The organism is Rhodanobacter sp. FW106-PBR-R2A-1-15 (genome assembly GCF_058789735.1).
Genome location: NZ_JBYTEM010000001.1, coordinates 1 through 57,671, shown reverse-complemented (window position 1 = coordinate 57,671; position 57,671 = coordinate 1). Strand labels below are relative to the sequence as shown.

46 protein-coding genes (1 of these 46 running past the window's edge) are annotated in these 57,671 nt (G+C 69.4%); 27 read left to right on the top strand and 19 right to left on the bottom strand.

Features of this window, described 5'->3' with window-relative positions:
• Positions 1-436, top strand: partial view of a threonine ammonia-lyase, biosynthetic gene (ilvA, locus tag AC3WTD_RS00230; protein ID WP_027493283.1) — the end only. It extends 1,115 nt beyond the left edge of the window; 436 of the gene's 1,551 nt are visible here — the last part of the coding sequence; its start codon lies off the left edge, out of view; its stop codon occupies positions 434-436.
• 263 nt (positions 437-699) lie between these two features.
• Here ilvA and AC3WTD_RS00225 read toward each other — a convergent pair whose 3' ends face one another.
• Entirely contained in the window at positions 700-1,836 is a 1,137-nt protein-coding gene (locus AC3WTD_RS00225) for a GGDEF domain-containing protein (protein WP_492612657.1), read from the bottom strand.
• A 244-nt stretch (positions 1,837-2,080) separates the two neighbouring features.
• Here AC3WTD_RS00225 and ubiA point away from each other — a divergent pair, with 244 nt between their 5' ends.
• The 3 genes from ubiA to AC3WTD_RS00210 all read left to right on the top strand — a co-directional run bounded on the left by ubiA (position 2,081) and on the right by AC3WTD_RS00210 (position 7,522).
• On the top strand, positions 2,081-3,010 hold the full coding sequence (gene ubiA / locus AC3WTD_RS00220; RefSeq protein WP_235642645.1) for a 4-hydroxybenzoate octaprenyltransferase: 930 nt from the start codon (positions 2,081-2,083) through the stop codon (positions 3,008-3,010).
• A 290-nt stretch (positions 3,011-3,300) separates the two neighbouring features.
• Positions 3,301-5,814: a TonB-dependent receptor gene (locus AC3WTD_RS00215; RefSeq protein WP_492612656.1), complete on the top strand. Its 2,514-nt coding sequence runs from the start codon at positions 3,301-3,303 to the stop codon at positions 5,812-5,814.
• A 148-nt stretch (positions 5,815-5,962) separates the two neighbouring features.
• Positions 5,963-7,522 (top strand): CehA/McbA family metallohydrolase, encoded by a 1,560-nt coding sequence (locus AC3WTD_RS00210; RefSeq protein ID WP_492612655.1) that lies wholly within the window; start codon positions 5,963-5,965, stop codon positions 7,520-7,522.
• Here AC3WTD_RS00210 and AC3WTD_RS00205 read toward each other — a convergent pair.
• Complete coding sequence (locus AC3WTD_RS00205) at positions 7,503-8,237, bottom strand: ComF family protein (protein WP_369490919.1); 735 nt, start codon at positions 8,235-8,237, stop codon at positions 7,503-7,505. The two genes, AC3WTD_RS00210 and AC3WTD_RS00205, sit on opposite strands and share 20 nt — an antisense overlap.
• Positions 8,238-8,384: 147 nt before the next feature.
• On the opposite strand from AC3WTD_RS00205, the gene AC3WTD_RS00200 reads away from it, so the two are divergent.
• The 6 genes from AC3WTD_RS00200 to bioC all read left to right on the top strand — a co-directional run bounded on the left by AC3WTD_RS00200 (position 8,385) and on the right by bioC (position 15,537).
• On the top strand, positions 8,385-10,364 hold the full coding sequence (locus AC3WTD_RS00200; RefSeq protein WP_235642487.1) for a multicopper oxidase domain-containing protein: 1,980 nt from the start codon (positions 8,385-8,387) through the stop codon (positions 10,362-10,364).
• A gap of 154 nt (positions 10,365-10,518) precedes the next feature.
• Positions 10,519-11,562 (top strand): biotin synthase BioB, encoded by a 1,044-nt coding sequence (gene bioB, locus AC3WTD_RS00195; RefSeq protein ID WP_492612654.1) that lies wholly within the window; start codon positions 10,519-10,521, stop codon positions 11,560-11,562.
• A gap of 148 nt (positions 11,563-11,710) precedes the next feature.
• Positions 11,711-12,916 (top strand): 8-amino-7-oxononanoate synthase, encoded by a 1,206-nt coding sequence (gene bioF / locus AC3WTD_RS00190; protein ID WP_492612653.1) that lies wholly within the window; start codon positions 11,711-11,713, stop codon positions 12,914-12,916.
• Positions 12,917-12,944: 28 nt separating this feature from the next.
• Positions 12,945-13,880 carry a sulfurtransferase gene (locus AC3WTD_RS00185; protein WP_492612652.1) on the top strand — a complete coding sequence of 312 codons (936 nt, stop codon included), beginning with the start codon at positions 12,945-12,947 and terminating at the stop codon, positions 13,878-13,880.
• Complete coding sequence (gene bioH / locus AC3WTD_RS00180; RefSeq protein WP_492612651.1) at positions 13,877-14,662, top strand: pimeloyl-ACP methyl ester esterase BioH; 786 nt, start codon at positions 13,877-13,879, stop codon at positions 14,660-14,662. Before AC3WTD_RS00185 ends, bioH begins: the two co-directional genes overlap by 4 nt.
• Positions 14,659-15,537 carry a malonyl-ACP O-methyltransferase BioC gene (bioC, locus tag AC3WTD_RS00175; RefSeq protein ID WP_492612650.1) on the top strand — a complete coding sequence of 293 codons (879 nt, stop codon included), beginning with the start codon at positions 14,659-14,661 and terminating at the stop codon, positions 15,535-15,537. Before bioH ends, bioC begins: the two co-directional genes overlap by 4 nt.
• 50 nt (positions 15,538-15,587) lie before the next feature.
• Here the strand turns inward: bioC and AC3WTD_RS00170 are convergent, their stop codons facing one another.
• The 3 genes from AC3WTD_RS00170 to AC3WTD_RS00160 form a co-directional block, all read right to left on the bottom strand.
• Positions 15,588-16,421 carry a transporter gene (locus AC3WTD_RS00170; protein ID WP_492612649.1) on the bottom strand — a complete coding sequence of 278 codons (834 nt, stop codon included), beginning with the start codon at positions 16,419-16,421 and terminating at the stop codon, positions 15,588-15,590.
• Between the two features lie 91 nt (positions 16,422-16,512).
• Complete coding sequence (locus AC3WTD_RS00165) at positions 16,513-17,268, bottom strand: hypothetical protein (RefSeq protein WP_492612648.1); 756 nt, start codon at positions 17,266-17,268, stop codon at positions 16,513-16,515.
• Positions 17,269-17,571: 303 nt separating this feature from the next.
• Positions 17,572-18,150 (bottom strand): DNA-3-methyladenine glycosylase I, encoded by a 579-nt coding sequence (locus AC3WTD_RS00160; RefSeq protein WP_492612647.1) that lies wholly within the window; start codon positions 18,148-18,150, stop codon positions 17,572-17,574.
• A gap of 79 nt (positions 18,151-18,229) precedes the next feature.
• Between AC3WTD_RS00160 and AC3WTD_RS00155 the strand changes: the two genes are divergently transcribed.
• Positions 18,230-19,111, top strand: a complete 882-nt coding sequence (locus tag AC3WTD_RS00155) for a DMT family transporter (protein ID WP_027493269.1) — start codon at positions 18,230-18,232, stop codon at positions 19,109-19,111.
• A gap of 66 nt (positions 19,112-19,177) precedes the next feature.
• Positions 19,178-20,299, top strand: a complete 1,122-nt coding sequence (locus tag AC3WTD_RS00150) for a sterol desaturase family protein (RefSeq protein WP_492612646.1) — start codon at positions 19,178-19,180, stop codon at positions 20,297-20,299.
• Between the two features lie 13 nt (positions 20,300-20,312).
• Here the strand turns inward: AC3WTD_RS00150 and AC3WTD_RS00145 are convergent, their stop codons facing one another.
• On the bottom strand, positions 20,313-21,260 hold the full coding sequence (locus AC3WTD_RS00145) for a pyridoxal-phosphate dependent enzyme (RefSeq protein WP_027493267.1): 948 nt from the start codon (positions 21,258-21,260) through the stop codon (positions 20,313-20,315).
• On the bottom strand, positions 21,260-22,261 hold the full coding sequence (locus tag AC3WTD_RS00140; protein WP_027493266.1) for an aldose 1-epimerase: 1,002 nt from the start codon (positions 22,259-22,261) through the stop codon (positions 21,260-21,262). Before AC3WTD_RS00140 ends, AC3WTD_RS00145 begins: the two co-directional genes overlap by 1 nt.
• Positions 22,262-22,326: 65 nt before the next feature.
• Between AC3WTD_RS00140 and pepN the strand changes: the two genes are divergently transcribed.
• Positions 22,327-24,981 (top strand): aminopeptidase N, encoded by a 2,655-nt coding sequence (gene pepN, locus AC3WTD_RS00135; protein ID WP_492612645.1) that lies wholly within the window; start codon positions 22,327-22,329, stop codon positions 24,979-24,981.
• An 85-nt stretch (positions 24,982-25,066) separates the two neighbouring features.
• Here the strand turns inward: pepN and AC3WTD_RS00130 are convergent, their stop codons facing one another.
• Positions 25,067-25,246: a hypothetical protein gene (locus AC3WTD_RS00130; RefSeq protein WP_235605863.1), complete on the bottom strand. Its 180-nt coding sequence runs from the start codon at positions 25,244-25,246 to the stop codon at positions 25,067-25,069.
• A gap of 590 nt (positions 25,247-25,836) precedes the next feature.
• On the opposite strand from AC3WTD_RS00130, the gene mnmG reads away from it, so the two are divergent.
• From mnmG to AC3WTD_RS00110, 4 genes are all read left to right on the top strand, one after another.
• Positions 25,837-27,714, top strand: coding sequence for a tRNA uridine-5-carboxymethylaminomethyl(34) synthesis enzyme MnmG (mnmG, locus tag AC3WTD_RS00125; protein ID WP_492612644.1), 1,878 nt, complete (start codon positions 25,837-25,839; stop codon positions 27,712-27,714).
• A gap of 62 nt (positions 27,715-27,776) precedes the next feature.
• The gene (locus AC3WTD_RS00120; protein ID WP_492612643.1) at positions 27,777-28,550 is read left to right on the top strand and encodes an RDD family protein; all 774 of its coding nucleotides are present in this window, start codon (positions 27,777-27,779) and stop codon (positions 28,548-28,550) included.
• A gap of 149 nt (positions 28,551-28,699) precedes the next feature.
• Positions 28,700-31,030, top strand: a complete 2,331-nt coding sequence (locus AC3WTD_RS00115) for a Tex family protein (protein ID WP_492612642.1) — start codon at positions 28,700-28,702, stop codon at positions 31,028-31,030.
• A 115-nt stretch (positions 31,031-31,145) separates the two neighbouring features.
• Positions 31,146-32,987 carry an autotransporter outer membrane beta-barrel domain-containing protein gene (locus AC3WTD_RS00110; RefSeq protein ID WP_492612641.1) on the top strand — a complete coding sequence of 614 codons (1,842 nt, stop codon included), beginning with the start codon at positions 31,146-31,148 and terminating at the stop codon, positions 32,985-32,987.
• Between the two features lie 105 nt (positions 32,988-33,092).
• On the opposite strand, the gene AC3WTD_RS00105 is transcribed toward AC3WTD_RS00110, so the two are convergent.
• The 7 genes from AC3WTD_RS00105 to AC3WTD_RS00075 form a co-directional block, all read right to left on the bottom strand.
• Positions 33,093-33,974: a YbaY family lipoprotein gene (locus AC3WTD_RS00105; protein ID WP_492612640.1), complete on the bottom strand. Its 882-nt coding sequence runs from the start codon at positions 33,972-33,974 to the stop codon at positions 33,093-33,095.
• Between the two features lie 167 nt (positions 33,975-34,141).
• Entirely contained in the window at positions 34,142-35,440 is a 1,299-nt protein-coding gene (gene purD, locus AC3WTD_RS00100; protein WP_492612639.1) for a phosphoribosylamine--glycine ligase, read from the bottom strand.
• Positions 35,441-35,546: 106 nt separating this feature from the next.
• Positions 35,547-36,926, bottom strand: a complete 1,380-nt coding sequence (locus AC3WTD_RS00095) for an AMP-binding protein (RefSeq protein WP_492612638.1) — start codon at positions 36,924-36,926, stop codon at positions 35,547-35,549.
• Between the two features lie 131 nt (positions 36,927-37,057).
• Positions 37,058-37,630, bottom strand: a complete 573-nt coding sequence (tsaC, locus tag AC3WTD_RS00090) for an L-threonylcarbamoyladenylate synthase type 1 TsaC (RefSeq protein ID WP_492612637.1) — start codon at positions 37,628-37,630, stop codon at positions 37,058-37,060.
• A complete protein-coding gene (locus AC3WTD_RS00085; protein WP_492612636.1) occupies positions 37,631-40,114 on the bottom strand; it encodes a DNA topoisomerase I in 2,484 nt (827 codons plus the stop codon). It abuts the gene before it with no gap.
• 123 nt (positions 40,115-40,237) lie between these two features.
• A complete protein-coding gene (gene dprA, locus AC3WTD_RS00080; protein WP_081666640.1) occupies positions 40,238-41,410 on the bottom strand; it encodes a DNA-processing protein DprA in 1,173 nt (390 codons plus the stop codon).
• 92 nt (positions 41,411-41,502) lie between these two features.
• Complete coding sequence (locus tag AC3WTD_RS00075; RefSeq protein ID WP_027493255.1) at positions 41,503-42,624, bottom strand: LysM peptidoglycan-binding domain-containing protein; 1,122 nt, start codon at positions 42,622-42,624, stop codon at positions 41,503-41,505.
• Positions 42,625-42,813: 189 nt separating this feature from the next.
• Here AC3WTD_RS00075 and def point away from each other — a divergent pair, with 189 nt between their 5' ends.
• The 6 genes from def (at position 42,814) to AC3WTD_RS00045 (ending at position 49,955) form a co-directional block, all read left to right on the top strand.
• Positions 42,814-43,323 (top strand): peptide deformylase, encoded by a 510-nt coding sequence (gene def, locus AC3WTD_RS00070; RefSeq protein ID WP_492612635.1) that lies wholly within the window; start codon positions 42,814-42,816, stop codon positions 43,321-43,323.
• Positions 43,320-44,294, top strand: coding sequence for a methionyl-tRNA formyltransferase (gene fmt / locus AC3WTD_RS00065; protein ID WP_492612634.1), 975 nt, complete (start codon positions 43,320-43,322; stop codon positions 44,292-44,294). The genes def and fmt overlap by 4 nt, the downstream gene beginning before the upstream one ends.
• Entirely contained in the window at positions 44,291-45,592 is a 1,302-nt protein-coding gene (gene rsmB, locus AC3WTD_RS00060; protein ID WP_492612633.1) for a 16S rRNA (cytosine(967)-C(5))-methyltransferase RsmB, read from the top strand. The genes fmt and rsmB overlap by 4 nt, the downstream gene beginning before the upstream one ends.
• A gap of 74 nt (positions 45,593-45,666) precedes the next feature.
• Positions 45,667-47,382 (top strand): ArnT family glycosyltransferase, encoded by a 1,716-nt coding sequence (locus tag AC3WTD_RS00055; protein WP_492612632.1) that lies wholly within the window; start codon positions 45,667-45,669, stop codon positions 47,380-47,382.
• Between the two features lie 312 nt (positions 47,383-47,694).
• Complete coding sequence (locus tag AC3WTD_RS00050) at positions 47,695-48,948, top strand: O-antigen ligase family protein (protein WP_492612631.1); 1,254 nt, start codon at positions 47,695-47,697, stop codon at positions 48,946-48,948.
• A gap of 5 nt (positions 48,949-48,953) precedes the next feature.
• Positions 48,954-49,955: a glycosyltransferase gene (locus tag AC3WTD_RS00045; protein ID WP_027493249.1), complete on the top strand. Its 1,002-nt coding sequence runs from the start codon at positions 48,954-48,956 to the stop codon at positions 49,953-49,955.
• Here the strand turns inward: AC3WTD_RS00045 and AC3WTD_RS00040 are convergent.
• From AC3WTD_RS00040 to AC3WTD_RS00030, 3 genes are read right to left on the bottom strand one after another with little or no spacing between them, the layout of a single operon-like run.
• A complete protein-coding gene (locus AC3WTD_RS00040) occupies positions 49,943-50,782 on the bottom strand; it encodes a glycosyltransferase family 2 protein (protein ID WP_027493248.1) in 840 nt (279 codons plus the stop codon). The two genes, AC3WTD_RS00045 and AC3WTD_RS00040, sit on opposite strands and share 13 nt — an antisense overlap.
• A gap of 10 nt (positions 50,783-50,792) precedes the next feature.
• Positions 50,793-51,731, bottom strand: a complete 939-nt coding sequence (locus AC3WTD_RS00035; RefSeq protein WP_492612630.1) for a glycosyltransferase family 2 protein — start codon at positions 51,729-51,731, stop codon at positions 50,793-50,795.
• Entirely contained in the window at positions 51,728-52,678 is a 951-nt protein-coding gene (locus AC3WTD_RS00030; RefSeq protein WP_492612629.1) for a UDP-glucuronic acid decarboxylase family protein, read from the bottom strand. Before AC3WTD_RS00030 ends, AC3WTD_RS00035 begins: the two co-directional genes overlap by 4 nt.
• Before the next feature lie 172 nt (positions 52,679-52,850).
• Between AC3WTD_RS00030 and AC3WTD_RS00025 the strand changes: the two genes are divergently transcribed.
• The 4 genes from AC3WTD_RS00025 (at position 52,851) to AC3WTD_RS00010 (ending at position 57,015) form a co-directional block, all read left to right on the top strand.
• A complete protein-coding gene (locus AC3WTD_RS00025) occupies positions 52,851-53,666 on the top strand; it encodes a glycosyltransferase family 2 protein (protein ID WP_027493245.1) in 816 nt (271 codons plus the stop codon).
• A gap of 175 nt (positions 53,667-53,841) precedes the next feature.
• A complete protein-coding gene (locus AC3WTD_RS00020) occupies positions 53,842-54,873 on the top strand; it encodes a CDP-glycerol glycerophosphotransferase family protein (protein WP_027493244.1) in 1,032 nt (343 codons plus the stop codon).
• 85 nt (positions 54,874-54,958) lie between these two features.
• On the top strand, positions 54,959-56,698 hold the full coding sequence (locus AC3WTD_RS00015; RefSeq protein ID WP_492612628.1) for an ArnT family glycosyltransferase: 1,740 nt from the start codon (positions 54,959-54,961) through the stop codon (positions 56,696-56,698).
• Positions 56,695-57,015, top strand: coding sequence for a hypothetical protein (locus tag AC3WTD_RS00010; RefSeq protein ID WP_492612627.1), 321 nt, complete (start codon positions 56,695-56,697; stop codon positions 57,013-57,015). Before AC3WTD_RS00015 ends, AC3WTD_RS00010 begins: the two co-directional genes overlap by 4 nt.
• Before the next feature lie 122 nt (positions 57,016-57,137).
• Here the strand turns inward: AC3WTD_RS00010 and AC3WTD_RS00005 are convergent, their stop codons facing one another.
• Positions 57,138-57,572: a response regulator gene (locus AC3WTD_RS00005; protein WP_492612626.1), complete on the bottom strand. Its 435-nt coding sequence runs from the start codon at positions 57,570-57,572 to the stop codon at positions 57,138-57,140.
• Between the last annotated feature and the right edge of the window lie 99 nt (positions 57,573-57,671).

Sequence of the window (57,671 nt, the reverse complement as noted above, 5' to 3'; positions counted from 1 at the left end):
CATCGGCGACGCGCGGCAGGCGCACATCTTCGTGGGCGTGCAGATCGCCCGTCGCGGCGAGCGCGAAGCACTGGCCGCGGCGTTCCGCGCGCAGGCGTTCGAGGTGCTCGACCTCACCGATGACGAGCTGGCCAAGCTGCACCTGCGCCACATGATCGGCGGCCGCTCGCCGCTGGCGCGCGACGAGCGGCTGTACCGCTTCGAATTCCCCGAGCGGCCCGGCGCGCTCACCGACTTTCTCGGCCGGCTGCATCCGGACTGGAACGTCAGCCTGTTCCACTACCGCAACCACGGCGCCGACCACGGCCGCATCCTGGTCGGCCTGCAGGTGCCGGCGGCCGAGCTGCCGCTGCTGCGGCAGTTCCTGGCCGCGCTCGGCTACCCGCACGTGGACGAGAGCACGCACCCGGCCTACCGGCTGCTGCTGCGCGATTGACTCAAGGCTTGCTTGTGAAGAAAACCACTTCCTGTGGTTTTCTTCAGCCGCGAGTCCGGTACACGCCCGGACTCGCTCACATGAAACAGTCACTGGCGTGACTGTTTCATGTCCGGCCGTCGGGCAACCGCTCCCTGCGTTGCCTCAACTCGGGCATCGGGCAACCGCTCCTGCGTTGCCTCAACTCGGGCATCCATGCCCTCGCCATGCCCTCGCCATGCGCTCGCCATGGCCGGCTTGAGGGGTTGAATAGTCACAACCTCTCAGAACAGGTCGATGCTGCCCGGCGCCATTCCCTGCCCCAGCAGGCCGCGCGCGCTCAGGCTCTCGTAGCCGCAGACGCCGTTGCGGCCGTGCTGCTTGGCGTAGTACAGCGCCTTGTCGGCACGGTCCAGCGCGCTGGACGGGTAGTCGTGGCGACCGACACCGGCGTAACCGATGCTGACGGTGACGCTGCCCACCTGCGGAAACCCGTGCTCGGCGATGCGCTGGCGGAAGCGCTCCAGCACGGCGTGCACGACGGCTTCGCCGGCCGCGCCGAACAGGATCAGGAACTCCTCGCCGCCAAAGCGGAACAGCACGTCGCCGCGGCGGAAGCAGGCGCGCATCTGCTGGGCCAGCAGCAGGATCACCTCGTCGCCGTAGATGTGTCCGTAGGTATCGTTGATGCGCTTGAAGTGGTCGATGTCGAGGATCGCCAGCCACACCTGCGGCGGCTCCCCGCCAAGCTCGCCAGGCGAGCCGCCGGCCGGTGGCAGCGCCATGCGCAGCGTGCGCTCGTGCAGCAGCCGCTGCAGCTGGCGTTCCAGGCTGCGCCGGTTGTACAGGCCGGTCAGCTTGTCGTGCTCGCTTTCGTGCAGCAGCGCGGTGTAGTTGGCGTAGATGCGGGCGAAGCCGTCGGTGAGCGGTCGGCTGGCGGCCGGCGGCAGGTCGCTGTCCAGCTGCAGCGCGCCGATCGCGCGGCCGTCGCACAGGATCGGCACCACCAGCCGATGCCGGCCCTGCACCGTTTCCGTCTGCGCCTCCAGCCGGTGCATGCAGCGCTGCAACAGCTGCAGCGCCGGATCGACCTCGTCCGGGTCGCCCTCCTGCAGCTGGTAGGCGCCCTGCGCGTCCGGCACGCAGCGCACGATCGCTTCCACGGACGCGCCGTCGATCGCCAGCTTGGCCAGCACCACGCGCGCCGCCGAGGTCAGTTCGGCCAGCGAGAGCACCAGGCTGTGGTCGAGCGCGCCGATGTCGCGGTGGTGGGTGAACGAGGCCACCGAATCGAGCAGGCGCGAGTGCACGAACGAGTCGGTCATCGCCGATTCCGCGGCCGGCGGGGACGCATCGCCGTCGAGCGACAGCGCATCCGACGACAGCGGGAGGTCGTCCTCGCTGGTTTCGTATTCGGCCATCGTGGCTCCGACGCCGACGGCCCCGGGCTGCGGCGCATGCTTGGCGTTACCCCGAACGGTTTCGCTCACCCGCCATATCGGCCGTGGCGCGGCGAACTTTAGAGCCACCGCCCGGCTCGCCCCGGCACGGCGCGCTAGACTTCGACGCATGGCTCCCCCTTCCCGCAAACGCCAGCAGCGCCCTGCCGCGCCCTCCCCCGCCGACCGGCCGCGGCCAGCCGCGGCGAAACCCGTCGCCCGTGTGGTGCAGCCGGCCGACAGCTCGACCCGCGCCACGCGGGTGCTGGACTGGCTGCTGCGCAAGCTGCCGGCGCAGCATCGCGCCAAGGCGCGCGACTACCTGGTGCTGACCCGCATGGATCGCCCGATCGGCGCGCTGCTGCTGCTGTGGCCGACCTGGTGGGCGCTGTGGCTGGCGGCCGGCGATTTCCCGCCGTGGCAGCTGCTGCTGATCTTCACTCTCGGCGTGTTCGCGATGCGCGCGGCCGGCTGCGCGATCAACGACTACGCCGACCGCAAGCTCGACCCGCAGGTGAAACGCACCGCGGGGCGGCCGCTCGCCAGCGGCCGGGTGACGCCGCGCGAGGCGCTCATCGTGTTTGGCACGCTGCTGGCGTTCTCCTTCGTGCTGGTGCTGTTCACCAACGCGCTGACCATCAAGCTGGCGTTCGCCGGCGCCGCGCTGGCGGCGATCTACCCGTTCACCAAGCGCTGGACCTACCTGCCGCAGGTGGTGCTGGGCGCGGCGTTCGGCTGGTCGATCCCGATGGCGTTTGCCGCGGTGACCGGCACGGTGCCGCCGCTGGGCTGGCTGCTGTTCATCGGCAACATCCTGTGGACGGTGAGCTACGACACCGAGTATGCGATGGTCGACCGCGACGACGATCTCAAGGTCGGCGCCAAATCCACCGCGATCCTGTTCGGCGACGCCGATGTGCCGATCCTCGGCATGCTGATGGGCACCTTCCTGCTGGCGATGCTGTTCGTCGGCCAGCGCGCGGGGCTGGGCTGGCCGTACTGGCTGGCGCTGCTCGCCGCCGCCGGACTGTTCGGCTGGCAGCTGTGGCTGATCCGCGGGCGCGCCCGCGACGCCTGCCTCGCCGCGTTCCGCCACAACAACTGGCTCGGTCTGACGCTGTGGATCGGCATCGTGCTGGCGCTGGCGGTGCGCTGAAGAATCGCGCTTCGGTGATCTCCACATGACGGCAAGCTTGCCGCAACGCGTGATTCAGACATCCAAATTTCAACATTGTCACGCAACAGTCTGACTGACTGTCACAGGCTGCCTCTAGGCTGCGCGCCATCAGAGCCTGTGACGGAACCAGGGAAACCCACAGGCAGGGATGCCTCTGCACGAAACCCGCGCCGCCTCGCCGACCCACTCCCGGTGGAACGCAGGCGGCGCCAGGTTGCGCACACTTCCCGCACGGCTCCGCGATCTCCCCGTCCCCCGGAGCATTCAACTTGCGTACTTCCCTCATCAGCCGATCCGTCGGCATGGCCCTGCTTGGCAGTCTGTCGCTCGGCCTCGCCCTTTCCGCCCACGCCCAGCAGCGCACGCCTGCCGAAGCGGACGCCACCGCCGCTTCCACCGACAAGGCGAAGAACCTCGACAGTGTGGTGGTCACCGCGCGCTCCGGCGTGCAGACGCGGACCAAGGCCGAGACCAGCTACTCGATCACCACCATCGACGAGGACCGCCTGCGCATGCAGGCGCCGACCTCGGTCACCGAGGCGATGAAATCGGTGCCCGGCTTCTGGGTCGAGGCCTCCGGCGGCGAGGCCAGCGGCAATATCCGCGCACGCGGCATTCCCGTCGACGGCTTCGGCTCAGTCACCCTGCTGGAGGACGGCATGCCGGTGCAGCACGATCCGGCACTCGGCTATCTCAACGCCGACCAGGCGTTCCGCCTGGACGAGACGATCGAGCGGATCGAGGTGGTGCGTGGCGGCCCCTCGTCGGTGTTCTACTCGAATGCGCCGGCCGGCGCGATCAACTTCATCCCGCGCCGGGTCGGCGACACGCCGGACGGCCTGGTCAAATACACCGTGGGCGACTACGGGCTCAACCGCGCCGACTTCTGGTACGGCACGCCGGTCGGCAGCGGCTGGAAGCTCGGCGGGGGCGGTTTCTACCGCATCGACGACGGTATCCGCGACCCGGGCTTCAACGCCAACGACGGCGGCCAGATCCGCCTGAACCTGGCGAAGGATTTCGAGCACGGCCGCTTCAGCGCCGACGTCAAGCACATGGACGACAAGGTCGCGCTGTACCTCGGCATCCCGATGCGCACCTACCCGAACGGCAAGATCAAGGCCGTGCCCGGCTTCGACGGCAACTTCGGCACCATGGCCGGGCCGCAGACCGAGCACGTGCTGATGAATCAGGGCAACGGCAGCCTGTACGACTTCGACAACAGCGTGGGTACGCACGTGAAGCGCGACCAGCTGACGCTGAAGTTCGACTACGACCTCGGCGCGGACTGGAAACTGGCCGAGTCGATGCGCTACAGCGACACCAAAACCCAGCGCAACGGTGTGTTCCCGAACTCGCTGATGAGCGCGGACAAGTTCCTGGCCCAGGCCAGGCAGTTCCAGCCGGCCGGTGCGGCCGGCCTGCAGCTGCACTACGTCGACAACCCCGCGCAGGTGTTCGACAACCAGAACCAGAACGGCAACGGCCTGGTGGTGATCGGCGGCCTGCGCGGCGTGACCATGCCGGTGCAGGAGTTCGTCAACGATACCCGGCTGCTGCGCCAGTTCGACCTCGGCGGGCAGAGCCACGACGTCACGCTGGGCTACTACTACGCGCACTTCAACCAGGACTTCAGCCGCTATTCCTCCACCGCCCTGCTCGACGTGCGCGACAACGCGCGCCTGCTCGACCTGGTCGCAGTGGATGCCGCAGGCCAGCCACTGGGCACGCTCACCGACCACGGCATCTACCGCTACGGCTACGAGTGGGAGAACGCCAGCGGCAGCTCGGCGACCCATGCGTTCTACCTGTCCGACGAATGGCAGGCGACCGATGCGCTGCGCATCGACGGTGGCGTGCGCTGGGAACGCGTGAACACCAAGGGCTGGGTCGAGCGGAAGCAGACCGTGAACCTGGGCACGCTGGCCACCTCGCAGATCCAGACCGGCACCGGCCAGACCGCGTCGTACGACCACAGCTTCAGCAAGCCGGGCTGGACGCTGGGCGTGAACTGGCAGTTCTCCGAGCGCTCCGGCGTGTTCGCGCGCTGGACCTCGGCGTTCCGCCTGCCGAACCTGAGCAGCTACATCACCAACGCGACCGCCACGCCGATCATCCAGACCATGAAGCTGGGCGAGGTGGGCTACAAGTATTCCGACCGCCAGTTCGACCTATACGCCACCGCGTTCTACACCAAGTACGACAACGTCGGCTTCAACAACTACGTGTTCAACCCGAACAACAACACCTCGGTCGCGCAGCAGGGCTACGCCAGCACCAAGACCAAGGGCCTGGAACTGGAAGGCACCTGGTTCCCGACCCGCTGGTTCGACGTGCAGCTCACCGCCACCTGGCAGGACCCGCAGTACGAAGGACTGCGCTATACCGACAAGGGCAGCACCGGCCCGATCCTGCGCGACTACACCGGCAACCAGCTGATCCGCGTGCCGAAGCTGAGCTACCGCGTGGTGCCCGGGGTGAACCTGCTCGACGGGCAGCTGCGCCTGCAGCTGTCCTACGAGCATGAAGGCGAGCGCTTCGTCGACACCGCCAACTCGGTGCGGCTGCCGTCGTACGACGTGCTCGGCGCCAGCGCACGCTACGACGTGTCGCCCGCGTTCTCGGTGTACCTGTACGCCGACAACCTCACCAACTCGCTGGGCCTGACCGAGGGCAACCCGCGCGCCGGCGAACTGCAGAGTGCGGACGCGGGGGCGAACACGTTCATCGCGCGGCCGCTGCTGGGCCGTTCGTACCGTGCCGCGGTGATGTACCGGTTCTGAGTCGTGCGGCCGGGCGGCTTGCCGCCCGGCCGACCCTCCGCACCGGAGACTCCATTTCGCATCCCACCAACCGACCCAAACCCGACGCGCACAGCGGCCGGGCGCCGCGAGCGCCCGCCGGCCATGAACCCGTCATTGGAAATCCGCCATGAATCCGCACCTGCGTCCACGCCTGCTTCATCTCCTCGCCGGCCTGCTGCTGGCTGGCCTGACGCTGCTGCTCGGCATGGTCCAGGCCGCGGGTCAGGGGCCTGGGCACGAACAGCCCGACCTGGTCCTGCGCGGCGAACTGGATGGCCGGGATCACCAGACCTACCGCATGCTGCCGTTCGAGGTACCCGCGGGCACCAGCCGCGTCACCGTGCAGTTCGACTACAGCGGTCATGACGACGAGCGCACCACGGTCGACCTCGGCCTGCTCGGCCCCGACGGCTTCCATGGCCAGGACGGTTTTCGCGGCTGGAGCGGGGGCTCGAAGCGCGTATTCACCGTGTCCGCCACCGACGCCACGCCCTCCTACCTGCCCGGCGCGATCCGCCCGGGCCGCTGGACCCTGCTGCTGGGTATCCCGAACATCCGCAAGGACAGCCATTCCCGCTACACGGCCAACATCTGGTTCGGCCGTCCGGGCGATCCCGCATGGGAGCCGGCCGTGCTGAACCCGCCGCTGCACCGCGAGGCGCGCTGGTACCGCGGCGACCTGCACATGCACGACGCGCACAGCGACGCCAGCTGCCCCGCGCAATCCGGCCGGCGCGTACCCTGTCCGCTGTTCCTCACCGTCGAGGCAGCGGCGAAACAGGGCCTGGACTTCATCGCGATCACCGACCACAACACGGTGTCACAGGCGAACGCGATGCGCGAGCTGCAACCGTACTTCGACCGCCTGCTGCTGATCCCCGGCCGCGAGATCACCACCTTCAGCGGTCACGCCAACCTGTTCGGCACTACCGCACCGGTGGACTTCCGCATCGACGGCCGCGAAGTGAAGGACTGGAACGCCTTGCTGCGGCAGGTCGCGCCGCTGCAGGGCCTGCTCTCGATCAACCACCCGATCCGTCCCAGCGGCGAGAACTGCATGGGCTGCGGCTGGACCGCCGCGCCGGCGGTCGACATGACGCAGCTGCAGGCGATCGAGATCGTCAACGACAGCGATGCGGGCACCGTGCTGTCCGGCGTGCCGTTCTGGGAACGGCAGCTGGCGCAAGGCTACCGGCTCACCGGCATCGGCGGCAGCGACAACCACGATGCCTCGCTGACCATGGCGAAACCCGGTTCCAGCCGGATCGGCCGGCCCGCCACGGTAGTGCACGCCACGGAGCTGTCGATGCCGGCGATCCTGGCCGGCATCCGCGCCGGCCACGTGTTCGTCGACGTGGAGGGCAGCAGCGATCGGCTGCTGGAACTCGAAGCAAGCAGCGGCGACCAGCACGCCACCATGGGCGATGCCCTGCACACCGCCACCGGTACGCGCGTGCATTTCGAGGTGCATGCCGTCGGGGTCGGTGGAAAACGACTGGTAGTACTGCTCGACGGCAAGCCGTTCACACCCGCCGTCGCTGCGGCGATCGGCAGCGGCGACCAGCGCATCGGCTTCGACTGGACCAGCGACGGGCGCATGCACTGGCTGCGCGTGGAAGTTCGCGACGACGCCGGCAAGCCCCTGCTGCTCGGCAACCCGATCTATCTCAACCCGTCGCCGCGCTGACCCGCGGCGACGGCGCGCGCGCCAGTGCCCACACGTCGACCCGTTGCACGCCGGCGCGGCGCAGCACGCGGGCGCATTCGGCCAGGGTGGCGCCGGTGGTCATCACGTCGTCGAGGAGCGCCACGTGCGCGGGCAGCGCCACGCCTTCGCGCAGGGCGAACGCGCCGTGCACGTTGCGGCGGCGGGCGAGCGCGTCGAGCTCGGTCTGCGCGGTGGTGGAACGCCGGCGCAGCAGCGCGTCGTGGCGCAGCGGCACGCCGGATGCACGCGCCAGCGAGCGGGCCAGTTCCAGCGCCTGGTTGTAGCCGCGCCGGCGCAGGCGGCTGTGGTGCAGCGGCACCGGCAGCAGCAGCTGCGGCAGGCGGATCGGGCACGGTTCACGCTGCCACAGCTGGGCCAGCACGCGGCCGGCAGCGAGATCGGCGGAAAACTTGTAGCGCGATTCCAGCCGGTCCAGCGGCCAGCCGTAGCGGAATGGCGCCCACGCCGCGTCCCACGGCGGCGCGCGGCGCTGGCACTCGCCGCACAAGGCCGCCGGCGCGGCCAGCGGCAGTGCGCAGCGCGCGCAGCAACTGCGGTTGCGCGGCAGTTCGGCCGCGCACTCGGCGCACAGGTCGGCGCCGGCGGCGCCGGGCGCGCCGCACAACAGGCAGCGCCATGGCAGCAGCCACCGCCGCAGTGCTCGCCAGGGTTGCAGCAGGCTTGGCTGATCCATTCGTCCTCCCCATGTTCCGCCGGCATGGTAGCGGCAAGCCGCGCACGGGGTATCACCCTGCGCCCATATTGGCGACGTACAATGCAATGTTGCCGCTCTGCGACGTCTGCTTGCAGCTGCAAACTCATCCATCATGGAGGTTTTCTCATGTCTGTACCCGACGGCGGTAAGCCCGCCCCGTCCACCTGGCCGGCCGTCGCCGGCACCGCGCTGCGCGTGGCGTTCGGCCTGATCTGGGCGGTGAGCGCCGCGCTCACCTGGACGTCCGACTTCGCCAACCACTACGTGGGCTACCTGCACAACGCCGCCACCGGCCAGCCGGCCTGGTCGGCGTGGTGGTTCGACCTGTGGATCGGCCTGGTGACGCCGCACGTGGGCTTCTTCGTGTGGGCCACGCGCATCGCCGAAACGCTGCTGGCGCTGGCGCTGCTGCTGGGCTTCGCGCGCAAGATCACCTACGTGGTGGGCATCCTGTTCAGCCTGTTGATCTGGAGCACGGCGGAGGGCTTTGGCGGGCCGTATTCGGTGGGCGCCAACAACATCGGCGCGGCGATCAGCTATGTGCTGATCTTCGCGGCGTTGATCGTGATCAACCTGCGCGCCGGCCCCAGCCCGTACAGCCTGGATTACCTGATCGAGCGCCGCTGGCCCGGCTGGCGCCGCGTGGCCGACTGGAACGACACGCTGCCGCTGGCCGAAGTGCCGCGCCTGCCCTGGCGCGTGCAGGGACCGGCGCTGGCCGGCGTGCTGATCCTGGTGGCGCTGTTGCTGGCCGGCCTGCACAGCGCGTTGAACGTGCGCTCGTCCAGCCCGCAGGCCGCCGCTGCCGCGGTGACGCCGCTGTCGCTGGCCTCCAGCCAGCCCATCGAGAAGGCCCGCGACGCCAGCCTGCCGCCACTGCAGCCGGGCGACAGCGTGGACGTGCACATCACCTCCAGCAACGACAGCGTGGAGATCGCCAGCGGCGTGCAGTACCAGGCCTGGACCTTCGGCAAGACCGTGCCCGGCCCGGTGATCCATGTGCGCCAGGGGCAGACGGTGAACTTCACCCTCACCAACCGCGGCACCATGCAGCATTCGATCGACTTCCATTCGGCGATCACTCCGCCCAGCCTGCACTACGTGGACATCATGCCGGGCGAGTCGATCACGTTCTCGTTCGTGGCCAAGGTGCCCGGCGCGTTCCTCTACCACTGCGGCACGCCGCCGGTGCTGCTGCACATCGGCAACGGCATGTACGGCGCGATCATCGTCGACCCGGCCACGCCGCTGCCGCCCGCGCAGGAGAGCTACGTGCTGGTACAGGGTGAGTGGTACACCCAGCAGGTGTCGGGCAAGCTGATGGCCGGCAACTACGAGAAGATGCAGGCGATGCAGCCGGACGAGGTGGTGTTCAACGGCGCGGCGTTCCAGTACCGCGACCACCCGCTCACCGCCAAGCCCGGCGACCGGGTGCGCCTGTACGTGGTCAACGCCGGCCCCAGCCTGTGGAGCGCGTTCCACGTGATCGGCGCGATCTTCGACAAGGTCTATCCCGGCGGCAACCCGGCGCAGGCCATCGACGGCGTCTCGACCTACTCGGTCGGTCCCGGCGAGGGCGCGGTGTTCGACCTGAAGCTGGACGAGGCCGGCCACTACCCGTTCGTCGACCACGCCATGGCGCACATGCAGCTGGGCGCGCAGGGAGTGCTGCTGGTGGGCGGCCCGAACGAGACCGCGGCCAAGCCGCCGGTGAGCAAGGCGCCAGTCGCCGCCGCACCCGCTACGCCGCCGGCGGCCGCCAGCGGTCCGTACAAGTTCGACCCGACCCGCGGCACTTCGCTGTATGCCACCAACTGCGCGGCCTGCCACCAGGCCACCGGCCTGGGCCTGCCCGGTGCGTTCCCGCCGCTCAAGGACAACGTAGTGGTGCTGGACGCCAACCCGGCCAAGCACATCGAGGTGATCCTGAAGGGCCTGCAGGGCCAGGTGATCAACGGCACCAGCTACCCCACCGCGATGCCGCCGTTCGCCGCTGCCCTGAACGACGCGGACATTGCCGACATCGCCAACCACGAGCGCAGCTCGTGGGGCAACCAGGGCAAGCTGATCACCGCCGAGCAGGTGAAGGACGCGCGCGGCAAGTGAGCCGGCGCGATCGAGTCGAGGAAAGGCGGCCTGCGGGCCGCCTTTCCGTTTGCGGCCGCCGCGCGGCGTCAACTAGTCAACCAGCCAGCATGTAGAAAAGTTGACGACGGAGGTCAGCCCGCCCAAACTCGCCGGCTCTGCCACGGAGCCCGCCATGCCCGAAGCCGCCATCCGCCACGACTGGACGCGCGAGGAAGTCGCCGCGCTGTTCGCGCTGCCGTTCAACGAGCTGCTGCATCGCGCGCACAGCGTGCATCGCCAGTACCACGACCCGAGTGCGGTGCAGGTGTCCACCCTGCTGTCGATCAAGACCGGCGGCTGCCCGGAGGACTGCGCCTACTGCCCGCAGGCGGCGCGCTACGACACCGGCGTGGCCGCGCAGAAATTGATGGAAATCGACGAGGTGCTGGAGCGCGCGCGCGCCGCCAAGGCCGCCGGCGCCAGCCGTTTCTGCATGGGTGCGGCCTGGCGCGGCCCGAAGGACCGCGACATCCCCAAGGTCGCCGCGATCGTGCGCGCGGTGAAGGAGCTGGGCCTGGAAACCTGCGCCACCCTGGGTCTGCTCGGCGACGGCCACGCGCAGCAGCTCAAGGATGCCGGCCTCGACTACTACAACCACAACCTCGACACCGCGCCGGAGTTCTACGGCGAGATCATCCATACCCGCGAATACCAGGATCGCCTGGTCACGCTGGTACAGGTGCGCGACGCCGGCCTGAAGACCTGCTGCGGCGGCATCGTCGGCATGGGCGAGACGCGCGAGCAGCGCGCCGGCCTGCTGCAGGCGCTGGCCAACCTGCCCGAACACCCGCAGTCGGTGCCGATCAACCAGCTGGTGCCGGTGCCCGGCACGCCACTGGGCAACGCGGAAAAGCTCGATCCGTTCGAGTTCGTGCGCGCGATCGCGGTGGCGCGGATCCTGATGCCGCTGTCCATCGTGCGCCTCTCGGCCGGCCGCCAGCAGATGGACGACGCCGTGCAGGCGCTGTGCTTCTTCGCTGGCGCCGGCTCGGTCTTCTACGGCGAGAAGCTGCTGACCACCGGCAACCCGGACGTGGCAGCCGATCGCGCACTGTTCCACCGACTCGACCTGCATCCGATGGAAGTGGTCGAGAGCGCCGGCACCGTGCATGCAAACATCGTCGACAGCGAAACCAACAGCTGCGGCCACGGTTGTGGCTGCAGTGCCGCAGCGTAAGAGCACCCCACCCCGACCCTCCCCTGCTCACCCCGTTGGGGTGAGCAGGGGAGGGAGCAGAGCGCGCAGCTTTGGTTCGGTCCCTCCCCCTGCGCAGCAGGGGGAGGTCAGGAGGGGGTGCTCTTCACCCCGCGCCGAACACTGACCCATGCCCCGCCCCGACCTCCTGCAACGCCTCGCCGGCCACACCGCCGAGCGCGAACATGCGCAGCTGCGCCGCCGCCTGCGCACCATCGACCACGCCGACGGCCCGTGGCTGGAGAGCGGCAGCCAGCGCCTGCTGTCGTTCTGCAGCAACGACTACCTCGGCCTGGCGCAGCACCCGCAGCTGGTTGCCGCGCTCACCCGCACCGCGCGCGAGGAAGGCGTCGGCAGCACCTCGGCGCACCTGATCTGCGGCCACCGCCGTGAACACGCGGAACTGGAGGAGGCGCTGGCCGTCTGGACCGGGCGCGAGCGAGCGCTGCTGTTCTCCACCGGCTACATGGCCAACCTCGGCGTGCTGCAGGCGCTGCTGGCGCGCGATGATGCCTGCGTGCAGGACAAGCTCAACCACGCCTGCCTGCTCGATGGCGCCAAGCTCAGCGGCGCCGAACTGAAGCGCTATCCGCACGCCGACGTGGACGCCGCCGCGCGCCAGCTGGCGGCGAACCCCGACGCGGCGGCGCTGCTCGCCACCGACGGCGTGTTCAGCATGGACGGCGACGTCGCGCCGCTGCGCGAGCTGGCGCAGCTGTGCGCGCGCGAGCGCGCCACCTTGATGGTCGACGATGCGCACGGCCTCGGCGTGCTCGGCGCGCACGGCGCCGGCAGCCTCGACGCGGCGAATCTGGGCCAGCACGAAGTGCCGCTGCTGATGGCCACGCTGGGCAAGGCGCTCGGCTGCAGTGGCGCGTTCGTAGCCGGGCCGGCCGCGCTGATCGACGGCCTGCTGCAGTTCGCGCGCCCGTACATCTACACCACCGCGATGCCGCCGGCGCTGGCCGCCGCCGCGCTGGCGGCGGTGCAACTGGTGCAGTCCGAAGGATGGCGACGCGAAAAGCTCACCGCACTGATCGCCCGCTTCCGCCGCGGCGCCACCGAACTCGGCCTGCCGCTGGCGCCCTCACCCAGCGCAATCCAGCCGCTGCTGCTGGGCAGCGCCGAGACCGCACTGGCGGCGGCGCAGGCGCTGGAACGGCAAGGCCTGCTGGTGACCGCGATCCGCCCGCCGACCGTGCCCGCCGGCCAGGCGCGGTTGCGCATCACGCTGTCGGCGGCGCACGAGGAAGCCCACATCGACCGGCTGCTGGCTGCGCTGGAAACGCTGCGTCTGCAAGCTGCGCCCCGGTCGCCCAGCGGCGACCACGTATAATCGCCGCCTGCTCCGCCGATGCCCCCGCATGTCGATCGTCAACATCTCCGCCTACAAGTTCATCAGCCTGGACGACCTGCCCGCGCTGCGCGAACGGCTGCTCGCGCGCTGCGAGGCGCTGGCGCTGAAGGGCACGATCCTGCTGGCGCCGGAAGGCATCAACCTGTTCCTCGCCGGCAGCCGCGCGCAGATCGACGGCTTCATGGCTACGCTGCACGACGACCCGCGCTTCGCCGACCTCGCGCCGAAGGAATCGCTCTCGGCCACGGTGCCGTTCGGCCGCCTACGCGTGCGCCTGAAGCGCGAGATCATCACCATGCGCCTGCCCGCGATCCGCCCCGAAGGTGGCCGCGCACCGGCGGTGGACGCGGCCACCCTGCAGCGCTGGCTGGACCAGGGCTGCGACGACGACGGTCGCGAGGTGCTGCTGCTGGACACCCGCAACGACTACGAGACCGACGCCGGCAGGTTCGCCCAGGCGGTCGACTACCGCCTGGCCAGCTTCACCGGTTTCCCCACGGCGATCGCCGCCGACCGCGCGCGCTACGCAGGCAAGACGGTGGTCTCGTACTGCACCGGCGGCATCCGTTGCGAGAAGGCCGCGCTGCACATGCGGAACCTCGGCATGCAGCACGTCTACCAGCTCGACGGCGGCATCCTGAACTACCTCGAACAGACCGACGGCGCGCACTGGCAGGGCGACTGCTTCGTGTTCGACGGGCGCGGCGCCGTGGGGCCCGATCTGCTCCCGACAAGCAAACTCCCCCTCCCCGGAGGGGAGAAGGCTGGGGTGAGGGAACACGCTGCCGAGAAACCAGCATCAGAGCGTGCTCTGAACCACACGTTGGCAAGCCCCGACCCCTCACCTCGATCCTCTCACCCGCAAGGGGACTCCCTGAGGGTCGCCCGGAGGGGAGAGGAGGCGAACGCAAGAAGCGCTTTGCCCTACTGGAGCGAGGCATGAGCCTGTACGTCGACCGGCGCGGCCACGGCCCCGTCCCGCTGGTGCTGCTGCACGGCTGGGCGATGCACGGCGGCGTGCTGACGCCGCTGGTCGAGGCGCTGGAAGCGCAATGCACCATGTACGTGGTCGACCTGCCCGGCCACGGCCGCTCGCGTGACTGCGGCCTGCCACTGGAACCACGCGCCTGCGCCGCGGCGATCGCCGCCATCACCCCACCGGCGATCTGGCTGGGCTGGTCGCTGGGCGGCACTATCGCGCTCACCGCCGCGCTGGAACTGCCGCGGCAGGTGCGTGGCCTGGCGATGCTGTGCGCCACGCCAAAATTCGTGCGCGACGCCGGCTGGCCGTACGGCAGCGACGACAAGCTGGTGCACCAACTGGCCAGCGACCTGGAAACCGACTACCACGCCACCATCGAGCGCTTCCTGGCGCTGGAGGCGATGGGCAGCACCGACCCGCGCGGCGAACTGCGCCACCTGCGCGAGCTGGTGTTCACCCGCGGCGAACCGGACCTGCGCGTGCTGCAGGAAGGCATCCGCATCCTGGAAAGCAGCGACCGTCGCGCCGCCCTGCCTGACCTGGCCGTACGCAGCGCCTGGATCAGCGGCCGCCGCGACCGACTGGTGCCGCCGCAGGCGATGGCCTGGTCGGCCAGCCAGTGCGGCGGCCAGTACACCGAGATCCAGCAGGCCGGCCACGCGCCGTTCTTTGGCCACGCCGACGCGGTGGCGCAGGCGCTGCAGCCGCTGCTGGCACCCACTCACCTTGAGCAGGTTCGATGAGCGACTTCCAACTCGACCAACAGCGCGTGCGCCGCAACTTCGGCCACGCCGCCGCCAGCTACGAACAGCACGACGCGCTGCAGCGCGAGGTGGGCGATGCCCTGCTCGAACGGCTGGGCTTCTACCTGGAAACGCCGCTGCGCGTGGTCGACGTCGGCGCCGGCACCGGCCGCGGCAGCGCGCTGCTGAAGCAGAAATACCCCAAGGCCGAGGTGATCGCCCTCGACCTGGCGCTGCCGATGCTGCGTGCCGCGAAGCAGCGCAGCAGCTGGCTGAAACCGTTCCGCCGCGTCTGCGCCGAGGCGACGCACCTGCCGCTGGCCGACCACAGCGTGGACGTGCTGTATTCCAACCTGTGCTTCCAGTGGGTCGACGACCTGCCGGCGCTGTTCGGCGAGTGCATGCGCGTGCTCAAGCCCGGCGGCTTCATGGCGTTCTCCAGCTTCGGCCCGGACACCCTGATGGAATTGCGCGCGGCCTGGGCTGAAACCGACCAGCAGCCGCACGTGGGCCGCTTCCTCGACATGCACGATGTCGGCGACGCGATGCTCAACGCCGGCCTGCGCGATCCGGTGCTGGACGTGTTCCGCTACACCCTCACCTACAGTGAACCGCGCAAGCTGCTGGAGGAATTGCGCGGTCTGGGCGCCACCAACGCAGATCGCGCACGCGCACGCGGGCTGACCGGCAAGGCGCACTATCGGCGCATGCTGGCCGCGTACGAAAGCATGCGCAAAGACGGGCGGATTCCGGCCACTTGGGAAGTGGTCAGCGCGCACGCCTGGGGCCCGCCGGTGGGCCAGCCGCGCCGCGTGCCCGGCGGTGAAATCGCCACTTTCTCGATCGACTCGCTGCGCGGCTCACGGCGCAAATAGCGCGCGCCAACATGGAGCGCCGTGCAATGTCGTGCACGGCGCCGGTCCGGTCAGAAGCTGTACTTCAGCGACGCGCCCACGCCGTAATCCGGGCTGCCGTCGGAGAAACCGCCCATCGCGTAGGCCTGCAGGCGCAGGTTGCTGCTGAACTTGTGGTTCCAGTAGCCGGTCAGCTCGCTCTGCGACGCGCCGCCGGTGGCGATCCGCTCACGGTAGTAGTAGTACGCGCCGATGCCGTCGTTGGAGCTGAGCTTGTACTCGGCGCCGACGTTCGCGTTGAAGGCGTTGCGCAGCTGGATGTACTGCGAGCTGCTGTACTTCATCCAGCCCACGCCGCCGAACGCGGTCCAGTCGCCCACCACCTTGTAGGTGTCGAGCGAGAGGCCGTAGTCGTTCTTGCCGGTGCCCAGGCCCTTGTCCTCGTCGGCGGTGCCGAACTTCACCTTGCCGGTGAGATCCAGCCCGAACGTGCGGTCCGCGCTGGTGAACAGCTCGTAGCCCACCGACGCGGTGACGTCGCCCAGGCCCGAGGCCGAACCGCTGCTGGTCGTGGTGCCCGGTACGGGAGGCAGGCCGCCCTTGCCGTGACCGCGCCCTCTCGGGTTGCCGTTCTTCACCTTGCCCACGCCGGGAATCACGTTGCTCGCACCGCTGATGTTGATGTACGGCACGGTGAGCTTGAAGGTCCAGCGATCCGTCTGGTACGCCGCCGTCACCGGCACTGACCAGATGTCGGTGTTGGTGTTGGTGCCGTACTTGCCGCTGCTGTAGTCGGCGCCGGCGGTGAGGCTGAGCTGGTCGCTGTCCGACGTGGCGGCGTGGGCCGCGGGCGCGCCGATCAGCAGCAGTCCGCCGACGATCATCCAGGGGTGTGCATTACGCATGGGTCAAGGTTTCCTTGGGTCATTGAAGATATGGCAGCAGGCCCGGCATCACGCCGGGCCTGCGGGGTGACTGGCGACGTGGAAGGTTGGCTCAGCCGCCCGGACGGCCGGCATGGCTCGGGTGCTCGGGACGCTCGGGCTTGGACGGACGCTCCGGACGCTCGGGGCGGTCGACCTTGGCCACCTGCTCGGACTTGTGCGGACGGTCGACGCCGTGCACCTTGGCCACTTCGACCTTCTCCACATGCGCGTGTTCGTGCCCGTGGGCGGCCGCCTTCGGTGAGCGCATCACGTCGCCCAGCTTGAAGCCGTCAGCCTTGGCAATCTCGCCCCAGCCCTGGCCCGCGGCGCGCTGCGCCAGCACGCCCTTCAGGTCGATGCTGGTGCCGTCGGCCATCACCAGGGTGCCACCGTTCAGTGCGGCAGCCACCTCGGCGGCAGTGGGATCGGTGATGCCGGCCTTCGCCAGGCTGGCCTCGGCCAGCGACAGGGCGATCTTCACGTTGCCGTAGCCCATCGGGCCGGTGGCCGGCTGGAAGGTCGTCGATACCGTGGTGGTGCCGGTGGTGGTACCCGTCGTCGTTGTCGTGGGCGCCGGCCCGGTGAGCGTGATCGCGGTGCCATCGCGCAGCCCCTGCACCAGCGCCTGCGAGTTCGTGGTCGAACCGGCGAACGTGCCGAACTGGTTGCTCAACGTCACCGATTCACGGGTGGTCGTGGTGGTGGTCGTGGTCGTAGTCGTCGTGGTGCCGGTGGTGCCGGTGGTTTGCGCCAGCAGCGGCGAGGCGGCCAGCGCGGTGAGCACCGCGGCACTGACCAGCTTGAGCATGAGATGACGTGATTTCATTGCGTGCCTCCGGGGATGGCGTTCATGGATTTCGGGATGCGGCTCGCGGCGTGCCGGCCCGTGCAGATGCCTCGACGTCGTTCGCCGCGCGCGGGTTGGCGCACACGGCCCGACTCGGGACCCGCGCAGCTTCCATCGGAGAACGAAGTTTTCACAAGTGCGCACGGCGTGCCGTTCAGCACACATTTCGTCCACGGTACCGTTGGCGTTCAGGCTCATGCCGTTGCTGTGAAAGAGCGCACATTTCGGCATGTCGCCGTCGCCGCGTCTCGCAAGTTCTTGCGTATGCGCGGCGCGCCGCGCTCACCCCTGCCGGTGGCGAAAACAACCCACAAGGTGATCGTCGACCATGCCGGTGGCCTGCAACAGCGAGTAGCAGATGGTGCTGCCGACGAAGCGGAAGCCGCGCTTCTTCAGCGCCTTGCTCATGCGATCGGACAGGGCGGCGCTGGCCGGTACCTCGGCCTGGCTGCGCCAGCGGTTGCGCAGCGGCTTGCCGTCGACGAACGACCACAGATAGCCGTCCAGACTGCCGAACTCCGCGATCACTTCGAGCGCCGCGACCGCATTGTCGCGGGTGGCCGAAACCTTCAGTCGGTTGCGGATGATGCCCGGGTCGAGCAGGCACTTTTCCAGCTCGCGATCGCTCATCGCGGCGACCCGGGCGATCTCGAAACCATGGAAGGCCCTGCGGTAGTTGTCGCGCTTGGCCAGCACGGTGCGCCAGGACAGGCCGGCCTGGGCGCCTTCGAGGCAGAGGAACTCGAACAGTGCGCGGTCGTCGTGCAGCGGCACGCCCCACTCGGTGTCATGGTAGTCGCGCATCAGCGCGTCGCCGTTGGCGGCCCAGTGGCAGCGTGGCAGTTCGGGGGTCCCGGTCATGGCTGGCGGATGGTCGAAGGGTGCGCCACAAGCTAACCCACGCCGCTAGACTTGTCGCCCCTTCCCGTCCCGATCGCCCATGCCGCCCTCGCCATCCCGCGGCGCGTTGTCCGCGCTGCTCGTCACCATCCTGATCTGGGCCTACAGCTGGGTCGTGATGAAACAGGTGCTGGCGTACGCCGGGCCGTTCCACTTCGCCGCGCTGCGCTACCTGCTCGGCGCCGCCGTGCTGTTTGCCGCGCTGCTGCTGTCGCGGCAATCGCTGCGGCCGCCGCCGCTGGGACCCACGCTGCTGATCGGCCTGTGCCAGACCACCGCGTTCCAGGGGCTGGAGCAATGGGCGCTGCTCGACGGTGGTGCCGGTCACGTCGCCCTGCTCGCGTACACCATGCCGTTCTGGGCGGTGCTGCTGGCCTGGCTGCTGCTGGGCGACCGCCCCACGGCGCGGCACTGGCTGGGACTGGCGCTGGCCGCGCTCGGGCTGCTGTGCATCATCGAACCATGGCGCGCCATGGGCAGTGCGCTGAGCACCGCGCTGGCGATCGCCGGCGGCGTCGCGTGGGCGGCCGGCACCGTGCTCAGCAAGCGCATGTTTCTGCGGCATGCGTCGTCAGTGCTCAACCTCACCGCGTGGCAGATGCTGCTGGGCGGCATCGCGCTCGGCGGCATCGCGCTGGTGGTGCCGGAGCGCGCGATCGAGTGGAACTGGGCCTTCGTCGGCGGGTTGACCTACAGCGTGCTGCTGGCCTCCAGCCTGGCCTGGTGGCTGTGGTCGATCGTGCTGCAGCGGCTGCCGACCACGGTGGCCAGCGTGGCCAGCCTCGGCGTGCCGGTCGTCAGCGTGCTGCTGGCGTGGCTGATCCTGCACGAGCAGCCCTCGGCCATGGAGCTGGTTGGCATCGTGTTCGTGCTGCTCGGGCTGTTCGCGGTCAGCGGCGTGGGAGCAAAGCGCCGTTCCTGAGCATTCAGCGTCCGCGCCATCGCGCGGCGATATGATTGGGCCGCTGCCGAATCCGAAGAAGCGCCGATGTTCGATCTGCCCCAACTATGGAATTTTCTGGTCAGCTGGCTGGCTGACCACGCGATCATCCCGCTGCTGAGTGCGCTGCACCTGGACGGCCTGGCCGGCGACCCGCGCGACATCGCCGCCGCGCTGCTGATCGCGGCGCTGCAGCTCGCCATCATCGGCTTCATCTTCCGCCCGCTGGAGACCTTCTTCCCCGCAGAAAAGTGGACGGACCGCAAGCTCACCCGGGTCGACCGCAACTACACGCTGCTGATGCTGCTGGGCATCTTCCCGCTGTTCACCTACCTGGTGCTGATGCCGTTCAGCCACCTGTTCGGCAGCGCCGATGCGGCCGCCGCCACCGGCAGCGCCTCGCCGCTGGCGCTGAAGAACCTGGTGCCGTGGTTCAACGACCACCCTTACGTGCTGTTCGCGGTGTACTACGTGGTGTACGACTTCACGTACTACTGGATGCACCGCACCCAGCACGCGATCCCGTGGTGGTGGGCGCTGCACAGCATGCACCACAGCACGCGCCAGATGAGCTGCTGGACCAACGATCGCGGCAGCCTGGTGGATGGTTTCATCCAGTCGATGATCCTGGCCACGGTGGGCCTGGTGATCGGCGTGGACCCGGACGAGTTCGCCTGGCTGATGCTGCTCGGTGAACTGGTGCAGAACTTCTCGCACACCAACGTCCGGCTGGGCTTCGGCCGCGTGCTCGACCGCGTGTTCGTCGCCCCGAAGTTCCACCGCCTGCACCACATGCTGGTCGATCCCGAGCGGCCGACGCTGCACAACTGCAACTACGGCCAGGTGCTCTCGGTGTGGGACGTGCTGTTCGGCACCGCGCTGTACGGCGAACCGCCGCGGCCGACCGGCGTGGGCGATCCGATCGTCGACGCCGACAACAACTACGGCCTGATCGGGCTGCACTGGGCTGCGCTGAAGCGCTTCTGGGTCGCCGTGCGCCAGCCCGCCGGCTGGCGGCCGGGCGAAGTGGCGTTCGGCGCGGACTACACGCCGATTCCGGTCGGCCAATTGGATCTGCACGCGCTGGCGCAGCACCAGCCCGCTGCGGTCGGCAGCGACGCCGGCGACGCGCCGGCCGGCAGCACCCTGGTGGAGTCGGCGCCGGGTTGATCCACCCGTCGGTTCACCAGGGTAGCGCGTCGAGATCCACGTTGCCGCCGGTCAGCACCACGCCGACGCGCTTGCCGGCGAAGCGCCGCGGCTGCTTGAGGATCGCCGCGAGCACGGTGGCGCTGGACACTTCCACCACCTGCTTCAGCTCCGACCACAGCAGCCGCATCGCAGCGACGGTCTCCGCGTCGCTGACCGTGATCACCTCGACGCGATGCATGCGCAGCGCGTCGAGGTTGTGCTCGCCAACCAGCGCGCGCAGGCCATCGCAGATCGTATCCGGCACCACCGTGGTGACCCGCGTGCCCTGCGCCAGCGAGCGCGCCGCGTCGTCGGCACCGAGCGGCTCGGCGGCGAACAGGGCCAGCGCCGGGTCGAGGCCGTGCGCGGCGATCGCCACGCCGCTGGCCAGGCCGCCGCCGCCGACCGGCGTGACCAGTGCGTCCAGTCCCGGCGCCTGCCGCAGCAGCTCCAGCGCAAGCGTGCCCTGGCCGGCCATCACCCGGATGTCGGCATACGGATGCACCAACTCGGCGCCGGTGGCGCGCTGCACCCCGGCGCACATCGCCTCGCGCGCAGCCTGGGTCGGCGCGCAGCGATGCAGGGTGGCGCCGGCGCGCTCGATCGCTTCGAGCTTGGCGCGCACCGCGCCTTCCGGCACCACCACGTGCGCGGCGATGCCGCGGGTGGCGGCAGCCAGCGCCAGCGCGTTGCCGTGGTTGCCGGAGGAATGGGTGACCACGCCGCGCGCGGCCTGCGCATCGTCAAGCGACCACACCGCATTGCAGGCACCACGGAACTTGAACGCGCCGCCACGCTGCAGGTTCTCGCACTTGAAGTGCAGCTCCGCGCCGGCCAGCGCATCCAGCGCCGCGCCGCGCAGCACCGGGGTGACGCTGGCGTACGGCGCGATGCGCGCGGCGGCATCGAGAATCTGCTCGAAATCGGGCAAGGCATCCATCACGGTTCGATCTCCACGCCACAACGGAAGCGGCGCTCGGCGCCGGGTTCGAGCCGGATCGCCGCGGCGCACTCGGGCCGGTTGAACGCGTCGGCCATGCACTCCATCGGCTCCAGCGCGACCGCGCGGCGGGCGTCGCGGCTGACCGTGTCGGCGGTGAACGCGTGCATCACGCCATGCTCCTGCCACACCGCGATGGCGAAACCGCTGACCGGGTTGCGCAGGCGGGTGCGGATGCGACCGTCGGCGTCGACGTCGAGGTCGGTGTAGCCCTGATCGATGATGCTGTCACCGATCCGCCGCGACTCGCGGAAATCCAGCGCCGGCGCATCGTCCAGCGCCACATACGCTTCCGCGCCGGCCAGCGCGATCAGGTTGGCACCAGTGCGGATCAGCGTCTGCGCAGGAATCTGCAGCTGCCAGTCGTCGACCTCACCGTCGGCCACGTGGAAATACGGATGCCAGCCGAAGAAGCACGGCGCGGCGCGGTCGCCGACATTGCGCATGCACGCCTCCAGGGTGAGGCCACCGGCATCCAGGGTGAACGTCACCGCGAGGTCGATCGCATGCGGGTAGCCGGGCTGCGGGCGGATCGCGCGGGTGGTCAGGGTGGCCTGCGCGCGGTCGTCGTCCGCGGCCAGTGCGGCGAGCTCGAAATCCACGTCGCGCACGAAGCCGTGCCGGCTGGCCCGCGCGGCGCCGGTCACGCCGGGTTGCAGATCCTGCGCGTGGCCGTCGAAGGTGTAGCGCGCGTCGGCGATGCGCCCGGCGAACGGCGCCATGATGGCGAAGCGCGAACCCGCGCGGGCGGTCACTTCGTCCGCATCGCGGTAGCCGTCGGCGAGGTCGCGCACCGACCCGGCGGCGCCGACCTCGAAATCGAGCAGTGCCGCGCCATGGCGCGCGATGCGCACGCACCGCCCGCTACCGGGCTCGGCCAGCACCACGATCTCCTGCTCGCCCAGGCGGTCCTGTCCGGCGGCATAACGCTTCGCGTCCACGGGGTTCTCCTGCGTCTGCAACACCCCATGTTACCCTCAGCGGTCCCCATTCCCGCGCCCATCCCATGCATGCACTGCCGCAAGCCGCCACCCCGAGCCTGATCCGCCTGCGCGACTACCGCGCCCCCGCCTGGCGGGTCGAGGCCATCGAGCTGGACTTCGACCTCGGCATTGACGCCAGCGAAGTACTCGCGCGCCTGCATCTGCGCCGCGACGTCGCGCAGGACGCGCCGCTGCGGCTGGACGGCGAGAACCTGCAGCTGCTGGCGATCGCGCTGGACGGTCGCACGCTGTCCGCCGGCGAATACCGCTACGACGACAGTGTGCTGGTAGTGGACGGCGTCCGCGACGGCAGCGTGCTGGAGACCCGTGTGCGGCTGCGCCCGGCGGCGAACACCGCGCTGGAAGGCCTGTACCTGTCCGGCCCGCGCAAAACCGGCTTCCTGCTGACCCAGTGCGAGGCCGAGGGCTTTCGCCACATCACGTTCTTTCCCGACCGGCCCGACGTGCTGTCCCGCTACACGGTCACCCTGCGCGCCGACCGCGCCCGCTTCCCGGTGCTGCTGGCCGGTGGCAACCCGGACGGCGCCGGCGAGCTGGAAGGCGGCCGCCACTGGGCGCGCTTCGTCGACCCGCACCCGAAGCCGAGCTACCTGTTCGCGCTGGTCGCCGGCCGACTGGAAGTGATCGAGCGCGACTACGTCACCGCCGACGGCCGCGCCGTGCAGTTGAAGATCTGGGCCGAGGCCGACGCGATCGGGCGCTGCCACTACGCGATGGACGCACTGGAGCGCGCAATGCGCTGGGACGAGCAGACTTACGGCCGCAACTACGACCTGGACGTGTTCCACGTGGTCGCCACCCACGACTTCAACATGGGCGCGATGGAGAACAAGGGGCTCAACATCTTCAACGCGAAGTGCCTGCTGGCCGAGCCGGACTCGACCACCGACGAGGAGTACCGTCACGTCGAGGCGGTGGTGGCGCACGAATACTTCCACAACTGGAGCGGCAACCGCGTCACCTGCCGCGACTGGTTCCAGCTCTCGCTGAAGGAGGGCCTCACCGTATTCCGCGAACAGAGCTTCTCGGCCGACATGAATTCGGCGCCACTGAAGCGCATCGAGGATGTCGCCCTGCTGCGCCGTGCGCAGTTCCCCGAGGACGCCGGTCCGCTGGCGCATCCGGTGCGCCCGGCACAGTACAGCGAGATCAACAATTTCTATACCGCCACGGTGTACGAGAAGGGCGCCGAGCTGGTGCGCATGCTGGCCAGTGCGCTGGGCCGGGACGGCTTCCGCCGCGGCATGGACCGCTACTTCGAGCGCAACGACGGCCACGCTGCCACGCTGGAGGATTTCCTCGCCGCGCTGGGCGAGGCCAACGGCAGCGACCTCACGCCCTACCTCGCCTGGTACGCCCAGGCCGGCACGCCGCGGCTGAAGGCGCACGGGCACTACGACGCAGCGGCCCATACCTATACGCTGACCCTGGCCCAGCAAATCCCGGCTGGCCACGGCGCGGAGCCCCGCGCGCCGCTGCCGATCCCGGTCAAGCTGGCGCTGTTCACCCCGCACGGCGACATGCTGCCGCTGCATCTGGACGGCCAGACGTCCAAACCAGTTACCGAGCTGGTGGTGGTGCTCGACCGCGCCGAGCGGAACTTCGTCTTCACCGACGTCGGCGCCGCGCCGGTGCCATCGCTGCTGCGCGGCTTCTCCGCGCCGGTGATCCTGGAGTACGACTACACGCCGGACGAGCTGGCGCTGCTGCTGGCCCACGACGTCGACGGCTTCAACCGCTGGGAAGCCAGCCAGCAGCTGGCCGCACGCGCCTACGAGGAGCTGCGCGACGGCACCGCCGGTGCCGCGCTGCACGCCTGGTGCGATGCACTGGCGCGGTTGTTCGACGGCGCCGCCGTCGACGACGCGTTGCTGGCCGACCTGCTCACCCCGCCCGGCGAGATCGAGCTGGCCGAGCGCGAAACCGCGATCGACCCGCAGCGTATCCATCAATCACGCCAGGCACTGCAACGGCAGCTGGCCGAGCGGCTGGGCGCGGAAAACCTGCAGCGGCGGTACCTCGCGCTGCTCGCGCAAACCGGCATCGAGCTCGATGCATCGAGCCAGGCGCGCCGCCGGTTGCAGCGCCGCGTGCTGGAACTGCTGGCGCTGCTGGACCCGACCGGTGCCGGCGCGCTGGCCGCCACGCAATACCGCGACGCCCCCGGCATGACCGATCGTCTCGCTGCGTTGTCGGTGCTGGTGCGCAGCGGCGCTGCGCAGGCCGCCGCGGCGCTGCGCGACTATCGCGAACGCTACGCCGGCAACGCACTGGCGCTGGACAAGTGGTTCGCGGTACAGGCGCAGTTGCCGGGCGAGCCAGCGCTGAATCGCGTGCGACAGCTGGAGCGCGACGACGCATTCACGCTGAAGAATCCGAACCGGGTGCAGTCGCTGCTGGGTGCATTCGTGCGCAGCAACCCGAGCGGTTTCCACCGTGCCGACGGCGCCGGCTACCGACTGCTGGGCGAACGACTGGTGGCGCTGGATGCCTTGAACCCGCAGGTGGCCGCGCGACTGGCCACGGCGTTCAACGGCTGGCAGCGGTTGGAGCCGCGGCGGCGCGAGGCGGCGCAGGCGGCCATCGTGGAATTGGCCCGGCAACCCGGGCTTTCGCGCAACCTGGCCGAGATCATCGACAGCGTGCTGAACCACTGAACCGCGGCGGACGCATTGCACCCTCCCGCCGGGTCGCCCTGGCATGCGCGGCGATGCCGCCATGCACGCGGGCGGGGTATCTCATTCAGACGTCCAGATGATCGAGCGCCTCAAGCAGGCTCTGCATGCGCGACTCCAGCGTCGGCTGCAGCTCCACGCGCTCGCTGTCGTCGCGCTCGCTCAGTCCGTCGATGGCCATCTCGACCTGGCCGATTTCGACCAGCAAGTCATGGTGCGGATAAACCGGTTGGAAGTCGAAGCTCATGTCCATTACTTCCCTGGTGGGTGGGTAAGCAGACGATGCAACCGCCATGCCATATGTGAGCTGGATCACGGAGAATTTGGGCAGGCAATCACACGACTGACGCAACACGTCATCTGCTGCCGCGATCGGGCACAAAACTCCTTTTCAGTCACCCCGTGTTCACGCGTTTGCGGTGAATATCGCCCCACGTTCCACGGCAGCCGCCATGGGGCGGCGCCAGCAGATTTACGGTTTCTGGCGCTCGGCAACACGGTCATCCTGGATTCCCCCTGTTCCTGAGACCGCCGGGCGCCAGATCTAACAGCACGAAGCCCCGCGGCCATCACCGCGGGGCTTCGTCTTTACGGCCCTTGCCGGCCGCGCAAAAGACGACGGCACCCCGAGGGGTGCCGTCTTGCTTCCTTTCCTGGTACGCGATCGAACCCCTGTCCGTTCGACCTCGGCGCGCGTGGTCGCGCAGCGTCTGCCCGTGAAAGTGCTGGTTCCCCGTAAGCAGGAAGCGTGCCAGCTGCCCTGCGCGGCCCGCAAGGCATTGATGGCGCTACCATGGCGCCCCGTTTCGTCAGTTTCTGCATGCCCAGGTCAGTTTGATGCGCCATCCGACCCACTACGACGTCATCGTGATCGGCGGCGGCCACGCCGGTACCGAGGCCGCGCTGGCCGCCGCGCGCACCGGTGCGCGCACGCTGCTGCTCAGCCACAACATCGAGACGATCGGCCAGATGAGCTGCAACCCGGCGATCGGCGGCATCGGCAAGGGCCATCTGGTGAAGGAGATCGACGCGCTGGGCGGCGCGATGGCGCACGCGGCCGACCGCGCCGGCATCCAGTGGCGCACGCTGAACGCGTCGAAAGGCCCGGCCGTGCGCGCCACCCGCTGCCAGGCCGACCGCGCGCTGTACAAGGCGGCGATCCGGCGCATGGTGGAAACCCAGCCGAACCTGGAATTGTTCCAGCAGGCGGTGGACGACCTCATCATCGAGCACGGCCGCGTCTGCGGCGTGGTCACCCAGATGGGGCTCGCCTTCGATGCGCGCGCCGTGGTGCTCACCGCCGGCACCTTCCTCGCCGGCAAGATCCACATTGGCCAGGCGCAGTACGCCGGCGGTCGCGCCGGCGATCCGCCGGCCAGCACGCTGGCCGCGAAACTGCGCGAGCTGCCGGTCGCTGCCGACCGGCTGAAGACCGGCACGCCGCCGCGCATCGACCGGCGCAGCATCGACTTCAGCGGCCTGGAAGAGCAGCCCGGCGACGATCCGATGCCGGTGTTCTCCTACCTCGGTACGCGCGACGAGCACCCGCGCCAGGTCAGTTGCTGGATCACCCATACCGGCGAGCGCACCCACGAGATCATCCGCGGCGCGCTGGACCGCTCGCCGCTGTACACCGGCCAGATCGAGGGTGTCGGCCCGCGCTACTGCCCGTCGATCGAGGACAAGGTGGTGCGCTTCGCGGAGAAGTCCTCGCACCAGATCTTCATCGAGCCGGAAGGGCTGGACACCTTCGAGATCTACCCGAACGGCATCTCCACCTCGCTGCCGTACGACGTGCAGCTGGCACTGGTGCAGTCGATCAAGGGCTTCGAGCACGCGCACATCACCCGCCCCGGCTATGCGATCGAGTACGACTACTTCGACCCGCGCGGACTGCACCCGTGGCTGGAGACCAAGGCGATCCCGGGCCTGTACTTCGCCGGCCAGATCAACGGCACCACCGGCTACGAGGAAGCCGCCGCGCAGGGCCTGGTCGCCGGCCTCAACGCCGCGCTGGCGGTGCACGGCAAGGCACCCTGGTACCCGCGCCGCGACGAGGCGTACCTCGGCGTGCTGATCGACGACCTCACCAGCAATGGCACCATCGAGCCGTACCGCATGTTCACCTCGCGCGCCGAATACCGGCTGCACCTGCGCGAGGACAACGCCGACCTGCGCCTCACCGAACAGGGCTTCGAGCTGGGCGTGGTGACGCCGGCGCGCTTCGACGCGCTGCGCGCCAAGCGCGACGCGGTCGAACGCGAACTGCAGCGCCTGGGCGCGTTGTGGGTGACCCCGGCGAATGCGCGCGGCGCCGCGGTCGAGCGCCAGCTCGGCATCGCGGTCAGCCGCGAGACCAGCGCCATCGACCTGCTGCGCCGGCCTGAGCTGGACTACGCGAAGCTCGCCGGCGTACCGGAACTAGGGCCGACGGTGGCGCGCGACGACGTCGCCGCCCAGGTCGAGGTGCAGGTGAAATACGCCGGCTACCTCGAGCGCCAGCGCGGGGAGATCGAACGCCAGCGCCGCCACGAGCAGCTGGCGATTCCCGTCGGCTTCGACTACGACAAGGTGCGCGGGCTGTCGGCCGAGGTGCTGCTGAAACTGAAGCGTGCGCTGCCGGCCACGGTCGGCCAGGCCGCGCGCGTCAGCGGCGTCACCCCGGCGGCGATCTCGCTGCTGCTGGTGCATCTGAAGCGCCGCGACGCCGCCTGACCTCCGCGCGGTAATCCGCTCATGGCATCATGCGCACTTTCACCGGCATGGGGAGTGCACGCATGGAAATCTGGATCGGCCGCGACGGCGAACGGCACGGCCCGTACAAGGAAGACGATGTGCGCCAGTGGCTGCGCAGCGGCCAGGTAAGCCACGACGATCTTGCCTGGCACGAAGGCCTGGCCGACTGGCAGCCGCTGTCGGTGCTGTTCCCCGACGTGGCGGCCGCGCCGCCGCCGACAAGCGCCAATCCCTACGCTGCGCCTTCCGCCCCGCTGCTGCCGCAGACCACCGCCGCCGCGCTGGAAGACTACGCCGGCTTCTGGAAGCGTGTGGCCGCCTACATCCTCGATGCGATCGTGCTGTACATCCCGCAGATGCTGATCGAGAAGGCGTTCGACGGCGACGACGCCAAGGCGGCGCTGAAGCAGGCCAGCCTCGACGCGGTCGGCAACCCGGACGCCATGATGGCCGCCAACATGCATTACTACGCCACGATGTGGCCGGCGATGCTGCTGATCGTGGTGCTCGGCGTGCTGTACTTCACCGTGTGCGAAAGCTCGGCCTGGCAGGGCACGCTGGGCAAGCTGGCGCTGGGCATCCGGGTCACCGACCTGGAAGGCCGGCGGATCAGCTTCCCGCGCGCGCTGGGCCGCTACTTCGCCAAGTTCCTCAGCGCCATCATCCTCGGTATCGGCTTCCTGATGGTTGCCTGGACGCAGCGCAAGCAGGGTCTGCACGACATGATCTGCGGCACCCTGGTGCTGAACGGCCGCGCCAGCGAGTTCAAGCCCAACCCGTCGGCGTCCGACAGCCGCAACTCGTTCAGCGCCTGAGCTGGCGTTGATTCCAACCACGGCGCCGCGGTCGATCCGCGGCGCCGTTCTCGTTTCTGCGGCGGCTGCGGCGGCATCGCTTGGTATCATCAGCCGCTTCATCTTTTCATCCGGCGCACCACGCCGTCGCCAGGAACCGATCACCGCCCATGCTCAGCATCGAACAACGCATTGCCAACGACATCGTCGCCAAGACCGAACAGGTACGCGCGGCGGTCGACCTGCTCGACGGCGGCGCCACCGTGCCGTTCATCGCCCGCTACCGCAAGGAGGTCACCGGCGGCCTCGACGACACCCAGCTGCGCCTGCTGGAGGAACGCCTGCGCTACCTGCGCGAGCTGGAAGAGCGACGCGCGGCGATCCTCGCCAGCGTCGAGGAGCAGGGCAAGCTCAGCGATGCGTTGAAGGCCGACCTGCTCGCCGCCGATACCAAGGCGCGGCTGGAGGATCTGTACCTGCCGTTCAAGCCCAAGCGCCGCACCAAGGCGCAGATCGCCCGCGAAGCCGGGCTGGAACCGCTGGCGACGGGCCTGCGCGAAGATCCCACGCGCACGCCGGAGGCATTCGCCGAAGCGTTCGTCGATGCGGACAAGGGCGTGGCCGACGTGCGCGCCGCGCTGGACGGCGCGCGCGCGATCCTGATGGAGTCGATCGCCGAAGACGCGCACCTGGTCGGCGAGCTGCGCGACTGGCTGTGGGCGCAGGGGCAGATCCGCGCAAAAGTGGTCGAAGGCAAGGAAAACGAAGGCGCGAAGTTCCGCGACTACTTCGACCACGTCGAACCGATCGCGAAGATTCCCTCGCACCGCCTGCTGGCGCTGATGCGCGCGCGCAACGAGGGCGTGATCGAACTCGAGCTCGCGCCCGCCGCAGACAGTGAGCAGGGCCATGCCGAGGGCGAAGGCCGTGTCGCCGCGCATGCCGACATCCACAACCGCGGCCGCGCCGCGGATGCGTGGTTGCGCGAGACGGTGCGCCTGACCTGGCGGGTGAAGCTGCACCTGCACCTCACGCTGGACCTGTTCGGCCGTGTGCGCGAAGGCGCCGAGGACGAGGCGATCCGCGTGTTCGGCGACAACCTGAAGGACCTGATGCTGGCCGCACCGGCCGGCGCCAAGACGGTGATGGGGCTGGACCCCGGCATCCGCACCGGTTGCAAGGTCGCGGTGGTCGACGCCACTGGCAAGCTGCTGGCTACCGACACGATCTACCCGCTGGAGCCGCGGCGGCAGTGGAACGAATCGCTGGTGTCGCTGGCCAAGCTGTGCCGGCAGCACGGCGTGGACCTGATCGCGATCGGCAACGGCACCGGCTCGCGCGAGACCGACAAGCTGGCCGGCGAACTGATCAGGAAGCTGCCCGAGGCGAAGCTCTCGAAAGTCGTGGTGAGCGAGGCCGGCGCCTCGGTGTATTCCGCCTCGGAACTGGCGGCGAAGGAGTTCCCTGAGCTGGACGTGAGCCTGCGCGGCGCCGTCTCGATCGCACGGCGCCTGCAGGACCCGCTGGCCGAGCTGGTGAAGATCGAGCCCAAGGCGATCGGCGTGGGCCAGTACCAGCACGACGTGAACCAGATCAAGCTGGCGCGCGCGCTGGACGCGAAAGTGGAGGACTGCGTCAATGCGGTCGGCGTGGACGTCAACACCGCTTCCGCCGCGCTGCTCTCGCGCGTGGCGGGGCTGTCCGCCTCGGTGGCCGAGAACGTGGTGAAGCACCGCGACGCGAACGGCCCGTTCGCCAACCGCAAGGCGCTGCTGAAGGTGCCGCGGCTCGGCGACAAGGCGTTCGAGCAGTGCGCCGGATTCCTGCGCGTGCCCAGCGGCAACAACCCGCTGGATGCCAGCGCGGTGCACCCGGAAGCCTACCCGGTGGTCGAGCGGATCATCGCGCAGTGCGGCCGCGAGGTGCGCAACATCATCGGCGACAGCGCCTTCCTGCGCGGCCTGAAAGCCGAACAGTTCACCGACGAAAAATTTGGTGTACCCACCGTGCGCGACATCCTGAAGGAGCTGGAAAAGCCGGGCCGGGATCCGCGCCCGGCGTTCGTCGCACCGAGCTTCGCCGAAGGCGTGGAGGACCTGAAGGACCTGCGCCCCGGCATGATCCTGGAAGGCCGCGTCACCAACGTCGCCGCGTTCGGCGCGTTCGTCGACATCGGCGTGCACCAGGACGGGCTGGTGCATGTCTCGGCGCTGTCGCATACCTTCGTGAAGGATCCGCGCGACGCAGTGAAGGCCGGCGACATCGTCAAGGTCAAGGTGATGGAGGTGGACCTGCCGCGCCAGCGCATCGGCCTCAGCATGCGGCTGGACGACGAGCCGGGCCAGGCGCGTGGCGGCCGTGCGGGCGCCGCCGGCAACGATACCCGCGGCGGCCAGCGCGACAACCGCGGCCCGCGCCCGGGTGGCGGCGCGCCCAAACCGGCTCCCGCCCCGGCCAGCAATGCCTTTGCCGACGCGTTCGCGCGCGCCGGCAAGCGCTGAATTCCCCGCGACTTGCTTGCATACGGCGGCGATGCGCTGCAGCATGCGGTTCCGTATGGAATGCCGTAACGTAACTTCAGACTAACAAGGCCATCCCGGCCGAAGGAGTGTCAGCATGCTTCGTCCCCGCCATCTGGCCGGCGCCATCGCCACCGCGTTGCTGTTCAGCACGGCTGCCGCGGCCACCGATTTCAGCAACGTCATCGTCTTCGGCGACAGCCTCAGCGACAACGGCAACATCTCGCTGGCCACCGCGCCCGGCATCCAGCCGCCGCTGCGCTTCACCACCAACCCGGGCACCACCACGGCGGAGAACGTGGCGTCCGGCCTCGGCTTCACGCTGAAGCCATCGGCGGCCGGCGGTACCGATTTCGCCTGGGGCGGCGCCGGCTTCGTCAACAACGTGGCCGCGGTGCCGACCATTCCGCAACAGCTGCAGATGTATCTCGGCACGACCGGCGGCAAGGCCGACGGCAACGCCCTGTACCAGGTCTGGGGCGGCGCCAACGACATCTTCTATCTGAGCGGAGCGCTGACCAACCCGAACGCGATCGCCGCCGGCACCGCCAGCGCGGCGCAGGCCGAGCTGGGCGTGCTGGGCGCGCTGCAGGCCGCCGGCGCACGGTACGTGGTGGTCTACAACCTGCCCGACCTCGGCAAGACGCCCGCGTCCGCCGCCGGCGGCGCCGCCGCGCAGGCCGGCGCCAGCCAGCTCGCCGTGCTCTACAACGGCGTGCTCAACAGCGGGCTGATGCAGTTGAGCAACAACGGCCTGAACATCATTCCAGTGAACACCTTCGCCCTGCTCAACGAGGCGGTCGCCAACCCTTCGGCCTACGGCTTCAGCAACGTCACCACGCCGGCGTGCAGCGGCAGTTCGATCCAGTGCGGCCCGCAGGGCTCGGGCCTGCCCTACAGCTACGCGGCGGGCACGAACCAGACCTACCTGTTCGCCGATGGCGTGCATCCGACTACCGCCGCCGACGCGATGCTCGGCCAGTACGTGCTGTCGGTGCTCCGTGCGCCGGGGCAGATCTCGCTGCTCGGCGAGGCGCCGCTGGCCGCCAGCACCGCGCAGAACCGCGTCATGCGCGAGCAGATGCTGACCACCGGCAAGGACGGCGACGTGCGTACCTTCGTCAACATCGACTACGCGAAGCAGCGCTTCGACGCCAGCGGCCATTCCCCACGCACCAACAGCGACAATTTCAACTTCACCCTGGGCGCCAACTTCTTCGCCGGCGAGCATGTCACCGCCGGCATGGCGCTGGGCATCGGCCAGCACAACGCCGATTTTTCCGGTGGCGGCGGCTACAAGCTGCAGGACATCAGCGGCCTGGGCTATCTCGGCTACCACAACGGCGGCGGCTACGTGGGTGGCTACGTCAACTTCGGCCAGTCCAATTTCAAGAACATCGAACGCCGCATGAGCATCGGTGCCGCGCAGCGCACCGAAACCGGCAAGACCGACGGCTCGCACCTGGGCGGCGGCGTCACCGGCGGCTGGTGGTTCGACCTTTCCGACAAGCTGCAGACCGGGCCATTCGCCAACCTCGACTGGCAGACCGTGAAGGTCAGCGGCTACAGCGAAAACGGCAATGACAGCAGCGCCATGTGGTTCGGGCGGCAGCAGCGCGACTCGCTGCTGGCCACGCTGGGTTGGCGCCTGCGCGGCCAGTGGCAGGTCAACAACCTGCTGATGTCGCCCTATGTCGAATTGGCCTGGAACCACGACAGCAAGGCCGACCCGCGCATGGTCAGCGCCGGCCTGAACAGCATGAACGGCACGTTCGCCCTGTCCGGCTTCAACCCCGACCAGAGCTGGGGCACCGCGACGCTGGGCCTGTCCGCCCAGCTGACCCCGAGCGTACAGAGCTGGATCGGCTACAGCGGGCGCTTCAGCGACAACAGCCAGAAGTACAACAGCGTCAACATGGGCGTGCGGATCAACCTCTGACCACCGGCATCGCGGCCCGGCCGGGCCGCCGCATGAAAAAAGCCGCCCGCATTGCGGGCGGCTTTTTTTGTCGGGGCACCCGCCCGAGGCGGGAGCCGAAACCGCTTACTTGTTCTTGCCGCCGGTGGCCATGCCGAGGATGGCGATGGCCTGCTTCTTCAGCGTGCCTGCCGCCGCCGGATCGAGCGCTTGCACGTCGCTGCCGACCTGGTGCTGCTTCAGCACCAGCGTGCCGTCGTCGCTCCAGCCGGCGCGGTCGATCGCGCTGGGCTTGCCGGCGCGGCTGGCCTTGGTCTCCTGCACGACCGCCCACGGCTTGCCATCCTTGTAGGCATAGTCGGTGCTGGTATAGCCCTTGTCGCCGTAGTCGACCTCTTCGCGGATGTACTTCACTTCGCCGGCCTGGCGGAACAGCTGCCAGCCGCGCGAATCGTTGGCCTCCAGCTTGGTGCCGTGGCTGATCTTCATGCCGCCGATCTGCGCCTTCGCCTCGGCGAATTCGGCCAGAATCTTCTCGCTGGGCGTCTGCTCCGCCATCAGCTCGATCGCCACGCCATCGTTCTTGCTGCCCTTGGCGAGCACCGGCGCCTGGATCGGCATGGTGTACTTGCGGTCGCCGTCGGTCAGGGTGGCCTGGATCACGTACAGGTCGCCCGGTTTCACTTCGGCCGGGTTGAAGCTCAGCGTGAACGGCTGCGGGAACGCGCCGGCCGGCGAAGTCTTGCTGGCCAGCGGGGCGGAACCCGTCGCGGTGGAGGACACGTCGGCCAGGTTCAGCACCAGGGTGGCGTTCGACGAGGGCGCCGGCGTACCGGCGCGCAGCGTGATCGTGCCGCTCACCTGGCTCGGGATCTGAGGTGCCGCCGAAGCGGTTTTCGCGGCGGCAGGCGCCGCGGAGCCCGTCGACTCCGACGGATTGGGAGCGTTGCTGCAACCCGCCAGAGCCAATGCCGCAACCGACATCAGCGACAAAACCATCTTGCGCATGGGAAAACCTCGTCAAAGCGTGAAATCAAGCACGAAGTCGTTCAGGCGCTTTGCGCCACGACTCTACGCGGGGGAAGTTTCAAGCATAGCCCAAAAAGCGCTGCGCGGAAAAGTCAAGCCATCTGATGGGCTACCATGCGTCGGCGTATGCGGCCAGCGGGCGCGGCTCAGGGCCGGTGCAGAGCCCGATGCGCGATGTCGCGCCGGCAGAACGCGCCGTCGTAATGGATGCGGCCAAGCGTCGCATAGGCGCTTTCGCGTGCCGCCGCGAGGTCGTTGCCCAGCGCGCACACGGTGAGTACGCGGCCGCCGGCGGTAACCGCCCGCCCCTGCGGGTCGAGCCGGGTACCGGCATGGAATACCTTGACCTCGGCGCCTGCCGCGAGGTCGAGGCCCTCGATCGGGTCGCCCAGGCGCACCCGCCCCGGATAGCCACCGGCCGCCATCACCACGCCGATCGCCGGACGCGCGTCCCAGCGCGCGCGGGTCTGCTCTAGCCGGCCGTCCAGCGCCGCGTCGATCAGCTCGACCAGGTCGGACTTCAGCCGCAGCAGGATCGGCTGGGTTTCCGGATCACCGAAGCGCACGTTGAACTCGATCACCTTCGGTGCGCCGGACTTGTCGATCATCAGACCGGCATAGAGGAAACCGATGAACGGCGCGCCCTCGGCCGCCATGCCGTGCAGGGTCGGCTCGATGACTTCCCTGAGGATGCGCTGCTCGACCTCCGGCGTGACCACCGGCGCCGGCGAGTACGCGCCCATGCCGCCGGTGTTGGGGCCGAGGTCGTTTTCGTCACGGCGCTTGTGGTCCTGGCTGGACGCCATCGGCAGCGCGTGGCTGCCGTCGCTCATCACGATGTAGCTGGCTTCCTCGCCGTCGAGGAACTCCTCGACCACCACCCGCGCCGAAGCGTCGCCGAACGCATGCGCGCCGAGCATGTCGTGCAGCGCCAGTTCCGCATCGGCCAGGGTCAGCGCCACCACCACACCCTTGCCGGCGGCCAGGCCGTCGGCCTTGATCACGATCGGCGCGCCCCCGCTTCGATGGGCCTGCTGGCGCACGTAGGCCAGCGCTAGATCGAGTTCGGTGAACACCGCGTAGTGCGCGGTGGGAATGTTGTGCCGTCGCAGGAAATCCTTGGCGAACGCCTTGGAGCCTTCCAGCTGCGCGGCGATAGCACGCGGGCCGAAGATGCGCAGGCCGGCGGCGCGGAAGCGGTCGACCACGCCGGCCACCAGCGGCACCTCGGGGCCGACCACGGTCAGCCCGACCTTTTCTCGCTTCGCCAGCTGCAGCAGGCCGTCGAGATCGTCCACGGCCACCTCGGCGTTGCGCACGCCCGGCTCGCGCGCGGTGCCGGCGTTGCCTGGCGCCACGATCACCTCGTCGACCTGCGGGGATTGCCCGAGCTTCCACGCCAGCGCGTGTTCGCGACCGCCGCCGCCGATGACCAGGACCTTCATTGGGCTGCTCCGAGTGAGGCGCGCCAGCCGGCGCAGCCCGGCATTGTAGCGGCTGCGCGGTCAGCCGACGGCAGCGAAGCCGCACGCCCTGGCGCGGGCCGACGGCTCATTCATCGTCGTGCTGGCCAAGCAGCGCCAGCAGCGCCGCGCGTGGCAGCTTGCCGGTCTCGTTGCGCGGCAGCGCCTCGACCAGTTTCAGCGGGCGCGGCAGGAACAGCGGGTCGATCGCGCGGCGCAATGCATCGAGGATGGCGTGTTCGTCCAGCCCCGGCGCCACCGCCAGCGCGGCGATGCGGTGCACGCCCAGCGCGTCGCCGCCGCCGAGCTGGAACACCGCGCCGTCGCGCACGCCCGGGATGGCCAGCAGGCGCCGGGTGAGGTCGGCCAGCGAGGCACGCTTGCCGGCGATCTCCAGCAGGTCGGCGTGGCGGCCACACAGGCGGAAGCGGCGGCCGCCGTCGGACAGGCTCACGATGTCGGCCAGCGCCACCGGCGCGTCCAGCTGCGGCGCCTGCACCAGCGTGCCGTCCGGCTGCGGGTGCAGGCTGGCACCGTCGTACAGCGACCAGCCCTCGTCCACGGCGGGGCGGCGGCTGGCGAACACGCAGGTCTCGGTGGAACCGAACACCTCCAGCAGCGGTGCGCCGAAGCGCTGCTCGGCGGTGCGCGCCAGTTGCGCCGGCAGCGGCGCCGTGGCCGACAGCAGCGCGGCGACCGGCGGCAGCGCAATGCCCGACTCGACCAGCGCGCGCAGGTGCACCGGGGTGGTCACCAGCACGCGCGGCGCCGGCAGCTCGGCCAGCGCGGCGGCCACGTCGGCCGGGAAGAACGGCCTCCCGGCATGCACGCCGACACCACCCAGCAGCGGCAGCAGCACCGACATCTCCATGCCGTACATGTGCTGTGGCGGCACCGTGGCGACGATCCCGAAACGCGGCCCGGCCAGCGCGCGCAGCCGCGCCAGGTTGCCGGCGTTGCTGGCGTGGAAGCTGGCCCAGCTCTTCGGGTTCGCGCCAGGCGTGCCGGTGGAGCCGGAGGTGTAGCCGATCGCCACCACCTGCCCGGCCGGGAGCGTCGGCCAGGGCGCGGCGGGTTCCCTTGCCGCGGCGCCATCCAGCGGCGACAGCTGCCGGTAGCCGCGCGGGGCCGGGTCGAGCGCCTGCTCACCCAGCGCATAGCAGCCCGGGTGCGCCGCCATCACCTCGTCCACCGCCTGCGGCGCACGCGACGACGGCAGCAGGTTGGCCTGGCCGCGCAGCGCGATGGCGCAGAACGCGACCAGGAACGCATAGCGGTCCTCGCACAGGTTCACCGCGGCGGCGGCAGTCGGCAGGGTCGCCGCCACCGCCTGCACCTGCGCCAGGAAGCGCGCTGCGCTTACCGCTGCGCCGTGGCGCCAGGCCACCACCCGCGCCGGGTCGTCCGCGCCGAGCAGCGGCAACCGCAGCGGCGCCTCGCGCTGGTAGGTGTCGTAAACGATGGCCAAGTGCGGTCTCCTGATCCTCGGTGCGTCACGCCCGGCAGCATCGCGCCGCACGGCGAACGGCGGCATGAACGGCCATCGCCGACATCCCACTCCGGTTCAGCTGATGCATGACCGGCACGCCCCCTGAACGTTCAGGCGCGGATGATAGCGCCCGACAGCGCATCGCGGATCACCGTGGGACTGGCCTGGCCGCCCAGCGGGGCGTCCAGCAGGCCATCCAGCGCGTCGCCGAAGTAGTCCGCCACGGTCTGCGCACTGCGCGCCGGCGGCTGACCGTGCGGGTTGGCGCTGGTCGACACCAGCGCGCCGCCGAACACGCGGCACAGCGCGGCGGCGGGCCCGTGTGCGGTGACCCGCAAGGCGATGCCGGCATGCGCGCCGGCAACCCAGGCCGGCACCTCGGCCGAGCGCGGGAAGATCCAGGTGTACGGGCCGGGCCAGCTCGCGCGCACCTCGCGCAGCACCTCGTCCGGCACCGCGCCAAGTTCGATGTAGCGCTCGACCTGGGCGAAATCGGCGGCGATCAGCAGCACGCCCTGGGTCGCCGGACGCTGCTTCAGGGCAAACACGCGCTCGAACGCGGCGCGGTCGTGCGGGTCGCAGCCGAGGCCGAACACCGCCTCGGTGGGATAGGCCAGCACGCCGCCGCCGTGCAGCAGCGCGACGGCGCCGTCGAGTTCGGCGAGGGTGAAGCGCTGCGGCACTCAGGCCCCGGCCTTGCCCTTCGCAGGCTTCCTTACGGCGGCCTTCTTGGTCGCGGTCTTCTTTGCTGCCGTCTTCTTCGCCGGGGTCTTCTTGACGGCAGCCTTCTTCACCGCCGCCTTCTTCGCCGGCGCGGCGTTCTTCACGGCCGTCTTCCTGGCCGCCGTCTTCTTGCCGAAGCGGCCCTTGCGCACCGGCGCCGCAGCCAGCAGTTCCAGGCACTGCGCCTCGGTCAGCTCCTTCGGCTCCTGTTCCTTCGGGATGCGCGCGTTTTTCTCGCCGTCGGTGATATAGGCACCGTAGCGGCCGTTCAGCACCTGCACGCCGTTGCCGAAATCGAGGATGACGCGGTTGGCCAGCATCTCCAGCTTGTCCTGCACGATCTGCAGCGCGCGCGGCAATTCGATCGTGTACGGATCGTCCTCGGGCTTCAGCGAGGCATAGGTGCCGCCCTGCTTGACGAACGGGCCGAAGCGGCCGATCGCCACGCTGACTTCCTCGCCATTCGGCGCGCTGCCCAGCTGGCGCGGCAGCTTGAACAGCTCCAGCGCCTCGGCCAGGGTGATCGTGTGCATGCTCTGGCCGGGCCGCAACGAGGCGAACTGCGGCTTGTCCTCGTCGTCCTTGGTGCCGATCGCTGCATACGGCCCGAACCGGCCCAGCCGCACCGATACCGGCTTGCCGCTCTTCGGGTCACTGCCCAGCTCGCGCGCGCCGGTCGCCTCGCTGCGGTCGACCGATTCGGTCTTCTCGTCCACCTGCTGCTTGAACGGCTGCCAGAAGCGCTCCATCAGCGGCACCCAGGCTTCCTCGCCGCGGCTGACCGCATCGAGTTCGTCTTCCATCTTCGCGGTGAAGTCGTAATCGACGTAGCGGGTGAAGTGCTGGGTAAGGAACTTGCTGACCGCGCGACCGACGTCGCTGGGCTTGAAGCGGCGGCTGTCGAGGAAGACGTACTCGCGGTTCTGCAGCACCTGGATGATGCTGGCATAGGTCGACGGACGGCCGATGCCGTATTCCTCCAGCGTCTTGACCAGGCTCGCCTCGGAGTAGCGCGGCGGCGGCTCGGTGAAGTGCTGGTCGGCGGCGATGTCGTGCAGCGGCACCTGCTCGTCCACCGCCAGGCGCGGCAGCCGGCGCCCCTCGTCGTCGTCCTCGGCGCCCTTCTGGTCGCGGCCCTCCTCGTACACGGCGAGGAAGCCGGGATCGACCACGGTGGTGCCGCTGGCGCGGAACGCGGCGTCGCCGCCGGCCACGCCGCGCACGGCGAATTCGGCGGTGACCGTGTTCAGGGTGGCATGGATCATCTGGCAGGCGACGGTGCGCTTCCAGATCAGTTCATACAGCTTGCGCTGGTCGTCGTTGAGGAAGGACGCCACCGATTTCGGCGTATGCATGGCCGAGGTCGGGCGGATCGCCTCGTGCGCTTCCTGTGCGTTCTTCGACTTGGTCTTGTACACCTGCGGCGCATCCGGCAGCGCCTGGCTGCCGAAGTCGCGGGCGATCAGCTGGCGCAGTTCGGCCACCGCGTCGTCGCCGAGCATGGTGGAGTCGGTACGCATGTAGGTGATCAGGCCGACGTTGCCTTCGCTGCCCAGCGCCACGCCCTCGTACAGGCCCTGCGCCACCTTCATCGTGCGGCTGGTGGTGAAGCCGAGCTTGCGTGCCGCTTCCTGCTGCAGGGTGGAGGTGGTGAACGGCGCGGCCGGACGGCGCTTGCGCTCCTTCGAGCTGACCTCGCTGACCGTGAGGCGGCCGCGCGCAGCCTGCTTCAGCGCGTCGCGGGCGGCCAGTGCGTCGGCCTCGCTGGTGAGGTCGAACTGCTCGAACTTCTTGCCGTTGAGCCTGGACAGGCGCGCCGTGAAGTCGCCTTCGGCGTGCTTGAGCTGGGCTTCGATGGTCCAGTACTCGCGCGCCTTGAACGCCTCGATCTCTTCCTCGCGCTCGACGATCATGCGCAGCGCCGGCGACTGCACGCGGCCGGCGGACAGCCCGCGCTGCACCTTGCGCCACAGCACCGGCGACAGGTTGAAGCCGACCAGGTAGTCCAGCGCGCGCCGCGCCTGCTGGGCGTCGACCAGGTCGTGCGAGAGCTGCCGCGGCGCGGCCACCGCGGCCTTGATCGCTTTCGGCGTGATCTCGGAGAACACCACGCGGTGCATCTGCTTGCCTTTGACCAGACCGCGCTGCTTGAGGATCTCGCTGATGTGCCAGCTGATCGCCTCGCCTTCGCGGTCCAAGTCGGTCGCCAGATAGATGTCGTCGGCCAGCTTGGCCGCCTTGGCGATCGCGTCGACGTGCTTCTCGTTGCGCTCGATGACCTCGTAGGCCATCGCGAAACCGTGCTCGGTGTCGACTGCGCCCTCCTTCGGCTTCAGGTCGCGCACGTGGCCATAGGAGGCGAGGACCTGAAAGTCCTTGCCAAGGTATTTGTTGATCGTCTTGGCCTTGGCCGGTGATTCGACGATGAGCAGGTTTTTTGCCATGAAGCTGGATATCCGAAAGTGAATCACCGGCGCTTCCGTGCCGGGCATATATATATAGTTGAAACCATGCCGCGCCAACGACTGTCAAGCCCGGTACCCCCGCAAACAGCGCCCGATGGCGACTCAGCCGCCGGGCAATTGCTGGTAGCGGTTACCCGGCAGGCTCGCCACCCTCGCCTCCAGTTCCAGCATCAGCAGCATCGAGGAAAGTGCAGCAGCGGACTGCCCGGTACGTTGCACAAGTTCGTCCAATGTCGCTGGTTCATGGCCAAGTTCGGTCAAAAGCCAACGATACCCGGGGTCGCCGTCGGCGCCGACAGGTGCGCTTGCCGCGTCGCCGCCCGCGATCCGCGACACGCCGGCCGCCGCACCGCCGGCTGCATCCAGCCGCGCGGCCAGTTCGCCGCCAAGCATGCGCGCTGCCGATGTCAATGTCTCGACAATTTCGGCGGCGGTCTCGACCAGCCGGGCGCCATCGCGGATCAGCCGGTGGCAGCCGCGGGCCAGCGGATGATGGATGGAACCGGGCAGCGCGAACACCTCGCGGCCCTGCTCGGCGGCCAGCCGGGCGGTGATCAGCGAGCCCGAACGCAGGCCAGCCTCGACCACCAGCGTGCCCAGCGCCAGTCCGGCAATGATCCGGTTGCGCCGCGGGAAGTGGTCCGGGCGCGCCGGCGTGCCGGGCGGGAACTCGCTGACCAGCGCGCCCTGCGCGGCCAGCCGCCGGGCCAGTGCATGGTGCTTGCGCGGGTACACCCGGTCCGCGCCGGTGCCGACCACCGCGAGCGTCTTCGCGCCGGCATCCAGCGCGGCCAGGTGGGCGGCGCCGTCGATGCCGTCGGCCATGCCGCTGGTGATGGCGAAACCGGCTTCGGCCAGCGCCAGCGCGAACGCGCGGGCATGCGTCAGGCCCACCGCACTGGCGCCGCGCGCGCCCACGATGGCCACCTGCGGATACAGCAGCAAGCCGGCGTCGCCGACCACGAACAGCACCGCCGGCGGCTGCGGGATGTGCTCCAGCTGCGGCGGAAAATCCGCCTCGGTACAGCGCAGCAGCCGATGCCCGGGTTCGGCCAGCCAGGTCAGGTCGGCGTCCAGTCGCGCCTCGTTCGGCCGCGCCAACCAAGCCTGCGCCAGCTCGTCCAGCCGCGCCGCGTCGCGACGCAACTGCGCCAGCGCGGCGCGGATGTCGCCGCCGGCCGCATCCAGCCGCTCGCGCAGGCCGCCCGGGCCGAGGCCGGGCGTGCGCAAGGCGATCAGCCAGGCGCGAAGTTCATCAGGATCGTCCATGCTCATGGCGGCAGTTTACGGAGCGGGCCGCAAAGGAAACGGCGCGGTGGAAGCCGCGCCGTCCCGTAGGCAGATGCCGCAACGCTGGTCGCAGGCTCTTATTCGGGCAGAACCAGACGGGAACCGACGTGCACCGGCCGCAGGCCGTCCATCACCAGGCCGTAGCTGACCCGGTCGAAGGTGCGGAACACCATCACGTGGCCGATGTACTCGTCGGGCAATTTGACCTTCTCGCCCACGCCACGCCGCCAGCTGTTGCTGGCCACGTCGTCGTGGATCGTCTCGCCGGGCTGCATCATCGTGTAGGTCTGGCCGTTGTCCACGCCGTCCTTCGCGCCGATCGACAACATGACCACCTGGCGCGACCCGGCCGCGTCCATCGCGTCGGCGAAGCCGATCACCTTGGCGTTGGCCGGCACCGACTTCGGCGCATGCGGGTAGTAGTAGGCGTCGTACGGCTTGTCGTCGATCGGCATGATGCGATCGCCGCTGCGGATCTCCTGGGTGGCGCCGAGCAGCAGCAGGGTCGCCGGGTCGCCGGTGCGCAGCGTCTCGGCGGTGCCGATCACGCTGACCTCGACGCCGAGGTCGTCGCCCTTGCCGTAGTGGCCGTCGTTGCGCGAATCCTCGCGCCACGGCGCGTTGACCATCGCCGCGTTGCTGTCCAGATCATGCGCGACCAGATCGGCGCTGGCCGCGTCGCCCTGATTGAAGCCGCGGAACACGTGGCTCGGCCGCACGATCGCCCAGCGCTGGCCCGGTTCGCCCTGCAGGCCGCGCACGTAGATGTTCTGGCCGACCGCGCCACGCAGGCGCGATTCCTCCAGGCCAACCACGTACGGCGCGGAGCTGACCGCCTTCGAGTCCATCACCCGCATGTCCTTGAGGAACATCCGCAACTCGGACAGCGGGATCGCAGGCACCGCTTCGCCTTCGCGATGCACGCTCGGCTGCAGGCCCAGGCGCGGCCCGTTGATGAAGGACAGGTTGAGCACGTCGCCGGGGTAGATCAGGTGCGGGTTGCGCACCTGCGGATTGGCCTGCCAGATTTCCGGCCACAGCCACGGCTTGGACAGGAACTTGGCGGAGATATCCCAGAGGGTGTCGCCCCGGCGCACGGTGTAGCTGTCGGGATGATCGGCCCGCAGTTGCGCACCGGCCGCATACACGGCCACGGTGACCAGCATGCCGGCCAGCAACACGATAATTTTCTTGATCATTGGCGGGAATCCCCCTTCCCCAGATGCTCGGTCGAGTGTAACCGAATGGTTAACGCTCGCAACAGGCGCGAGTTGGCAAAAATCGTCTGTACTCGGGCGTTTGCCGACGTACAATAAGATCCATTCTAGATGGCGCTTCGGGTGGCTTTTTACCAATTCGCCCGCACTTTCGGCGCCGAGGTGATCCCAATGTCCTTGTTGTCCATTCTTGAATTCCCCGACCCCCGACTGCGCACCCGCGCCACGCCGGTGACCGTGTTCGACGCCAAGCTGAAGCAGTTCGTCGCCGACCTGTTCGAAACCATGTACGCCGCCAACGGCGTCGGCCTCGCCGCCACCCAGGTCAACGTGCACCAGCGCGTGCTGGTGATCGACATGAGCGAGGAGCGCAACCAGCCGCTGGTGCTGATCAACGCCGAGATCGTCGAGAAGGATGGCGCACAGGTGTACCAGGAGGGCTGCCTGTCCTTCCCCGGCCTGTACGCCGACGTCACCCGTGCGCTGAGGGTGAAGGTGAAGGCGCAGGACACCGACGGCAGGGACTTCGTCTACGAGGCCGAAGGCCCGCTGGCGGTGGCCGTGCAGCACGAGATGGACCACCTGGAAGGCAAGGTGTTCGTCGACTACCTGTCGCCGCTGAAACGCAGCCTGCTGCTGAAGCGGCTGGAGAAGCATCGCAAGCAGGCGGCCAGCGCTTGAGCCCCCAGCCCCTGCGGCTGGTCTTTGCCGGCACCCCGGAATTCTCCGTGCCTTGTCTCGAAGCCTGCCGCGCCAGCGGCGCCGAGGTGGTGGCCGTCTATACCCAGCCCGACCGACCCGCCGGGCGCGGCCGCCAGCTCGCGCCCAGCCCGGTGAAGCAGGCCGCGCTGGCCGCCGGCATCGCGGTGGAGCAACCCGAATCGCTGAAGCCCGCCGAGGTGCAGCAACCCGAATCGCTGAAGCCCGCCGAGGTGCAGCAACGGCTCGCCGACTACTGCCCCGACCTGCTGGTGGTGGTGGCCTACGGCTTGATCCTGCCGCGCAAGGTGCTGGCGATCCCGCGGCTCGGCTGCTGGAACGTGCACGCCAGCCTGCTGCCGCGCTGGCGCGGCGCGGCGCCGATCCAGCGCGCGATCCTGGCCGGCGACGCCGAGAGCGGAGTCGACCTGATGCAGATGGAGGCGGGCCTGGACACCGGTCCGGTGCTGCTCGAACGACGCACCCCGATCGGCCGCGACGACACCGGCGGCTCGCTGCACGACCGCCTCTCCCTGCTGGGTGCGGAGGTACTGGCCGACGGCCTGCGCCGCACGCTGGCCGGCGAAGCACTGGTCGCCACGCCGCAGCCGGAAGCCGGCGTGACCTACGCGCACAAGCTGGACAAGGCCGAGGCGAAGCTCGACTTCAACCGTCCCGCGCTCGAGCTGGAACGCCAGGTGCGCGCGTTCGACCCGTGGCCGGTGGCCGAAGGCGAGATCGCCGGCGAACCGCTGCGGATCTGGGCCGCCCATGCGATCGAGGCGGATCACCACGCCGCCCTGGGCAGCGTGCTGGGCGCCAGCCGCGACGGCATCGACCTCGCCTGCGGGCACGGCGCGCTGCGCGTCACCGCGGTGCAGCGTGCCGGCGGCAAGCGCGTCGGTGCGATCGACTACCTCAACGCCCGCCCCGAACTGCGCCAGCGCCGATGAAGGCCGACACCCGCGCACTGGCCGCCAGGGGGCTTGCCGAGATCGCCCTGCGCGGCGCCTCGCTGCGCGAGGTGATGGAGCGCTCCGCGCCGCGGCTGCCCGACCCGCGCGACCGCGCCCTGCTGATGGCCCTGCTCAGCGAAGGCGCGCGCTGGTGGCTGCGTTTCGACCCCGCGGTCGACGACCTGCTGGAGAAATCCCTGCGCCACAAGGACCCGGCCGTGCACGCGCTGCTGGTGCTGGGTCTGGTCCAGCTGGAGATCCTCGAACTGCAGGACTACGCCGCGGTGGCCGCCACGGTCGAGGCGGTGCGTACGCTGAAGCGACCGCAGCTGGCCGGCCTGGTCAATGCCGTGCTGCGGCGCTGGCAGCGCGAGTGCGAAAGCCGGCTGGCGAAACTCGACGCCCGGCCGCAGACCCGCCACGCCCATCCGGCCTGGCTGGCCACCGCGCTCGAGCGCGACTGGCCGCAGCAGGCCGAGGCGGTAATGGCCGCCGACAACAACGAGCCGCTGCTGATGTTGCGGATCAACCGCCGGCGCAGCGAGCGCGAAACGCTGATCGCCCGACTGCAGGCCGCCGGTTACGCCGCGACTGCGCATCCCTGGCTAGCCGATGCGCTGGTGCTGCCGCACAGCAGCGACGTCACCCGCCTGCCCGGTTTCGACGACGGCCTGTTCGCGGTGCAGGATGGCGCCGCCCAAGTCGCCGCCGACCTCGCCGACCTGCACGACGGCCTGCGCGTGCTCGACGCCTGCGCCGCGCCCGGCGGCAAGGCCTGCCACCTGCTCGAACGCGCTGACATCGACCTGACCGCACTGGAATTCGACGCGTCGCGCGCCGAACGCATCCGTCAGAATCTGATGCGCCTGCGCCTGGACGCGAAGATCGTGACCGGCGATGCCGGCGCGCCAAAGGGCTGGTGGAACGGCCGGCCGTTCGAGCGCATCCTGCTCGACGCGCCGTGCTCGGCCAGCGGCGTGCTGCGCCGGCGGCCGGACGTGCGGTTGCACCGGCGCGAGAGCGACATCGCTGCGATGCAGGCGCAGCAGCGCCGTCTCCTCGCCGCGCTGTGGCCGCTGCTGGCGCCAGGCGGGCGGCTGCTGTACGTCACCTGCTCGGTGCTGCGCGCGGAGAACGAGGCGATTGTCGGCGAACTGCTGGCCGCGCAAGCCGATGCGCAGGCCGTGCCGTTCACCCTGCCGGTGGGTCAACCTGCCGCCGTCGGCTGGCAGATCCTGCCCGGCGACGGCGACCTCGACGGCATGTACTACGCCGTGCTGCAGAAGTCCCGCTAGGCAGCTTGCCAGCTTGGCAGGACCGCTGGCCGGGCTATGCTTGGCACTCCCCCAACCGCCGCCGACCCTCCCGCGTGAAGCCTTCCCTGTCCCAAGCGCGCCCGCTGTGGCTGCGCAGCGCCCGTTCGGAGCTGCTGCTGTTCGGCGTGTTCGCGCTGCTGCTGCTCGGCCTCGGCCTCGGCCTGCGCGACCCATGGCCGTCCGACGAGCCGCGCTTCGCGCTGGTGGCGCGGTGGATGGTCGAGCATGGCCAGTGGCTGTTCCCACACCGCGGCCACGAGCTGTACCCGGACAAGCCGCCGGTGTTCATGTGGCTGCAGGCGCTCAGCTACTACGTGATGCGCGACTGGCGCATCGCCTTCCTGCTGCCCTCGCTGCTCGCCGCACTCACCGCACTGGCGCTGGTCTACGATCTGGCGCGCCGGCTGTGGAACCACCGCAGCGCGCTGCTGGCCGCCGCCACGCTGCTGGTCACCATCCACTTCACCTACCAGATGCGCAACGCGCAGATCGACCCGCTGCTGCTGGGCTGGATGACGCTGGCCAATTACGGCCTGCTGCGCCACCTGCTGCTGGGGCCGTCGTGGCGCTGGTTCGCCGCGGGCTGCTTCTTCGCCGGGCTGGGCGTGGCGACCAAAGGCGTCGGCGTGCTGGCGCTCTTGATGCTGGTACCGTACCTGGTCGCGCGTCGCGGCCACTGGCGGCACCTGGCGCTGCCCGTCGGCGGTTGGCGCTGGGCCGGCGGGCTAGCGATGTTCTTCCTGCCGATTCTCGGCTGGCTGCTGCCGATGCTGCTGGTGGCGCACGCCGACGGCGACCCGCAGCACGCCGAGTACGTGCAGAACATCCTGTTCGGGCAGACCGTGCACCGCTACGCCACCCCCACCGGCCACCTCCACTCGCCGTTCTACTTCCTCGGCATCATCGTGGTCGACTGGCTGCCGCTGTCGCTGCTGTTGCCGTGGGCCATCCCGGCGTGGTGGCGGCGGCTGAAGCGGCGCGACGCGCGCCTGCTGCTGCCGCTGGGCTGGATCGTGCTGGTGCTGCTGTTCTTTTCGTTCAGTCCGGGCAAGCGCGACGTCTATATCCTGCCGGCGCTGCCGATGACCGCGCTGGCGCTGGCGCCGCTGCTGCCCAGCCTGCTGCGCCGGCGCGGCGTGCGCCTCGCGGTGTGCGCGCTGACCACGCTGCTGGCCGGCGGCCTGAGCATCGCCGCTGCGCTGGCGATCCATCGCCATCCGACCTGGGCGGTGAAGATCGAGCAGAGCCTCGACCCGCAAATCTGGTGGATGCTGCTGACCATCGGCGTGGCCGGCCTGGTCATCGTGGCGCTCACCCGGCTGCGCCGCGCGCCGCTGGGCTGGCTGCTGTTCGCCGGCGCGCTGTGGAGCGTGTACGGCCTGTGGGGCTACCCGATGCTCAACGGCGACCGCTCGGCGCGCGAGGTGATGGTGCAGGCACGCGCGATCGCCGGGCCGGACGCCACCATCGGCCTGCTCGCCTGGAAGGAGCAGAACCTGCTGATGGCACAAGGCCCGGTCGCCGAGTTCGGCTTCCTGAAACCCTGGCCGCAACAATATGCGGAGGCGATCGACTGGCTCCGGCAAGATCCTGCGCAGCGCTGGATCTTCAGCCTCGATGAGGCGATGGGCACGTGTGTGGATCGTCATCGCGCCACCTACGTGGGTCACGCCAACCGCCGCGAGTGGTGGATGTTCAAGGTGGATGCGGTGACGCCCGGCTGCGTACCCGGCATCGCCGCGGACCAGGAAGCGGACGACGCGCCCTGAAAGGTTGTGAGTTTTTCAACCTCGAAGCCCGGCCATGGATGGCCGGACGCGGATCGGGCACGCAAGTGCCTGATTCGCGTGAGCGAGTCCGGACATGTGCCGGACTCGCGACTGAAGAAAACCATAGGAGGTGGTTTTCTTCACAAGCCCTGAGCGGTGACGTACTTCGCAACTTCACGACATGCCCATGGAACGGCGCACATGGAAGATGAACCTACACGTTACGATGCAACGCGCGCATGCCGTGTCGAGGACGCTGGCCCGTTAGCATTATCAGACAGGGATTACACGTTGGTTCGACAGGTTTCTCGCGTGCGCGCTCAACCCGCTTCATGGCAGCTCTGGACCGTTTCGCTGCTGCTGGCAATCATGCCGCTGTGTTTCGCCGTATCCGGGCGCTTCAAGATCCTGCCGATGACCCTGCTGTTCGTGGTCGGCGTGGTCCTGCTAGTCACGCGGGCGGAGAGCCGGCAGGCCTGGCGACTGGCCTGGCCGGTCATCGCCGTCTGCGCGCTGCGCCTGCTGTATGACATCGGCAACTTCCTGGGCCACCGGCTCGACTGGTCCACCCTCGACCTGCCGGCGCAGACCGTGCTGTTCCTGGGCATCGCGGCCGTGTTCACCCTGCCGGTGAAGCAGCGGGTGGTCGCGATCGGCTTCAGCCTGACCGCCATGCTGCTGGGCGCGGCGAGCCTGTACCAGCGCTACGCGCTGGGCGTCGACCGCCCCTACGGATTGAACGGCGGTGACTGGGCCGCCGTCGAGTTTGCGATGTACCTGCTGGTGCTGGTGCTGCTGGCGATGCTGCAGGCGTTGCGGCCAGGGACCTCGCGCGGCGAGCGCTGGCTGCACGTCGCGGCCGTGGTGGTCGGCCTGTACGGCGCGGTACTGACCCAGAGCCGCGGCCCGCTGCTGTCGTTCGCTCCGGTCTACCTCGGACTGATGCTGTGGTACGCCATGCGTTCGCGGCATTGGCGCCGGGTGCTGCTGTTGTTCGCGGTGACCGTGATCGGCATGCTGGCGGTCACCGCCACGCTGCACCGGGAGATGGTCGAGCGGCTGACCGCCGTCCCGGTCCAGATCGCCAGTTTCGGCAACGGCGGCAGCGATGGCGGCGCCACGGCCGTCGGCGAACGGCTGGAGATGTGGCGTACGGCGTGGCAGGCATTCCGCGAGCACCCGCTGGCCGGCATCGGCCTGGACCAGTTCGGCGTCCGTGTGCGCGAGCAGGTGGCCATGGGCCAGGCCAGTCCGTTGATTGCCAAGTATGTGCACCCGCACAGCGAGTACCTTGAGTCGATGGTGGCCGGCGGCCTGCCCGCACTGCTGGTGCTGCTGCTGTTCCTCGCCGTGCCGCTGGGCTTTTTCGCCCGCCACCTCGGCCACCCGCAGGAGCCGGTCGCCGCAGCGGCCGCAGCCGGCGTGATGGTGATCGGCATGTACGTCCTGTGCGCGTTCGGCGACAACGTGTTCTATCGGGCCATGCCGCAATCGCTTTATCTGTTCCTGGTGTCGGGCCTGGCCGTCAGCATCGGCCGCCTGCGCTGCAGCGTCTCGTCCCGCTGACCCCCATGGCCCGCATCAATCTGCTTGCATGGGACAACCAGCGCGGCCTCAGCCACGACATCCGGCTGCTGTCTTCGGCCCTGGTCGCGCTGGGCCACCAGGTCCAGGTGACTCGGCTCGGCCCGCACCGGCATGACGGCCGCCGCAAGGCATGGCTGGCGCATGCGCGCATGTGGTGGCAACGACTGCGCCACGCCGATCGGCATGCTAAGCCCTACGACATCAACATCGCGCTGGAGCATGTGCGCCCGGACTGGTTCGGGCTGGCCCGGCTGAACCTGCTGGTGCCGAATCCGGAATGGCTGTCGTCGCGCAGCCAGCGCTACCTGACCCGCCACGACGCGATCCTGTGCAAGACCCGCCATGCCGTCGAGCTGTTCTCCGCCCGTGGTTGCCGCGCCCTGCACATCGGCTTCCGCAGCACCGATTGCCTGCAGCCGGAGATTCCGCGGCAACCGACCTTCCTGCACCTGGCCGGCGCCAGCCGGATGAAGGGCACGCAGCGGCTGCTGGCACTGTGGCAGCGGCATCCGGAATGGCCGCGGCTGCTGGTACTGCAGTCGCCGCGCACCGCCACCCCGCTGACCGGGCCGGTGCCGGACAACATCGAGCACCGGATCGGCTACCCAAGCGACGTGCGCGAGATCCGCCGGCTGCAGAACACCCACCTGTTTCACCTGTGCCTGTCGGAGACCGAGGGCTGGGGCCACTACCTGGTCGAGGCGATGAGCTGCGGCGCGGTGGTGCTCACCTGCAACGCACCGCCGATGAACGAACTGGTCACCCCGGCACGCGGCATCCTGATCGACGCGGGTGAAACCGGGCCATTCAACCTGAGCACCCTGCACCGCTTCGACGAGGCGGCGCTGGAGGCCGCCATCGAACGCCTGCTGGCGATGAGTGAAGCCGAACGCGCGGCGCTGGGCGCACAGGCGCGGGCCTGGTTCGAGTCGAACGAGGCGGGCTTCGCCGCGCAGCTGGACGCCGCCTTGCGTCAGCTCGGCTGAGCCGGTTGCGCGCGCAGGTCGGGCGGCGCATCGGCGAACTCGGCCAGATGCTGCTCGACGCCGCGCTCGCAACGCAGCAGCCGGCGCGAGCGCGTGTCGTCCACGATGCGGTCGTTCGGGTTGCCGACCACGTGCTTGCGGGTGGGGTGGTAGAGGTGGGTGGCCAGCGCGCTGAAGCGCAGCTCGCGCCGCAGCAGCCCGGCATGGAACGCGCGCAGCGCCAGCTCGGTATCCTCGCGACCCCAGCCGGTCATCGCCTCGTTGAAGCCGTTCAGGCGCAGCAGGTCGTCACGCCAGAACGCCATGTTGCAGCTCTTGATGCCGCGTTGCTTGGTGCCGGGCCTGGCATACCAGCGCGCCAGCCATGGCAGGCGCAGGGTGTGCCGGCGCCGCTCGATGCCGCGGCTGAAGAAGCCCGGCGTGGCTGCGCCGCGCTCCAGCATGCGCGCGGTGAGCGCGGCGTCGGTCAGCACGCGCGAACCCTGCACGAAGCAGCCGCGGCGCGCGAACGCCCGATGGTCGGCGACGAAGTGGCGCTCGGCGACCATGTCGCCGTCGAGCAGGATCACGTAGTCGCCCTGCGCAGCAGCGATCGCGCGGTTGCGTGCGCGGCTCATGCGCGCGCCGTCGTCGCTCTGCCACAGGTGCACCAGGCGCACCGGGTAGTCGACGGCCAGCCGCTCAAGCAGCTGGCGGGTTTCCTCGCGCGAGCCGTCGTCGGTGACGATCACCTCGTGCGGCAGCTCGCTCTGCGCGGCCAGCGCGCGCAGCACCCGTTCCAGTGCCGCTGGCCAGTTGTAGGTGATCACGGCAACGCTGATGCGCATGGCGACCCGCTCAGTCCGTCGCCGGCCGCGTGGCCGCGCCGGGCCGGCGCCGCTTGAGCGTCGACCACAGGATCGACGCGGCATGCTGCTGGTTGCGCAGCCACGAGCCGTGGCGCAGGCGCGCCAGCTTCGCGTAGTGCCGGGCCTCGCGCCAGGAGGGATCCGGCTTGGTGCGGAACTCGTGCTTGACGCTTTCCAGGCAACGCTCGTCCAGACCGATGCTGCGGGCGTAGATCCCGATCAGGCAGCGCGAGCGGAACCGGTTGAGGTAGGTCGTGGCCGGCGTCTGCCTGCCCCACCAGCCGTTGTTGCCATGGATGCGGTAATGCACCGCGCCGGTGCGCAGGTAGTACTTGTGCGCACCCAGCACGCTGGCGCCGAACACCAGGCAGTTGTCGGCGGACAGCCGCCAAGTCTGGCCCAGCTCCGCCGGCAGCTCCAGCGTGCGGCGCGCCCACAGCGCACGCATCGACAACGCCGAGGTGGGGGCGCCGTACCAGTGCATCAGCAAGTAAGTGCTGATCGCCGTGAAGCCGAGGTCGCGCGACTGCGCGGCGTAGCCCATCCAGCGCTGCTCGTCGCCGAACAGCTGCATGTCGGAGAACACGAAATCGACGTCGCGGCGGCTGTCGTAGAGCTCGCCGAGGCGCGCCAGGTAATCCGGCTCCCAGCGATCGTCGGCGTCGAGGAAGCAGATCACGTCCGCGCGGGCATGCGCCACGCCGCGCTGGAACGCCACCAGCTGGCCGCCGTTCTCGCCGCAGACCAGGGTGACCCGCGGATCGTGGCCGTAGCGCTCGCGCAGGTGGGCCGGCGTGCCGTCGGTGGAACCGTCGTCGACCACGATCACCTGCATCGGCGCGCGGCTCTGCGCCAGCGCGCTGTCGACCGCGGTGCCGACGAACGCACGGTAGTTGTAGCTGGTCACGACGACCGCGAAGCTGGTCATGCCGCAGCACCGTCCTGCAGCAGGCGGCGGAAATAGCCGATGGTTTCCTTCAGGCCATCCTCCAGCGCCACCGTCGGCTGCCAGCCGAGCTGCCCGCGCGCCACGCCGATGTCGGGCTGGCGCTGGCGCGGGTCGTCCGACGGCAACGGCCGGTACGCCAGTTTCGAGCGGCCGCCGACCAGGGCCAGCACCTTCTCGGCCAGCTCCAGCATGGTGTGCTCGACCGGGTTGCCGATGTTCACCGGGCCGGTGAAGCCGCGTTCGGATTCCATCATGCGCACGATCGCCTCGATCAGGTCGTCGACGTAGCAGAAGCTGCGCGTCTGGCTGCCGTCGCCGTAGATGGTGATGTCCTCGCCGCGCAACGCCTGCATGATGAAATTGCTCACCACCCGGCCATCGTTCGGATGCATGCGCGGGCCGTAGGTATTGAAGATGCGCACCACCTTGATGTCCAGCGCGTGCTGGCGGTGGTAGTCGAAGAACAGCGTCTCGGCGCAGCGCTTGCCCTCGTCGTAGCAGCTGCGGATGCCGATCGGATTGACCTTGCCCCAGTAGCCCTCGACCTGCGGGTGCACTTCCGGGTCGCCGTAGACCTCGCTGGTGGAGGCCTGCAGGATGCGCGCCTTCACCCGCTTGGCCAGGCCCAGCATGTTGATCGCGCCGTGCACGCTGGTCTTGGTGGTCTGCACCGGATCGTGCTGGTAGTGCACCGGCGAGGCCGGACAGGCCAAGTTGAAGATGCGCTCCACTTCCACGTACAGCGGGAAGGTCACGTCGTGGCGCATCAGCTCGAAGTACGGGTGGCTGAGCAGGTGCGCGACGTTGCGCTTGCTGCCGGTGAAGAAGTTGTCCACGCACAGCACGTCGTGGCCGTCGTGGAGCAGGCGATCGCACAGGTGCGAACCGAGGAAGCCGGCACCGCCGGTGACGAGGATCCGTTTCATGCGCTGCCGTTGGCTACCGTTGCGAGAAGAGGAAGGTGACGCCGGATCCGCGGTCGATCGGCGCATAGTGTCATGGATTCCCGCACAAGGATGCGACCGGCTTGGCCCGATGCACAACCCGTTCATGCCTCCGGCGCGCAGGCACAATCCCGGCTTCGGCTAGAATCCGCCCATGCCCACGTTCCCGCTGACCCTCGCCGTCATCACCCGCAACGAGGCCGGCAGCATCGCGCGCTGCCTGGACAGCGTGCCGTTCGCCGCCGAGAAGCTGGTGGTCGACTCCGGCAGCGACGACGACACGGTCGCGATCGCGCAGGCGCATGGCGCGCGCGTGGTGCACCAGGACTGGCTGGGTTTTGGCGCGCAGCGCAACTTTGCCAGCACGCAGTGCACGCACGACTGGATCCTGGTGCTGGACGCCGACGAATACCTCAGCCCGGCACTCGCCGCCGAGCTGGAACGCCGCTTGCCCGCGCTGATGGCCGGCGATGCGCCGGCGGCGTACCTGCGCCGACGCACGATCTACATGGGCCGGCCGATGCGCTGGTATCGGCCGAACGTGGGCGAGCAGCTGGCGCGGCTGTACCACCGCGACCGCGCGCGCTGGAGCGACGTGCGGGTGCACGAATCGCTGCGTTTCGAGGGCCGCGCGCCCACCTTCGACGCGCCGTTCGACCACGCCAACAACCCCACCCTGGCGCACAAGCAGCTCAAGGTGCTGCGCTACGCCGAACTGAAGTGCCGCGACTGGCTGGACCGGCGCAAGCCGGTGCGGATGTGGCAGGCGCCGTTCGTCTACGCGCTGGCCTTCCTCAAGGACTACCTGTTCCGGCTGGCCTGCCTGGACGGCTGGCGCGGCTTCCTGATCGCGCAGACCGCCGCCAGCTACGCGCTGTACAAGCGCATGCGCTACTACGAAATGGTCAACAACCCCAAATCGGTCGCGGACGCGACCGATTTATTGAACAAGCATCACCTGGATCGCTGAAGCACCGGTTCGCGACGCAGCATGCTCAAGCGAACCCGCCCGGCACCTTCGCCTCCTCTCCCTCCGGGAGAGGATTGTGACCGCAGGAAATCCCCCTGTGGGAAGGTGAGGGTGCGGGGCCTGCCATAACCTGCATTCTGTAACTCTTGCAATTCACACCGCTTCCGACTCGCCCATGTCTTTCAGAAAACACTACCTGCTCTACGGCTCCGAACGCTACGCGCTGGCCATCCTGCGCCCGCTGCAGGAAGCCATCCGCGCCCGCGGCGACGAGGCGGCCTGGTTCTTCGACGGCCCCGGCGCAGAGGACCTGGTCGCGGGCGAACGCCTGCTGAGCGTGGCCGAGGTACGCGCGTGGCAACCGCTCGCAGTGATCACCTCGTCCAACGCCGTGCCGCATTTCTTTCCCGGCGTGAAGGTGGAGACCTTCCACGGCTTCGACGCCGGCAAGCCACGCCATATCTACGTGCGCGGCTTCTTCGACCTGTACTGCACCACCGGCCCGCGCGACACCGCGCAGTTCCAGGCCATCGCGGACAAGGTCGGTCACTTCAGCGTGATCGAGACCGGCTTCCCCAAGCTCGACCCGTTCATGCAGGAGATCAGCGGCCCGCTGCCGCCGGTGCGCACGCCGCCGGTGATCCTGTACCACTCCACCTTCTCGCCCTCGTGGAGCGCGGCCGAGACGCTGTACGAGGAAGTGAAGCGGCTGTCGCGCGACGGCCGCTGGCGCTGGATCGTCACTTTCCACCCGAAGATGAACCCGGAGACCACGGCGAAGTTCAAGGCGCTGCAGAACGAGTACCTCACCTTCGCCGAGAACGACAACATCCTGGAGCTGTTCCCGCAGGTCGACATGATGTGCTCGGACACCTCCTCCGCACTCAACGAGTTCCTGCTCACCGGCAAGCCGGTGGTCACTTTCGACAACCGCCGGCCCGGCCCGCAGCTGATCGATATCCACGAGGCGAAGGACTTCGAGCCGGCGATCGAGCGCGCGCTGAGCCGCCCGCCGGAATTGATGGCAGCGATCCGCGCGTACGCCGACGCGATCCACCCCTACCGCGACGGCCACTCCAGCGAGCGTGTGCTGCAGGCGATCGACACCTTCATCGCCCGCGGCGCGAGGAATCGCCGGCGCAAGCCGCTGAACCTGTGGCGCAAGCTGAAGATCCGCCGGCGCATCGGCTACTGGGGGCCGGCCTGAACCGCCGGCCCCGCGCCGCTGGACTTGCCGTCGCCCCGCGCGGTCTAGAATCCGTCTTCCGCCCGCCATGAGCCTGCCCGTGTCCATGAGCCCTCCCTACAACCGTTCCGAACAACTGCGTGCGGTCTGGCCCTGGCTGCCGCTGTGGGCGGTGGTGGCGCTGCTGGCGATCTTCTCGCACGGGCCGATGCCGCTGTATTCCACCCGCACCCTGGCGGTGGCGTGGGAAATGTGGAACCAGGGCCACTGGCTGGTGCCGCACATCAACGGCCTGCCGTACAGCGAGAAGGCGCCGTTGCTGTTCTGGCTGATCCACGCCGGCTGGTTCGCCTTCGGCGTCAATGACGTCTGGCCGCGCGTGCTGGAGGTGCTGGTCGGCGGCACGCAACTGGTGCTGGTCTCACTGCTGGCCCGGCGGTTGTTCCCGCAGCGGCCGTGGATGGCCAAGGCGGCGCCGTGGATGCTGCTGGCGTTCGGCTACGCGTTCCTGTTCGGCCTGCAGATCATGTATGACGTACTGCTGGCGGTGTGGACGCTGGCCGCGCTGCTGTGCCTGACGCCGAAGGCGCAACGCAGCGAGCCGCGCTGGTTGTTGTTCGGCCTGTGCGTGGGTTTCGGGCTGCTGACCAAGGGCCCGGTGATGCTGCTGCACGTGGCCTTCCCCTGGCTGCTCGGTCCGCTGTGGAACGACTGGGCCGGCCAGCATCGCGCGCGCTGGTACGGCCGCGGCTTGCTGGCGCTGCTGCTCGGCGGCGCGATGCTGCTGGCCTGGGCGCTGCCGGCCGGCTACTCCGGCGGCGGGGCGTACCGGCAGCGGCTGTTCTTCACCCAGACCGCCGGCCGCGTGGTCGACAAGCTGGCCCAGGGCAAGGACCTGCAGAACCACGCTGAGCCGATCTGGTTCTACCTGCTGTGGCTGCCGGTGATGCTGTTCCCGTTCAGCGGCTGGCCGCGCGCCTGGCTGGCGGTGGCCGCGCTGCGCCGGCCGCTGGAAGCGGGTCTGCGCTTCGCGCTGTGCTGGCTGCTGCCCACCTTCCTCATGCTGTCGCTGATCAGCGGCAAGCAGTTGTACTACCCGCTGCCGGAACTCGGCGGCATCACCCTGCTGCTGGCCGGTGCGATCGCCGTGCTGCGCGAGCGCCGGCCGAACCTGGCCTACAACGGCTGGATCGGCACCTGGCCGCTGGGCGTGGGCGGCATCGCGTTTGCCGTGGCGCTGTTCCTGCTGCCGCTGCTGGTGGCGGGCAATCACCTGCATGGCGAGTGGGCCGACGCGGCGGCGCCGTACAGCCGCTACTTCAGCGTGGTGTTCCTGCTGCTGGGCGCACTGCTGCTGCTGCGCGGCCGCGGCGAGCTGCGCCGCCTGGCGGTGGCCGGGCTGATCGGCGTGCTGGCGCTCAACACGCTGTTCACGCTGACCCTGTGGCCGCGCTACGACCTGCGCCCCGCCGCGCGCCTGCTCGGCGCCGCCGACCAGGCCAACCAGGCGATCGCCTTCCTCGGCAATTACGAGGGCCAGTTCCATTTCGAGGGCCGGCTGACCCGGCCGATCACGGAACTACTGGGCAACCCGGTGGTGCAGAACCAGGCCGTGCAGGACTTCGCCCGCGCCCATCCCAACGGCCTGATCGTGCTGCACGTACACAGACCGGATGCGAACGACCTGCGCTACGCGCTGCTGGCGCAGCCATTCCGCTCGTCGTGGCTGGTGGTCTGGCCGGCCACCTCGCTGGCCGACCTGCGCGCCGGGCTGATCCCGCCGGAACCGGCCCAGCCGACCCGGATCTACCCGGCCGACGACTGGCGCTACCGCGTGCAGCCATGAGCGCGAACCTGATCGCCAACCTGCGCCAGCAATGCGGCGGCCCGCGCGACGGTGCGCTGCTGCGCTTCTCGCTGGGCAACGCGCTGCTGGCCGAAGGCGACGCCGGCGCGGCGGCCGACGAACTGCGCCGCGCGCTCGACTTCGACCCGACCTATTCGGCGGCGTGGAAACTGTTCGGCAAGGCCTGCCTGGCCAACGGCGACGCCGCGGCGGCCGCCGATGCCTGGCGCCGTGGCATCGCCGCGGCAGCCGCGCGCGGCGACAAGCAGGCCGAGAAGGAAATGGGCGTGTTCCTGCGGCGGCTAGAAAAGCCGTAGGCATCCGCGCCGGACCAAACACGGGCGATCCGCGGGAGCGCTGACGCCAATGCAGCCGTCATGGCGGTGTGGTCAGGTCCCGCCTTTTCACGATGTGCGGCGATTCGCGCATGAGCTTATGGTCAGCAGCTTGAGGCAGATGGCGAGAGGTTGAGTGCGCAACCGGCGCGCGTCGCACGCAAGATCCGCACTTCCGGCCCCAGGTCGTTGACGATCGGCACCTCGGCGGAGACCTGGCGCCGATCGCGGCGGATCAGCACCGACAGGCGGGCCAGCAGCTCCCTCGCCGCGAAGGGTCTTGCCAGGCAGTCGTCGGCGCCGATCCACAGGCCATCGATCCTGTCGTCGGTCGAGCCGCGCACACTCAGCATCAGCACGGGCGTGGCTATCCCGGCGTCCTTGCGCAGCTTGCGGCACAGCTCCACGCCGGCCAACCCAGGCAGCAGCATGTCGAGCACGATGGCACCGTAGTCGCCGACCATGGCCAGGTGCGACCCCGCACTCCCTCGCAGGCCCGATCGGCATGCAGCGACCATGAGTTCGCCTTCGATGTTCATGAAGCCGCCGCTCGCGCTGGCCGCACTGAGAGGGTGTCGACAAAACAATCAGCTTGCGAGTCTAGTGGCGAGGATACGCGCTTCGACTAACCAGACCCA

Bases quoted from the DNA above. Each gene is read 5' to 3' on its own strand.
- AC3WTD_RS00085 (WP_492612636.1), bottom strand. From the start codon at position 40,114: ATGGCAAAAAACCTGCTCATCGTCGAATCACCGGCCAAGGCCAAGACG.
- mnmG (WP_492612644.1), top strand. From the start codon at position 25,837: ATGCGCCATCCGACCCACTACGACGTCATCGTGATCGGCGGCGGCCAC.
- AC3WTD_RS00165 (WP_492612648.1), bottom strand. From the start codon at position 17,268: ATGAAATCACGTCATCTCATGCTCAAGCTGGTCAGTGCCGCGGTGCTC.
- bioC (WP_492612650.1), top strand. From the start codon at position 14,659: ATGAGCGACTTCCAACTCGACCAACAGCGCGTGCGCCGCAACTTCGGC.
- AC3WTD_RS00170 (WP_492612649.1), bottom strand. From the start codon at position 16,421: ATGCGTAATGCACACCCCTGGATGATCGTCGGCGGACTGCTGCTGATC.
- def (WP_492612635.1), top strand. From the start codon at position 42,814: ATGTCCTTGTTGTCCATTCTTGAATTCCCCGACCCCCGACTGCGCACC.
- AC3WTD_RS00040 (WP_027493248.1), bottom strand. From the start codon at position 50,782: ATGCGCATCAGCGTTGCCGTGATCACCTACAACTGGCCAGCGGCACTG.
- AC3WTD_RS00025 (WP_027493245.1), top strand. From the start codon at position 52,851: ATGCCCACGTTCCCGCTGACCCTCGCCGTCATCACCCGCAACGAGGCC.
- pepN (WP_492612645.1), top strand. From the start codon at position 22,327: ATGCATGCACTGCCGCAAGCCGCCACCCCGAGCCTGATCCGCCTGCGC.
- AC3WTD_RS00105 (WP_492612640.1), bottom strand. From the start codon at position 33,974: ATGCGCAAGATGGTTTTGTCGCTGATGTCGGTTGCGGCATTGGCTCTG.
- AC3WTD_RS00110 (WP_492612641.1), top strand. From the start codon at position 31,146: ATGCTTCGTCCCCGCCATCTGGCCGGCGCCATCGCCACCGCGTTGCTG.
- bioH (WP_492612651.1), top strand. From the start codon at position 13,877: ATGAGCCTGTACGTCGACCGGCGCGGCCACGGCCCCGTCCCGCTGGTG.
- AC3WTD_RS00145 (WP_027493267.1), bottom strand. From the start codon at position 21,260: ATGGATGCCTTGCCCGATTTCGAGCAGATTCTCGATGCCGCCGCGCGC.
- AC3WTD_RS00155 (WP_027493269.1), top strand. From the start codon at position 18,230: ATGCCGCCCTCGCCATCCCGCGGCGCGTTGTCCGCGCTGCTCGTCACC.
- AC3WTD_RS00205 (WP_369490919.1), bottom strand. From the start codon at position 8,237: ATGGATCAGCCAAGCCTGCTGCAACCCTGGCGAGCACTGCGGCGGTGG.
- bioB (WP_492612654.1), top strand. From the start codon at position 10,519: ATGCCCGAAGCCGCCATCCGCCACGACTGGACGCGCGAGGAAGTCGCC.
- AC3WTD_RS00045 (WP_027493249.1), top strand. From the start codon at position 48,954: ATGGCCCGCATCAATCTGCTTGCATGGGACAACCAGCGCGGCCTCAGC.
- AC3WTD_RS00010 (WP_492612627.1), top strand. From the start codon at position 56,695: ATGAGCGCGAACCTGATCGCCAACCTGCGCCAGCAATGCGGCGGCCCG.
- purD (WP_492612639.1), bottom strand. From the start codon at position 35,440: ATGAAGGTCCTGGTCATCGGCGGCGGCGGTCGCGAACACGCGCTGGCG.
- AC3WTD_RS00200 (WP_235642487.1), top strand. From the start codon at position 8,385: ATGTCTGTACCCGACGGCGGTAAGCCCGCCCCGTCCACCTGGCCGGCC.
- rsmB (WP_492612633.1), top strand. From the start codon at position 44,291: ATGAAGGCCGACACCCGCGCACTGGCCGCCAGGGGGCTTGCCGAGATC.
- bioF (WP_492612653.1), top strand. From the start codon at position 11,711: ATGCCCCGCCCCGACCTCCTGCAACGCCTCGCCGGCCACACCGCCGAG.
- dprA (WP_081666640.1), bottom strand. From the start codon at position 41,410: ATGAGCATGGACGATCCTGATGAACTTCGCGCCTGGCTGATCGCCTTG.
- AC3WTD_RS00020 (WP_027493244.1), top strand. From the start codon at position 53,842: ATGTCTTTCAGAAAACACTACCTGCTCTACGGCTCCGAACGCTACGCG.
- AC3WTD_RS00150 (WP_492612646.1), top strand. From the start codon at position 19,178: ATGTTCGATCTGCCCCAACTATGGAATTTTCTGGTCAGCTGGCTGGCT.
- AC3WTD_RS00130 (WP_235605863.1), bottom strand. From the start codon at position 25,246: ATGAGCTTCGACTTCCAACCGGTTTATCCGCACCATGACTTGCTGGTC.
- AC3WTD_RS00075 (WP_027493255.1), bottom strand. From the start codon at position 42,624: ATGATCAAGAAAATTATCGTGTTGCTGGCCGGCATGCTGGTCACCGTG.
- AC3WTD_RS00185 (WP_492612652.1), top strand. From the start codon at position 12,945: ATGTCGATCGTCAACATCTCCGCCTACAAGTTCATCAGCCTGGACGAC.
- AC3WTD_RS00160 (WP_492612647.1), bottom strand. From the start codon at position 18,150: ATGACCGGGACCCCCGAACTGCCACGCTGCCACTGGGCCGCCAACGGC.
- AC3WTD_RS00030 (WP_492612629.1), bottom strand. From the start codon at position 52,678: ATGAAACGGATCCTCGTCACCGGCGGTGCCGGCTTCCTCGGTTCGCAC.
- AC3WTD_RS00115 (WP_492612642.1), top strand. From the start codon at position 28,700: ATGCTCAGCATCGAACAACGCATTGCCAACGACATCGTCGCCAAGACC.
- AC3WTD_RS00015 (WP_492612628.1), top strand. From the start codon at position 54,959: ATGAGCCCTCCCTACAACCGTTCCGAACAACTGCGTGCGGTCTGGCCC.
- AC3WTD_RS00225 (WP_492612657.1), bottom strand. From the start codon at position 1,836: ATGGCCGAATACGAAACCAGCGAGGACGACCTCCCGCTGTCGTCGGAT.
- AC3WTD_RS00035 (WP_492612630.1), bottom strand. From the start codon at position 51,731: ATGACCAGCTTCGCGGTCGTCGTGACCAGCTACAACTACCGTGCGTTC.
- AC3WTD_RS00005 (WP_492612626.1), bottom strand. From the start codon at position 57,572: ATGAACATCGAAGGCGAACTCATGGTCGCTGCATGCCGATCGGGCCTG.
- AC3WTD_RS00210 (WP_492612655.1), top strand. From the start codon at position 5,963: ATGAATCCGCACCTGCGTCCACGCCTGCTTCATCTCCTCGCCGGCCTG.
- AC3WTD_RS00120 (WP_492612643.1), top strand. From the start codon at position 27,777: ATGGAAATCTGGATCGGCCGCGACGGCGAACGGCACGGCCCGTACAAG.